Below are 57,671 nucleotides of genomic sequence, written 5' to 3'. Positions count from 1 at the left end.
GACCGCATCCGCCGGCAGCGTCATGCTGTTCGGCCACAGCATGGGCGGCCTGCTGGCCTGGGGCATCGCCCGGCACCTGCGCGAGCGCGGCTTGCCTGCGCCCGCGGCGCTGTTCGTCAGCGGCTGCCCGGCGCCCGGCCAGCGTGACCCGCAGCGCTTCGCGAACAAGGACACCGATCACCAGCTGATCGCCGACCTGCGCCGCCAGGGCGGCACGCCGGACGAGGTGTTCGCGAGCCCCGAGATGCTGCGCATCACGCTCGACGCGCTGCGCGCCGACTACCGCGTCTGCACCAGCGTGCCCGAGCTGCCGCCCGCGAGGCCGCTCGACCTGCCGATCCACGCCTTCGGCGGCCGGCACGACGACATCGACGCCGCGCGCCTGGCGGCCTGGCGCCGCGAGGCGCGCACGCTGTTCTCGCTGACCTGGCTGGACGGCGGGCACTTCTTCATCCGCCAGAGCGAGCCGCAGCTGCTGGCCGCGCTCGTCCACGAGATGCAGCCGCTGCGGCTGGAACCGTTGCCGTCCTGACGAGGATCCCCATGAGCGACCTGCTGAACCCGGCCCGGCCTGCGTTGCCGGCCCTGCTGTCGCCGTCGCGCGCCGGCGAAACGCTGCTCGAGGCCGTCGAGCCGCTGCGTGCCGACATCGACGCGCTGCTGACGCGCATCGGCGGCGTGCTGCTGCGCGGCTTCGAGGTGCCCGATGTTGCCGCGTTCCGCAGCTTTGCCGCGGCGTTCGGCCACCCGCTGCTCGCCTACGAATTCGGCTCGACGCCGCGCAGCGCGGTCGGCGGCGGCATCTACACCTCCACCGAGTACCCGGCGCACCAGCACATCCCGCTGCACAACGAGCAGGCCTACACCCGCGAGTGGCCGATGAAGATCTGGTTCCACTGCGTGACCGCGGCGCCCGAGGGCGGCGAGACGCCGATCGCCGACAGCCGCGCGATCTGGCGCCACATGCCCGAGGCCATCCGCCGCCGCTTCGCGCCCGGCGTGCTGTACGTGCGCAACTACGGCGAGTTCGACGTGCCGTGGCAGCAGGTCTTCAACACCAGCGAACGCGCCGAGGTCGAGGCCTGGTGCACGCGCTCGGGCATCCGCTTCGAATGGAAGCCCGATGGCGGCTTGCGCACCACGCAGCTGTGCCAGGCCACCGCGGTGCACCCGCGCACCGGCGAGACGGTGTGGTTCAACCAGGCGCACTTGTTCCACGTGTCGAACCTGCAGCCGGAGGTGCGCGAATCGCTGGAAGAACTGCTGGGCGCCGACGAGATGCCGCGCACCGCCTGCTTCGCCGACGGCTCGCCGATCCCGGACGCGATGCTCGACGAGGTGCGCGCGGTGCTGCAGGCGCAGACGGTGTCGTTCCGCTGGCAGGCCGGCGACGTGCTGATGCTCGACAACATGCTGGCCGCGCATGCGCGCGCGCCGTTCAAGGGCCCGCGCAAGGTGGTGGTCGCGATGGCCGAGCCGCACGGCAACCTCGACCAGGACTTGTCTTGATGAATGATCCCCGCAATTTCGTCGACCACCTGCAGCGGCTCGCGGCCGAGCGTCCGCAGGACACCGCGTTGGTGATCGTTGGCGCCGTCGACGGCGCGACTGTCGACACGACGATCCGCTACGCCGGACTGTCTCAGCAGGTTCGCGCGCTGGCTGCGCGGCTGCAGCGCCGCTTCGCCCCGGGCGAGCGCGTGCTGCTGCTGCTCGACAACGACGACCGCTACGTCGTGGCCTTCCTCGCCTGCCTGCACGCCGGGCTGATCGCGGTGCCGGCGTTCCCGCCCGAATCGGCGCGGCCGCAGCACCTGGCGCGGCTGGCCGGCATCGCGCAGGACGCGCAACCGGCGGCGCTGCTCGCGACGCGCGCAACGCTGGCGATGGTCGGCGAGGGCTTCGGTGATGCCGCACCGATCGCGCTTGACGAACTCGATGCCGGCGACGACACCGCGCTCGCCGCCGCCTGGCAGCCGCACGCCCCGCACGACGGCGACATCGCGTTCCTGCAATACACCTCCGGCTCCACGTCGGCGCCGAAAGGCGTGATGGTCAGCCACGGCAACCTGATGGCCAACGAGCGGGCGATCGGCGAGGGCTTCGAGGTCGGCGCCGACGACGTGTTCGTCAGCTGGCTGCCGCTGTACCACGACATGGGCCTGATCGGCGGGCTGCTGCAGCCGCTGCACCGCGGCATCAAGGCTGTCCTGATGACGCCGCAGTTCTTCCTCGAACGGCCGGTGCGCTGGCTGGAGGCGATCGCGCGGCATCGCGGCAGCATCAGCGGCGCGCCGGATTTTGCGTACCGGCTGTGCGTCGAGCGGGTGAAAGAGGCGTCGATCGCGCAGCTCGACCTGTCGAGCTGGCGCGTCGCGTTCAGCGGTGCCGAGCCGGTGCGGCACGACACGCTGCAGGCGTTTGTCGAGCGTTTCGCGCCGGCGCGCTTCGATGCGCGCGCGGTGTTCCCGTGCTATGGCCTCGCGGAAGCGACGCTGTTCGTCAGCGGTGCAACACGCGGGCAGGGCATGGTCGCGCAGCCGTTCTCGGCGTCGGCGCTTGCCGCAGGGCTGGCCGCTGATGCCCGCGGCGACGATGCGATCACGCTGGTCAGCAGCGGCCAAGTGCCCGGGGGCCACCGCGTCGAGATCGTCGACCCGCGGACGCTCGCGGTGCACGCCGACGGGGAGGTCGGAGAAATCTGGGCGGCCGGCCCGAGCATCGCGCAGGGCTACTGGCAGCGGCTCGAAGAGACGCAGGCCAGCTTCGTCGAACGCGCCGGCCAGCGCTGGCTGCGCACCGGCGACCTCGGTTTCGTGCGCGACGGCGAACTGCACGTCACCGGCCGTCTGAAGGACCTGATCATCCTGCGCGGCCAGAACGTCTACCCGCAGGACATCGAGCGCGCGATCGAGGCCGAGGTCGACGCGGTGCGCGCCGGCCGCGTCGCCGCGTTCGCGGTCGAGCTGCCGGGTGGCGGAGAGGGCGTCGGCATCGCGGTCGAGGTATCGCGCGCGACGCAGAAGCGCGTGTCGCCCGAAGCGCTGGTGCGTGCGCTGGGCGAAGCCTGCGCCGGCGCTTGCCGCGAGGCGGTGGCGGTCGCGCTGCTGCTGAACCCGGGCGCGTTGCCGAGGACCTCCAGCGGTAAGCTGCAGCGGCGCGCCTGCCGGCAGGGCTTCGAGCAAGGCACGCTCGATGTCTTCGCGGTGTTCGCGCACGGCCGCTTCGTGCTCGGCGGTGGCGAACACGAAGCGCCGCCCACAGCCCCGCTCGACGCCACCGAGGCGGCCGTCGCAGCACTGTGGCAAGACGTGCTGGGTCACGCCGCGTTGCCGCCGCGCGATGCGCAGTTCTTCGCGAGCGGCGGCAACTCGCTCGGCGCGGTGCAACTGGCGGTGCGCATCGCGGAGCGCTGGACCATCGGCTTCGCGCCGCGCGATGTCTTCGAGCAGCCGCGCCTGGTCGACCTGGCGGCGCGCGTGCGGCAGGTCCGCGAGGCCGGGGCGCCACTCGCGGCCATTCCGGTGCTCGATGCCGCACGCCGTGCCGCAGCGCTGCCGCTGTCGCACGCGCAGCAGCGCCAGTGGTTCCTGTGGCAGCTCGATCCGGGCAGCTCCGCGTACCACGTGCGCTTCGGACTGCGGCTGCGCGGTGTGCTCGACATCGCCGCGCTGCAGGCGTCGCTCGATGCGCTGGCCGCGCGCCACGAGCCGCTGCGCACCCGGTTCGAACTCGCCGACGACGGCACGCCGCGCCAGCTGATCCTGACACCGCAGCCGATCGCGCTGGCCGCGCTTAACCTGCAGGGGTTGCTCGACACCCCGTTCGACCTGCGCAGCGGCCCGCCGTGGCGCGTCGGCCTGCTGCGCGTGCGCGACGACGAGCACCAGCTCGTCGTCGTGATGCATCACATCGTCTCGGACGGCTTATCGATGCAGCTGTTCGTCGACGAACTGGCAGAGGGATATGCGGCAGGCGCGGCCGGCCAGTCGCCATCGCTTGCGCTGCCGCGTGTGCAATACGCCGACCACGCGTTGTGGCAGCGCGACGAGCTCGCTGCCGGCGAGGCCGCGCGGCAGCTTGCGTGGTGGCGCACCGCGCTCGCGCACGACGGCGCGGAGGAACCCGTCCTCGCGCTGGCCACCGACTACCCGCGCCGCCCGCAGGCCGGCTACACCGCCGCGCGGCATGCGTTCGTGCTGCCAGAGCGCCTGCGCGCCGCATTGCAGGCGGTCGCACAGGGGCAGGGGGCCACCCTGTCGATGCTGCTGCTCGGCGTGTTCCAGGGCCTGCTGTACCGCTGCACCGGCCAGCGCGACGTGCGCGTCGGTGTGCCGGTCGCGAACCGCGCGCGGCCCGAGGCGCAGGCGCTGATCGGGCTGTTCGTCAACACGCTGGTGCTGCGCAACCGCGTCGGCGGCCGCACGACGCTGGCGCAGTTGGTCGCGCAGGCGCGCGATGCCTCGCTCGGCGCGCAGGCGCATGCCGAGCTGCCGTTCGATCTGTTGGTCGAGGCCTTGCAGCCGGAGCGCAGCCTCGGCGTGAGCCCGCTGTTCCAGGTGATGTTCAACCACGTCGGCGAAGACCCGCGCTTGCTGCGGAGCCTGCCGGGGCTGACAGTCGAATCGCTGCCGCTGCCCGAGCTGGCGGCGCAGTTCGAGCTGACGCTGGAAGTGCGCGAGCAGACCGGCGCAGCGCTCGAGTTGTCGTTCGTCTACGCGGCCGAGCTGTTCGACGCGTCGACCATCGAGCGCTTCGGCGCGCGCCTGCTGGCGTTGCTGGATGCGCTGGCACAGCGGCCGGCGCAGGCGCTCGGCGATGTCGACCTGCTCGGCGCCGACGAGCGCGCGCGGCTGGACGACTGGGGCGTCGACGCGCAGCGCTTCGACGACTGGCTGCCGGTGCACCGCTCATTCGAGCAGCGCGTGCGGGAGCACCCTTCAACCATCGCGCTGCACTTCGCCGACGAGACGCTCGACCGTGCCGAGTTGAACCGCCGCGCCAACCGCCTCGCGCACCACCTGATCGTGCAAGGCGTCGGGCCCGAGACGCGCATCGGCATCGCGCTCGAACGCTCGGTCGCGATGATGGTCGGCATCCTCGCGGTGCTGAAGGCCGGCGCTACCTACGTGCCGCTGGACACCGAGCTGCCAGCCGAGCGCCTCGCGTGGATGGTGGGCGACAGCGGCGTCGCGCTGGTGCTGACACACGGCGCGGTGCGCGAGCGGCTGCCTGCGGTCGCCACACCCGTGCTCGACCTCGACGTGCTAGCCACCGCTGCCGAGCCCGACAACGACCCGCAGGTCCCGATCCACGCCGAGCAGCTCGCCTACGTGATCTACACCTCCGGCTCCACCGGCACGCCGAAGGGCGCCGCGGTGCGCCACCAGGCACTCGCGAGTTGCATGGCCTGGATGCAGCAGGTGTACAGCCTCGACGCTACCGACACCGTGCTGCACAAGGCCGCGTTCGGTTTCGACGTGTCGGCCTGGGAGATGTTCTGGCCGCTGAGCACCGGCACGCCGCTGGTGCTGGCCGAACCCGGCGAGCACCGCGACCCGGCGCGGCTCGCGGCGCTGATCCTGCGCCGGCGCGTTACGACGCTGAACTTCGTGCCGGCGATGCTGCAGGCCTTCCTGCAGCAGCCGCAGGTGCGGGCGATGGGGACCGAAGCACCCTTGCGCCGCGCGATCGTCGGCGGCGAGGCGCTGCCGGCCGAGGCGCAGAAGGAGGTCGCGCTGCGCCTGCCGCGCGCGACGCTCTACAACCTCTACGGCCCGACCGAGACGACGATCCACGTGACGCACTGGACCTGCCGGGCCGACGGCGCCGCGCAGGTGCCGATCGGCCGGCCGATCACCGAGACCAGCGCGCGCGTGCTCGACGCCGACCTGAACCCGGTGCCGCCCGGCATGCCCGGCGAGCTGTACCTGGGTGGCGTGAGCCTGGCACGCGGCTACCTGAACCGGGCGGCGCTGACGGCAGAGCGCTTCGTCGCCGACCCGTTCGACTCGCGCGGCGGCCGGCTCTACCGCACCGGCGACCTGGTGCGCTGGAATGCGGAGGGCCAGCTCGACTACCTCGGCCGCATCGACCAGCAGGTGAAGGTGCGTGGCTTCCGGATCGAGCTTGGCGAGGTCGAGGCGCGCCTGCTGGCGCAGCCGGCCGTGCGCGATGCGGTGGTGATCGCGAAACCCGGCCCGGCCGGGCTGCGGCTGGTGGCCTATGCGGCGCCGCATGCCGGCCGGCGCATCGATGCCGCGGCGCTGCGCCAAGCCTTGGCCGAGCTGCTGCCCGACCACATGGTGCCGAGCGCGATCGTCGCGATGGACGCGCTGCCGCTGACGCCGAACGGCAAGGTCGATCGCCGCGTGCTGCCGGAGCCGGTGTTCGAGAGCGACCGCGCGCACGTCGCGCCGCAGGGCCGCGTCGCCGAGACGCTGGAGGCGATCTGGCGCGAGGTGCTGGGCGTGGCCCGCGTCGGCCTGCACGACAACTTCTTCGACCTCGGCGGGCAGTCGCTGCTGCTGATCCGCGTGCACCAGCAGTTGCAGCAGCGGCTGGGCGTCGAGCTGCCGCTGGTCGAGCTGTTCAAGCACCCGACGCTCGCGGCGCTGGTGCAGCGGCTGGAGCGCGGTTCGGCCGCGCCTGCCACCACCACCGCCATCGACGACCGCGCACGACAACAACGGGCCGCGCTGCTGCAGCGGCGACGCGCCACCGAGAGGAACACCTGATGAGCATCCCTGAACCGAACGGCATCGAGATCGCGATCGTCGGCCTGGCCGGCCGCTTCCCCGGCGCGGCCGATGTCGATGCGTTCTGGCGCAACATCCGCGACGGCGTCGAATCGGTCACCCGCTTCAGCGACGACGAGCTGCGCGCGTGCGGCGTGCCGCAAAGTCTGCTCGACGATCCGAGCTTCGTGAAGGCCGGCGTGCGCCTCGACGGCATCGGCGAGTTCGACGCCGGCTTCTTCGGCTACGCGCCGCGCGAGGCCGAGCAGCTCGACCCGCAGCAGCGCTTGTTCCTCGAATGCGCGTGGCAGGCGTTGGAGCAGGCCGGCTACGCGACCGGGCGGCTCGACGCCCCCGTGGGCGTGTACGCCGGTGACGGGCCCAACCTCTACCTGATCCGGCACCTGCTGCCCGCGTCGGGCGGCGCCGACACCGGCCAGATCGCCGAGCTGCTGAGCCTGATGAGCGGCAATTCGCCCGGTTCCCTCTGCACCCGCGTCGCCTACAAGCTGAACCTGCGCGGCCCGGCCGTCACGGTGCAGACCGCGTGCTCGACCTCGCTGACCGCAGTGCACACCGCTTGCCAGGCGCTGCTGGCCCGCGACTGCGACATGGCGCTTGCCGGCGGCGTGTGGCTGAACCTGCTGCAGGACGGCGGCTACCGCCACCAGGCCGGCGCGATCCTGTCGCCCGACGGCCGTTGCCGCGCCTTCGACGAGGAGGCCGCCGGCACGCTGATCGGCAGCGGCGCCGGCGTGGTCGCGCTGAAGCGCCTCGACGACGCGCTGCGCGACGGCGACACCGTGCATGCGGTGATCAAGGGCACGGCCGCGAACAACGACGGCGCCGACAAGGTCGGCTTCACCGCGCCCAGCGTGCGCGGCCAGGCCGACGTGATCCGCGCCGCGCATCTGGTCGCAGACGTGTCGCCCGACAGCATCGGCTGCATCGAGGCGCATGGCACCGGCACCGTGCTCGGCGACCCGATCGAGGTCGCGGCGCTGACGCAGGCCTTCCGCGCCGGCACCGCGCGGCGCGGCTTCTGCGCGCTCGGCTCGGTCAAGACCAACATCGGCCACCTGGATGCAGCGGCCGGCGTCGCCGGGCTGATCAAGGCGGTGATGGCGCTGAAGCACCGCACGCTGCCGCCGAGCCTGCATTTCGAGCGGGCGAACCCGCAACTGGCGCTGGCGGACAGCCCGTTCTACGTCAGCACGGTCGCTGCGCCGTGGCCGCAGGGCGACACGCCGCGGCGCGCGGGGGTCAGCGGCTTCGGCATCGGTGGCACCAACGTGCACGTGGTGCTGGAAGAGGCGCCGGCTGCGACCGAGTTGCCGGACGACAGTGACTGGCAGGTGCTGCCGCTGTCGGCGCGCGATGGCACGGCGCTGCGCGAGGCGCGTGCGCTGCTCGCGGCGCACCTGCAGGGGCATCCGCAACAAGCTTTGGCCGACGTGGCGCACACGCTGCAATCCGGCAGGCAGGCCTTCGCGCAGCGCAGCGCGGTGGTCGCCAACGGCCACGCATTGGCCGCGCAGATGCTGCTCGCGCCCGAAGCGGCGAACACCGCGGTCGACGCAGCGCCGGAGCTGGTGTTCCTGTTCCCCGGCGGCGGTGCGCAGCATGTGCACATGGGCGAGGCGCTGTACCGGCGCAGCGCGGTGTTCCGCGCCGAGGTCGATCGTTGCTGCGAGCTGCTGCGGCCAGAACTCGGCTTCGATTTGCGCGAGGTGCTGTTCCCGGCACCGGCCGATGAAGCCGCGGCCGAGCAGCGGCTTGCGCGCATCGAGCTGACGCAGCCGGCGCTGTTCGTCATCGAGTATGCGATGGCGCGCTGGTGGATGAGCCTCGGCGTGACGCCGGCGCTGATGATCGGCCACAGCCTCGGCGAGTACGTCGCGGCCTGCCTCGCCGGTGTGTTCCGGCTGGAGGACGCGCTGCACATCGTCGCGACGCGCGGCCGCCTGATGCAAGGGCTGCCGGCCGGCGCGATGACGGCGGTGGCGCTGGCGGAAGACGCGCTGCGCCCGTACCTCGGCGACGGCTGCGATCTCGCTGCGGTCAACGCCGAGCAGCTGTGCGTGCTCGCCGGCCCGGTCGACGCGATCGAGCGGGCCGAGGCGCGCCTGCGCGAGGCGGGGCACCAGCCGCGCCGGCTGCACGTCGGCATCGCGTCGCATTCGGCGATGGTCGAACCGATCGTGGCCGAGCTGCAGCGCGTGATTGCCGCGGTGCCGCGCGAGGTGCCGCGCTTGCCGTTCATCTCGAACGCGTCCGGCCGGCCGATCACCGCCGAAGAAGCGGTCGACCCTGCGTACTGGGGCCGCCACCTGCGTGGTGCGGTGCGCTTTGCCGACGGCCTGCGCGCGGTGTTCGAGGTGCCGGGGCGGGCGTTGCTGGAAGTCGGCCCGGGCGCAACGCTCAGCGGGCTGGCGCGCCAGCATCCGGGCGCTGCGACGACCGTGGGCATCTGGGCCAGCCAGGCCCATCCGCAGCAGCACGCGCGCAATGCGCAGCAACTGGCCGGCACGGTGGCCGCGGCCTGGGTCGCGGGCGTGTCGATTGACTGGACGGCGTGGCGCGAGGGCGCCCAGCGGCGCCGCGTGCCGCTGCCGACCTATGCGTTCCAGCGTCGCCGGTATTGGGTGGAGGCCGGTGCTGCGGTGACCGCCCCGAAGGCGGACGGGAACATCTTCTACGCGCCGAGCTGGCAGCGCAGTGCGATGCCGTTGCCGGCGTCCGCCACGGCCGACCACGTGCTGGTGCTCGGCGATGTCGACAGCATCAGCGCGAGCGTGCTGCGCGAGCTTCGCCAGCGCGGTGCGCGCGTCAGCTTCGCGCAGCCGGGCAGCCGCTTCGCGCGCCATGCGGCGCAGCAGTACACCGTGCGGCCGGCCGAACGCGCCGACTTCGACGAACTGCTGAACGCACTGCAAGCCGACTCCCCGCTGACGCAGGTGCTGCACCTGTGGAGCCTTGACGGGCACCGCGGTGCCGCCGCAAAGCCGCGCTTGGAACTCGGCTACCTGAGCCTGCTGGCGTTCGCACAGGCCGTTGAATCACGGGCGGTCGACGTGCTCTCGCTCACCGTCGTCACCGACCGCCTCGAAGATGTCGCCGGCACCGAGCCGCTGGCGCCCGAGAAGGCGACGATGCTCGGCCTCGCACGCGTGATGGGCCAGGAGATCCCATCGCTGCGCTGTCGCGTCATCGACGTGCTGCTGCCGGCACCCGAGAGCGAGGCCGAGGACCGGCTGGCTCGCGTGCTGGTCGACGAGGCGCGAAGTGACAGCGCCGACACGCCAGTCGCGTGGCGTGGCCCGCACCGCTGGGTGCAGCGCTACGAGCCGCTGCCGGCCGGGCTGTCGACAATTCAGCGACTGCGCCGCGGCGGCGTCTGCCTGATCACCGGCGGGCTCGGCGGCGTCGGTCTCGCGCTGGCGCGGCATCTCGCGAGCACTTGGCAGGCGCGGCTTGTGCTGCTCGGCCGCACACCACTGCCGGCACGCAGCGACTGGGCGCGCCTGGCCGACGACCCGCAGCAACCGCTCGCGCTGCGCCGCAAGCTGCAGCAACTCGTCGCGCTCGAAGCGGTTGGTGCCGAGCTGATGACGGTTGCTGCCAATGTCAACGACGCGGCGCAACTGCGCGCCGCGCTCGCCCAGGTCCACCAGCGCTTCGGCCCGGTGCAAGGCGTCGTGCATGCGGTCGTGCACCCGGACCGCGGGATGATCGCGCAGCGCAGCCGCGCGCAGGTCGAAGCCGCGTTCGAGCCGAAGCTGCACGGCACGCAGACCTTGCTGGAGGTGCTGCGCGACGAGCCGCTCGACTACGTGGTGTTCTGCTCGTCGGTCGCGAGCCTGATCGGCGGGCTCGGCCGCAGTGACTACGCCGGCGCCAATGCCTACCTCGATGCGCTGGCGGTCGCGTCGCGTCGCGCGGATGGCCCACCGCTGTTCTCGGTCAACTGGGATGCGTGGCGCGATGTCGGCATCGCGGTCGACATGGACCTGCCGGAAGGCATCGGCCTGGACGAGCGCAGCGGCGTCGCCGCGTTCGATCGCATCGTCAACGGGCCGGACCTGCCGCAGACGGTGGTGTCGATCACGCCGCTGGCGCAGCGCTTCGGGCCGCTGGATGGCGGCATGCTGGACGTGATTGCCGAGTCGGCCAAGTCTGCGGCGCCTGTGCGCACCGGTCACCCGCGGCCGGTGCTGCCGACACCGTTCACCGCGCCCGAAGGTGCACTGGAAACCGGCCTCGCCGCACTGTGGACCGAGCTGCTCGGCATTGCACCGATAGGAGTGCACGACAACCTGTTCGAACTCGGCGGCGATTCGCTGCTCGCGATCCGTCTGCTGTCACGCGTGCGGCAGGCGCAGGGCGTCGAGCTGCACCCGGCGCTGTTCTTCAAGACGCCGACGGTCGCCGCGCTGGCGCAGGCGGTGCGCGAACGGGCGCCGCGGGCGGACGTGGTGGCGCAAGCCGCGATCACGCGCAGCGAAGGCGCGGTGGCGCCGATGTCACCCGCGCAGCAGGGCCAGTGGTTCCTGTGGCTGCTCGATCCGGACAGCACCGCGTACCACGTGGGCGGTGGCCTGCGGCTGTCGGGCGCGCTCGACGTTCCTGCACTGCAGCGCGCGATCGGCGAGCTGGTGCAGCAGCACGACGGCCTGCGCACGGTGTTCCGCGAAGGCGAGGGCGGTGTGCTGGAGCAGGTGGTGCAGGAAGCCGCCGCCATCGACATCCCGCTGATCGACCTCGCAGCGCTGCCGGCTGACCGGCGCGACCCCCGCCGCCGCGACGAGGCGCTGCGCATCTCGCGCACGCCGTTCGACTTGCGCCGCGGCCCGCTGCTGCGCGGCGTGCTGCTGCGGCGCGCGCCGGGCGAGCACGAGCTGCTGTTGATGATGCATCACGTCATTTCCGACGCCTGGTCGGTCGAGCTGATGCTGGACGAACTGGCGCAGCGCTATGCCGCCGCGTGCGAGGGCCGCAGCGCGGCGCTGCCGGCGCCTGCCATCCGGTATGGGGATTTCGCGGCCTGGCAGCGGCGCTGGCTGGCCGATGGCGAGGGAGCGCGTCAGCTCGCGTACTGGCGTCGCCAGATCGACGACCCGGCGGCGGTGCTGGCCTTGCCGACCGACCGGCCGCGCGAGGCGGTTGGCCGCAGCGGTGCGGCGCAGCACCTCGTCGACCTGCCAGCAGACCTGGTCGACGGGCTGAAGCGTCTCGTAGCGAAGGAGGGCGCGACGCTCTTCATGGGGCTGATCGCGGCCTTCCACGCGCTGCTGTTCCGGCACACCGGCCAGCCGCTGGTGCGCATCGGCGTGCCGGTCGCGAATCGGCACCGGCCCGAGACGGCGCGCATCGTCGGCTTCTTCATCAACACGCTGATGGTGCAGGCGCGCGTCGACGGCCGGCAGTCATTGCAGGCGCTGCTGCAGCAGGTGCGCGATGCCGCGATCGACGCGCAGGCGCACCCCGATCTGCCGTTCGACCACCTCGTCGAGGCGCTGCGGCCGCAGCGTGTGCCCGGCGTCACGCCGCTGTTCCAGGTGATGTTCAACCACCTCGGGCGGGGCGGGCGCTCGCCGGTCGGCTGGCCGGGATTGCAGGTCGACCGCATCGACCTCGCGGAACGCGCCGCGCCGTTCGAGCTGACATTGGAGACGCAGGAGCTCGATGACGGCGGGCTGCGCGCTGCCTTCCGCTATGCCGATGCGCTGTTCGAGCCGGCGCGCATCGCGCGGCTCGGCGATCACTACGTGGCACTGCTGCGCGCGCTGGTCGCGCAGCCGCAGGCCCGCGTCGGCGAGGTTGCGCTGCTCGGTGCCGAGGATCAGGCGCTGCTGCGGCAGTGGAGCGTCAACGGCGAGCAGCATCTGTACGACGCACCGGTGCACCGCCTGTTCGAGCAGCAGGCCGAGGCGCAGCCGCAAGCCGCGGCACTGGCCTTCGGCGAACAGACGCTCGGCTACGGCGAGCTGAACCGCCGCGCCAATCGCCTCGCGCACACGCTGATCGCGCGCGGCGTCGGCCCGGACACGCGGGTCGGCATCGCGATGGAGCGTTCGTTCGAGATGGTGATCGGCTTGCTCGCGATCCTGAAGGCCGGCGGCGCCTACGTGCCGCTGGATCCGGAGCATCCGGACGAGCGCCTGGCGTACCTGCTCGACGACAGCGGCATCGCGCTGCTGCTGACGCAGCCGCACTTGGCGGCGCGCTTCGGCGACCGGCCGTCGCTGGCGGTGCTGCAAGTCCATGGCGATGCGTTCCCCGACCAACCGGACACCAACCCCGTGGTCGCGCTGCACGGCCGGCACCTGGCCTACGTGATCTACACCTCCGGCTCGACCGGCCGGCCGAAGGGCGCCGCCAACCACCACCACGCGCTTCACAACCGGCTCGCGTGGATGCAACAGGCGCATGGCCTGACGCCGGACGACATCGTGCTGCAGAAGACGCCGTTCGGCTTCGACGTCTCGGTGTGGGAGTTCTTCTGGCCGCTGATGACCGGGGCGCGCCTCGTGCTGGCCGCCCCTGGCGAGCACAAGGATCCGGCGCGGCTCGCGGCGCTGATCCGGCGCGACCGCGTCACGACGCTGCATTTCGTGCCGTCGATGCTGCAGGCCTTCCTCGCGCATGCCGAGGTCGAGCGCTGCGACAGCTTGCGCCGCGTGATCTGCAGCGGCGAGGCGCTGCCCGCCGAGGCGCAGAACGAGCTCTTGCGGCGCCTGCCGCAGGCGAGCCTGTTCAACCTGTACGGCCCGACCGAAGCGGCGATCGACGTGACGCAATGGCGCTGTCGGGACGACGGACGCACGCGCGTCGCGATCGGCCGGCCGATCTCGGCCACGCGCACGCTGGTGCTCGATGCCGGCCTGCAGCCGGTTCCACCGGGCGTGGCCGGCGAGCTGTACCTGGGCGGCATCGGCCTGGCGCGCGGCTACCTCGGCCGGTCCGGGCTGACGAGCGAACGCTTCGTCGCCGACCCGTTCGAGCCCGGCGAGCGGCTGTACCGCACCGGCGACCTCGCGTGCTGGCGTGGCGATGGCGAACTCGAGTACCTCGGCCGCATCGACCACCAGGTCAAGATCCGCGGCGTGCGCATCGAGCTCGGCGAGATCGAGGCGAGCCTGCTGTCGCAGCCCGGCGTGCGCGAGGCCGTGGTCGTCGCGCGCGGTGGTGAGCTGCTGGTGGCGTATGTGTCGGCACAGCCGGGGCAGTCGCTCGATCCGCAAGCGCTGCGCATGCAACTGGCCACACGCCTGCCCGACGCGATGCTGCCGGCCGTGATCACCGTGCTCGACACGTTGCCGCTGAATGCCAACGGCAAGATCGACCGCAATGCGTTGCCGGCCATCGGCCCACAGGCGGCACGTGCTTTCGAGCCGCCGCAGGGCGAGGCTGAGACGGTGCTCGCGTCGATCTGGGCCGAGGTGCTGGGGGTCGAGCGCGTCGGCAGAGAAGACCGTTTCTTCGAACTCGGCGGGCATTCGCTGGCCGCCCTGCGCGTGCAGTCGCGGCTGCGCGAGCGGCTCGGCGTGGCGCTGCCGCTGCGCACGCTGTTCGAGCACGCTTCGCTCGCCGCGCTGGGGGCTGCCGTGCAGGCCGCGCGCCCGGCCTCGGCCGCCGATGACGATTCGGCGCTGGCCCGCATGGCCGATCTGCTGGCCACCCTGGAGACCTGAAGCATGAGTTCACGCGCCCGCGACATCGCCGAGCGATTCACCCGTTTGCCGGCCGAGCGCCGCAGTGCCTTCCTCGCGCTGCTGCGCGAGCAGGGCGTCGACTTCGGCCGGCTGCCGATCGTGCCGTGGCCATCGTCCGATTCATCCGATGAACCCGATCCGATGTCGCACGCCCAGGCCCGCCAGTGGTTCCTGTGGCGGCTCGACCCTGCTGGCACCGCGTACCACATCGCCGGTGCACTGCGCCTGAGCGGGCGGCTCGACGTGGCCGCGCTGCGCGCGAGCTTCGACGTGCTGGTCGAGCGGCACGAATCGCTGCGCACCGTGTTCGACGCCTTGCCCGATGGGCTGGCGCAGCCGCGCGTGTTGCCGGCCAGCACGATCGAGCTGGCCGAGCGCGACACCGACGAAGCCTCGCTGGCCGCCGAGCTGCAGCGCATCAACGCCGAGCCCTTCGACCTGGCGCGCGGCCCGCTGCTGCGGCTGGCGCTGTTGCGGCTCGCACCGCAGCAGCACGTGCTGGCGGTCGTGATGCACCACATCGTGTCCGACGGCGCGTCGCTGCAGGTGATCGTCGGCGAGTTCGTCGCGCTGTACCAGGCGCAGGTCGAGGGCCGTTCGATCACGCTGCCGCCGCTGCCGATCCGCTATGCCGACTACGCCCGCTGGCAGCGCCATGGCCTGGCGGCCGGCGAGCAGGCGCGGCAGCTCGCGCATTGGACCGCCCAGCTCGGTGCCGATCATCCGGTGCTGCAGCTGCCGACCGACCGCCCGCGCGTGGCCGAGGCGCGGCTGCGCGCGGCGCAGCACGCGGTCGACCTGCCGCCGGCGCTGGTGCAATCGCTGCGCCAGCGGGCCGAGGCGCATCACGCGACGCTGTTCGCCGCGCTGCTGGCCGGCTGGCAGGCGCTGCTCGCGCGCTGGACCGGCCAGCACGACCTGCGCGTCGGCGTGCCGATCGCCAACCGGCAGCGCGTCGAGACCGAGGGGCTGGTCGGCTTCTTCGTCAACACGCAGGTGCTGCGCAACGTCGTCAACGCGCGCATGCCGCTCGCGCAGGTGCTGGCGCAGGCGCGCGACGCCGCGCTCGGTGCGCAGGAGCATCAGGACCTGCCGTTCGAGCAGCTCGTCGACGCGTTGCAGCCCGAGCGCAGCCTCGGCACGCACCCGCTGTTCCAGGTGCTCTACAACCACCAGCGCCACCACCAGGCGCTGCTCGCGCAACTGCCCGGCCTGCGCGTGCAGGAGCAGCCGCTGGGCGAACTGGCCTCGCAGTTCGAGCTGACGCTGGACACGCTGGAGCATCCGGACGGTCGCGTGCAGGCGGTCTTCAGCTACGCCGATGCCTTGTTCGAGCCGGCGACGATCGCGCGGCTGGCGCGGCAGTACCTCGCGATGCTGGCTGCGTTGGCCTGGCAGCCGCAGACGGCGCTGGGCGATGTCGACCTGCTCGACGCGCAGGAGCGTGCGCAACTGCAGGCCTGGGGCGTCAACGCCCCGCAGCCGGCGGGTGGCGAGTGGGTGCACCAGGCGTTCGAGCGGCATGCGCTGAGTCACCCCGATGCGCCGGCTCTGCTGCAGGGCAACGGCGTGCTGAGCTATGGCGAGCTGAACCGCCGCGCGAATCGGCTCGCGCACCGGCTGATCGCGCAAGGCGTGGGGGCGGAGACGCGGGTCGCGGTCTCGCTGCCGCGTTCGTTCGAACTGATCGTCGCGCTGCTGGCGGTGCTGAAGGCCGGCGGCGCGTACGTGCCGATGGACCCGTCGCACCCGGCCGAGCGGCTCGCGTTCACGCGCGAGGACTGCGGGGCAGCGCTGCTGCTGACGCTGGAGTCGGTGCGTGATCTGGAGGCGCAAGGCGACATCGACATCGACAGCGACCCCGCCGTGCCGTTGCACGCCGGCAGCCTGGCCTACGTGATCTACACCTCCGGCTCGACCGGCCGGCCGAAGGGCGTGGCCGTCGCCCACGGGCCGCTCGCGATGCACTGCCGCGTGACTGGCGTGCTGTACGAGATGAGAACGGCGACGCGCGAGCTGCATTTCCTGTCGTTCTCGTTCGACGGCGCGCACGAGCGGCTGTTGACGGTGCTGGGCTGCGGCGCGTCGCTGCTGCTGCGCGACGAGGCGCTGTGGACGCCGGCGCAGACGCTCGCGGCGATGCGCGAGCGCGGCGTGACGAACGCCGGTTTCCCGCCGGCCTACCTGCAGGCGCTGGCTCGCGATCATTCCCAGGAGAGGGAGGATGATCCGTTCGCCCTGAGCCTGTCGAAGGGTGGCCCTGAGCACAGTTCCGTTCGGACTGAGCCTGTCGAAGGCCCCGCGCGCTTCGGCCACAACCCTTCGACGGACGGGCCCTCGACAAGCTCGGTCCCTGCTCAGGTCCTTCGACAGGCTCAGGATGATCGGGCCCTTCGACAGGCTCAGGGCGAACGGGGGGCCGGGGCCGCGCCGCTCGCGCTGCTGTCGTTCGGCGGCGAGGCGATGCCGCGCGCCGGGCTGCAGGCGGTGCGCGAGCACCTGCGACCGCGGCTGCTGATCAACGGCTACGGGCCAACGGAGGCGGTCGTCACGCCGGTGCTGTGGAAGGCGCGCGGTGACGCGGCCGCCATCGACACCCCCTACGTGCCGATCGGCCGGCCCTGCGGCGACCGCACGGCGCGCGTGCTCGATGCCGACATGAACCTGCTGCCGCCGGGCGCGGCCGGCGAGCTGTACTTGGGCGGTGCCGGGCTCGCGCGCGGCTACCTGGGCCGCGCGGGGCTGACGGCCGAGCGCTTCGTCGCCGATCCGTTCGATGCGAACGGCGGGCGGCTCTACCGCACCGGCGACCTGGTGCGCTGGATCGTCGATGCCGATGCCGATGGCGAGGGGCAGCTGGAGTACCTCGGCCGCATCGACCAGCAGGTGAAAGTGCGTGGTTTCCGGATCGAGCTCGGCGAGGTCGAGGCCCGGTTGATGCCGCTGCCTGGCGTCGCCGAGGCGGTCGCGAGCGTGCAGCAGGGGCCGGGCGGCGCACGGCTGGTGGCGCACGTCACCGCGCGGACCGGCGCGGTGCTGGTGCCTGCCGAGCTGCGCGCGCAACTCGCAGCGCAGTTGCCGGACTACATGGTGCCGGCTGCGATCGCGGTGGTCGACGCGCTGCCGCTGAACCCGAACGGCAAGGTCGACCGTCGGGCGCTGCCGTTCATCGAGGCGCAGGTCGATGGCGACCGCTACGAGGCGCCGCAGGGCGAGGTCGAGCAGGCGCTGGCGACGCTGTGGGCCGAGCTGCTCGGCGTGCCGCGCGTCGGCCGCCACGACAACTTCTTCGACCTGGGCGGCGATTCGATCCTGAGCCTGCAGATCGTCGCGCGTATGCGCGGCCTGGGCTGGGCGTTGACGCCGCGCCAGGTCTTCGAGCGGCAGACGCCGGCGCTGCTGGCGCCACTCGCGCAGGCCGAGGTGGTGCGTGAGGCTCGCACCGAGCGTGATCCCGTCGGCGAGGTGCCGCTGCTGCCGATCCAGCAGGAGTTCTTCGCGCTGGAGATGCAGCACCGCGATCACTGGAACCAGTCGCTGCTGCTGCACAGCCGGGAGCCGCTGCAGACCGCCGCGCTCGCGCAGGCGCTGGCGGCGCTGCTGCGGCACCACGACAGCCTGCGGCTGCGCTTCACGCAGGACGCCGAGGGCGGCTGGCACCAGGCCTATGCCGCGTACGACGAGACCGCGCAGCGCGAGCTGCTGTGGGTGCGGCGCGCCTCGGGTGCACAGGAGATCGAGGCGCTGTGCGACGAGGTGCAGCGCAGCCTCGACCTGTCGCGCGGCCCGCTGCTACGCGGCCTGGCGATCGAGGTGGCCGACGGGGGCTGGCGGCTGATGCTCGCGGTCCATCACCTGGTGGTGGATGGCGTGTCGTGGCGCATCCTGCTCGAAGATCTGCAGACGGCCTATGCGCAGTGCGTGGCGAGGCAGCCCGTTGAACTGCCGCCGAAGACGAGCAGCTACCAGGAATGGAGCAGAACCCTCGTAGCCCGGATGCCAATCCGGGACGCGGCGGTCGATGGGGACCCCGGATTGGCATCCGGGCTACGGGTTGCACGCCCCCACGGCAGCAACCTCGCCGGCGAGCAGACCACCACCGAGCTGCGCCTCGACGCCGCCCATACCGAGGCCTTGCTGAAGCGCGCCCCATCCGCCTACCGCACCCAGGTCAACGACCTGCTGCTGACCGCGCTCGGCCGCGCGTTGTGCGGCTGGAGCGGGCACGAGCGCATCCGCATCGACCTCGAAGGCCATGGCCGCGAGGACATTGCCGACGACATCGACCTGTCGCGCACCGTGGGCTGGTTCACCAGCCTGTTCCCGGTGGTGCTGGACCCGCTGGGCGAGCCCGGCGCGGCGCTGAAGCGGGTCAAGGAAGCCTTGCGCGCCGTGCCGCTGCGCGGCCTCGCGCACGGCCTGTTGAAGCACAGCGGGCCGCCCGAGGTGCAGCAGGCCTTGCGCGCGCTGCCGCCGTCGCAGGTCGTCTTCAACTACCTCGGCCAGTTCGACGGCAGCTTCGACGCGGCCGCGGCCTGGCGGCCGGCGCAGGAGCGCTCCGGCGCCTCCGTGCACGAATCGGCCCCACAGGCGCACGAGTTCTCGATCGACGGGCAGGTGTACGACGGCCAGCTCGCGTTGAGCGTGCGCTACAGCCCGGCCCGGCATGACACGGCCGAGGTGCAGCGCTTCGTCGATGCGTTCCGCGGCGAACTGCTCGCGCTGATCGAACACTGCAGCGGTGGTGCGCTCGGCGTCACGCCGTCGGACTTCCCGCTGGCGCGCATCGATCAAGCCACGCTGGACGGCCTGAAGCTGCCGCTGCCGAACCTCGACGACCTGTACCCGCTGTCGCCGATGCAGGCCGGCATGCTGTTCCAGTCGCTGGTCGACGAGCGCGGCGAGGCCTACCGCACGCAGTTGCGCGTCGACCTCGACGGGCTCGACGTGGCCCGCTTCCGCGCCGCCTGGACCACCGTGCTGGCGCGGCACGAGGTGCTGCGCAGCGGCTTCATCGCGCAGCCGCCGCTGCAGTGGGTGGCGCGCCGCGTGGAGTTGCCGTGGTCGGTGCAGGACTGGCGCGATCGCACGGGTGCCGAGGTCGACGCGTTTGCGCAGGCCGAGCTGGTGGCGCCGCTGGACCTCGCTAAGCCGCCGCTGATGCGCGTGGCGCTGCTGCGCACGCAGGACGATCGCCATCACGTCGTGTGGACCGCCCACCACCTGCTGCTCGACGGCTGGAGCAGCTCGCTGCTGCTCGGCGAGGTGCTGCGCGCCTACGACAGGGCGGCGCTGCCGGCGCCGCTTGGGCGCTTCCGCGACCACATCGCGTGGCTGCAGTCGCGCGATCCGGCGGCCGGCGAGGCGCATTGGCGGGCGCAGCTCGCGCCACTGGCGTCGCCGACCTTGCTGGCCTCGGCGCTGCGCCGTCCCCAACCGGCTCGGCCGGGACAAGGCGGCCTGCGCCGCACGCTGCCGGTGCAGCCGCTGATCGACGCCGCGCGCCGCGAGCGCGTGACGATCAACACGCTGGTGCAGGCGGCCTGGGCGCTGGTGCTGGCGCGCTGCACCGGGCAGCGCACCGTCTGCTTCGGCAGCACCGTCGCCGGCCGACCGGCCGAGTTGCCGGGTGCGCAGCAGATGCTGGGGCTGTTCATCAACACGCTGCCGGTGCTCGCGACGCTGCGGCCGGCCCAGCGGCTGGGCGACTGGTTGCGCGCGCTGCAGGCGCAGGGGCTGGCGGCGCGCGAGCATGAGCACACGCCGCTGGTCGAGATCCAGCGCTGGGCCGGGCAGGGCGGGCAGGCGCTGTTCGACAGCCTGCTGGTGTTCGAGAACTATCCCATCGATGCCGCGCTGCGCCAGGCGCCGCCGGGTGGCTTGCGCGTCGGCGCGTCGAGCACGCGCGACGACACGCACTATGCGCTGACGCTGGCGTTGCACCAGGGCGAGGCGCTGGCCTTCGACTGGCGCTATGCGCATGACGCGTTCGACGAGGCGACCGTTGCGCAGTTGGCCGGGCAGGTCGAGCGGGTGCTGGCGGCCTTCGTGCGCGAGCCTGACGCCTGCGTCGGCGCGCTGTCGGTGCTGGCCGATGGCGAGCGCGACGGGCTGCTGCGGCAGGGCGAGAACGGGCTGGGCGATGTGCCGGGAGAGGTCGAGCCGGTGCACCGCACAATCGAGCGGTTGGCCCGGGCGCAACCGGAGGCGACGGCGCTGGTCTTCGGCGATGTGGAACTAAGCCGCGGCGAGCTGAATGCGCAGGCCAACCGGTTGGCGCACCGGCTGATCGCGCAGGGCGTGCGGCCGCAGGCCTGCGTGGGGATCGCGCTCGAGCGCTCGGTGGAGATGATCGTCGCGGTGCTCGCGGTGCTGAAGGCCGGCGCAGCCTACGTGCCGCTGGACCCGGCCTATCCCGCCGAGCGGCGACTGGCGATGGTGGAAGACAGCGGCATCGCGCCGGTGCTGACCGAGGTCGACGCCGATGCGCTGAAGGACCAGCCGGCGAGCGATCCGCAACTGCCGCTGCACCTGGATCAACTCGCGTACGTGATCCACACCTCCGGCTCGACCGGTCGGCCGAAGGGCGTGGCGGTGTCGCACCGGGCGCTGGCCCGGCACGCGCAGGCGGCCGCCAACTTCTTCGGTCTCGTGCCCGGCGACCGCGTGCTGCAGTTCGCGACGCTGAACTTCGATGCCTTCGTCGAGCAGTTGTTCGCGCCGCTGGCTGTCGGCGCGGCGGTAGTGCTGCGTGGTCCGGAGGTGTGGGACAGCGCGACATTCCGCCGCGAGGTGATCGCGCGGCGTGTCAGCGTCGCGGACTTGACGACGGCGTACTGGCAACTGCTGGCGCAGGATTTCGCGCGGGAGCCCGGCCATGACCTGGGCGCGCTGCGCCAGGTGCATGTGGGTGGCGAGGCGATGTCGCCCGAGGGCCTGAAAGCCTGGCGCGACGCGGGCTTGTCGCACATCCGGCTGCTGAATGCCTACGGCCCGACCGAGGCCACCGTGACCGCCTCGGCATTGGACTGCACGCCCTTCGTCACCGGCGATGTCGCGTGGCCGGCCTCGGTGCCGATCGGCACTGCCTTGCCCGGCCGCGCGCTGCGCATCGTCGACGCCGACTTGCACCCGGTGGTCGTCGGCGTGGCCGGCGAGCTGTGCATCGGTGGCCCGTTGCTGGCCCGCGGCTACCTCGGCCGCCCGGGCCTGACGGCTGAGCGATTCATTGCTGATCCTTTCGATGGCGACGGCGGCCGCCTGTACCGCACCGGCGACTTGGTCCGCTGGACCGATGGCGGGCAGATCGAGTACCTCGGCCGCGTCGACCACCAGGTGAAGCTGCGCGGCTTCCGCATCGAACTCGGCGAGATCGAGGCCGCGCTGCTGGCGCAGCCGGAGCTGCGCGAGGCGGTCGTGCTGGCACGGCCCTCCGCGGCCGGCCCGCGGCTGGTCGCCTACGTGTCGTTGCAAGCCGGCGCGTCGATCGAGCCACACCAGCTGCGCGAGCGCCTGGCGGCGGTGCTGCCCGAGCCCATGCGGCCGTCGGCGCTGATGATCTTGCCGACGCTGCCGCTGACCCCCGCCGGCAAGCTCGACCGCCAGGCCTTGCCCGAACCCGAAGCGGCCGCCGAGGCAGAGCACGTGCCGCCGCTCGGCGACACCGAGCAGGCGCTGGCGGCGATCTGGTGCGAGCTGCTCGGCGTGCCGCGCGTCGGCCGACACGATCACTTCTTCGAGCTCGGCGGGCATTCGCTGATCGCGGTGCGGCTGGTTGCCGAGCTGCGGCACCGGCTGGGGCTGGAGGTTGCGCTGCGCACCGTGTTCGATCACCCGACGCTGGCCGACCTGGCCGCCGCGTTGCCGGCCCGGCCGGCCGCGCGCACCGCGGACCGGCTCGGCGCGCTGCTCGACGAACTGGAAGATTCACTGGAAGACACGCTGGAATGACGATCGAACTGGCTTCCCTGTCGCACCGCTTCGTGCAGTTGCCACCGGGCAAACGCGCTGCCTTCATCGAGCGGCTGCGCGCCGAAGGCATCGGCTTCGACGCGCTGCCGCTGATCGCCCGCGAGCCCGGCACGCCCGCGCCGCTGGCCCCGGCGCAGCGCGCGCTCTGGCTGGCCTGGCAGCGCGCGCCGCAATCGCCGGCCTACAACCTGGCCGGGCGCTTGCGCATCCGCGGCACGTGCAGCGCCGACGACGTGCAGGTCGCGCTGCGCCGGCTGGTGCAGCGGCATGCGGTGCTTCGCACGCGGATCGCGCTGGATGCCGACGGGCAGGCGGTGCAGGTCGTCGACGAGGCGGCGGACGCGTTCGGCTGGTCGGTGCACGGCGCGTGCACCGATGCGGATGCGCGCGCCTTCGCGGCCCGGCCGTTCGACCTGGAGCGCGGCCCGGTCTTCCGTGCGGCGCTGCACCGCGAGCCCGACGGCGGGCTGGTGCTGCTGCTCGGTGTGCACCACATCGCGGCGGATGGCGGCTCGGTGGCGCTGCTGCTGCAGGAACTCTCTTCGTTGCTGCGTGACCCCGGTCGGACGCTCGAACGGCCGGCGCTGCAATACGCCGATCACGCGCAATGGCAGCAGCGCTGGCTCGAGGCCGGTGAACTGGCGCGCCAGCAAGCCTGGTGGGTCGACGAGCTGCGCGACGCACCGCTCGCCACTACGCTGCCTCTCGACCGCCCGCGCCGTGCGCCACGCAGTGCCCGCGGCGAGCTGCTCGGCTTCGGCCTGCCGCCCGAGACCGGCGACGCGCTGCTCGCGCTGGCGCGCCGCGATGCCGCTTCGCCCGCGATGGTGACGCTGGCCTTGCTCGCGCTGCTGCTGCACCGCTACGGCGGCGACCGCGATGTGTGCATCGGCGTGCCGTCGGCGAACCGCGACCGCGCGGAGCTCGCCGGCATGGTCGGGCACTTCACCAACGTGATGGTGCTGCGGTTGCGCATCGATCCGCAGGCCGGTTTCGCGGCCCTGCTGCGCCAGGTGCGCGAGCGGCTGCTGGCCGCGCGGCAGCAGGCGCACCTGCCGCTGGACCAGCTGGTCGAGGCGCTCGGCGTCGAGCGCAGTGCCGGGCTGCATCCGCTGTTCCAGGTCAAGTGCGCGTCGCAGGCCACCGGCGGTGCATCGGGCCTGCCGGCGGAGGGCGGGCTGCAGATCGACATCGACGGCGTCGCGGTCGACGAGGTGCACTTCGACCTGAGCCTCGATGTGATGGAGAACGCTCGCGGGCTGGACTTCCAGCTCGCGTGGGCGATCGACCTGTTCGATCGCGCGACGGTCGACCGATTGGCTGCTGCCTTCGTTGATCTCGCTGCGCAGGTCGCCACCGATCCACAGCGCGCGCTGGCGTCGACCACGCTGCCGGGCGAGCCGTCGGTGCTGCATGGCGAGCCGGTGAAGTGGCCATGGCAAAGCGTGCCGGCGCTGTGGGCCGTGCAGGCCGTGCGGCATGCGCAGCGTCCGGCCGTCGTCGGTGCGGACGGCGCGCACACGCACGCGCAGCTGGAGCGCGCCGCCCGCGGCTTGGCCGCGCAGCTCGGCCAGCGTGGCATCGGCGCCGAGGCGCGCGTGGCGCTGCTGCTGGAGCGCAGCAGCGCGTTCGTGCTGGCGATGCTGGCGGTGATGAAGGCCGGCGCAGTGGTCGTGCCGCTGGATCCATCGCTGCCGGTGCCGCGCCTGCAGGCGCTGGTGCGCGACTGCGGCGCCCGCGCGCTGATGGCCGCTGCGCCGGTGCCGTGGAGCACGCTGCCGGTGATCGAGCCGCGCTTCGACGCGCCGCTGCCGTTGCTGCTGCCGCCCGAGCCGGTGCTGCTACCCGACCAGGCCGCGTACCTGATCTACACCTCCGGCTCGACCGGCGCACCGAAGGGCGTGGTCGTCTCGCACGGCGCGCTCGCGAACTATGCGCAATCGATGCTGGCGCGGCTGGCGCTGCCTGGTGAGGCCCTGAACTTCGCGATGGTCTCGACCGTCGCTGCCGACCTCGGCCACACGACGCTGTTCGGCGCGCTGTGCTCCGGCGGCAGCCTGCTGATGCTCGACCCCGCCGCGGCCTTCGACCCCGATGCGTTTGCCGACGCGATGCAGCGCCACCGCATCGACGTGCTGAAGATCGTGCCCAGCCACCTGAAGGGCTTGTTGAACGCCGCCCGACCGCAGGACGTGCTGCCGGCCCACACGCTGGTGCTCGGCGGCGAGGTGGCCGATGCGGCGCTGATCGCCGCGGTGCGCACGCTGCGACCGGGGCTGCGCATCGTCAACCACTACGGGCCGACGGAAACCTGCGTCGGCATGCTGATGCACGTCGCGGCCGAGACCGATGCGGCGCTGCCGCTGGGCCGGCCGATCGGCGGCATGTCGGCCTTCGCGCTCGATGACGCGCTCGAGCCGGTGCAGCCCGGCATCGCCGGCGAGTTGTATGTCGGCGGGCCGGGCGTCGCGCGCGGCTACCAGGGGCAGCCGGGGCTGACGGCGAGCCGCTTCGTCGCGTCGCCGTTCAAGCCAGGTGAGCGCCTGTACCGCACCGGCGACCGTGTGCGCCAGCGCAGCGATGGCGCGCTGGTGTTCCTCGGCCGCAGCGACGACCAGCTGAAGATCCGCGGCTTCCGAGTCGAGCCGGGGGAGTTGCAGGCGCGGATGCGCGAGATGGACGGCGTGGCAGATGCCGCGGTGCTGCCCGGCGAGAGCGAGGCCGGTGCCACGGTGCTGTGGGCCTACGTGGTGCCGCGCGTGGGTGCAGTGCTCGATGCCGCCACGCTGCGCCTCGCACTGCAGGCCAGCCTGCCGGGGTGGCTGGTGCCGGAGGCGATCGTCGTGCTCGACGCGATGCCGTTGACGGCCAACGGCAAGATCGACCGCAAGGCGCTGCCGCGGCCGGTGCAGGCGGCGGTGGCTCGCCCCATCGAGCCGCCGCGCGGCCCCACCGAGCAGGCGCTGGCGCGCCTCTTCGGCGAGGTGCTGGGGCTCGATGCGGTCGGCCGCGACGATGATTTCTTCGAGCTTGGCGGCGATTCGATCCTGAGCCTGAAGCTGATCGCGCGCATCCGCAAGCAGGTGCCGGGCGGCACGGGACTGGCGCTGTCGGAGGTGATGCAGGCCACGCGGCTGCGCGACCTGGCCGGACGACTCCAGCAGCGGCTCGAGCAGCAGCACGATGCGATCTGCCTGCATGCGGGCGGGGCGGGCGTGCCGCTGTATTGCCTGCCGGGGATGATCGTCAACTCGCGCGAGTTCCTGCCGCTGACCGAGGCGCTGCAAGGCATGCGGCCGGTGCACGGCTTCGTCAGCCACGTCTACACGCGCCGGCGCTGGCGCGGCTTCGCGGTGCAGGCGCTGGCGGCGGAGTACGCGGCGTTCATCGAGGCGACCGCGGTGCAGGGGCGCTGCGCGCTGCTCGGCTGGTCGTCGGGCGGCGACCTGGCGATCGAGGTCGCGCGGCAACTGCAGGGGCGCGTCGCGGTCGACTTCGTCGGCATGGTCGACGTGTTCGAGACCGAGCCGCTGCGCGCGTCGCGGCCACTCGGTGCGGCTGAACGTGCGCTGGCCTGGCGCGAGATCGACGCGTGGGTCGGCAGATCGACGATGGCCGAGGCGTGGCGCGAGCTGTTCACGCGGCTCGACGACATCGAGCGCGACGGGCTGGCCGAGCAGGTGCTGGTCGGCGACCGCGCGCTGCCGCTCGATGGCGACGGCGACGACGCGGCGGAGGTCCTGCTGTGGGCGACGCTCGACAAGCGCTCCCAGGGGGCGCGCTACCAGCACGGCCGCATCGACACGCCGATGCACGTGTTCCACGCCGGCCAGTCGGTGAACGACACGGCGGGCCGCCTGCGCGACTGGGCGGTGCATGCACCGGTGGTAGCCACCACAGTGATCGACGGGGCCAGCCACCTCGACATCATCCGTCGCCCGCAGCTGCACGAGGCCCTCCGCCTGGCGCTCCCCTAGAATCGTTCGCCCCGTGCATGTCGCATGGGCATCGATCAAGGAATGTCGGCATGGGCGCGCAATGGAAGGCATATCACAAGGACCTGGCGTCCAGTGCCAAGAGCAGGCTGTTCGGCAAGCTGGCCAAGGACATCATGGTGGCCGCGCGGCACGGCGCCGACCCGGCCGCGAACTCGCGGCTGCGGCTGGTGGTCGAGCAGGCGCGCAAGGTCTCGATGCCCAAGGACACGCTGGACCGCGCGATCAAGAAGGGCGCGGGGCTGACCGGCGAGGTGGTGCACTTCGAGCACGCGCTCTATGAAGGCTTCGCGCCGCACCGGGTGCCGGTGATGGTGGAGTGCCTGACCGACAACGTGAACCGCGCGGCGTCCGACATGCGGGTGCTGTTCCGCAAGGGCCAGTTGGGCGCCTCGGGCTCGGTGGCCTGGGATTTCGACCACCTGGGGATGATCGAGGCCGAGCCGACGACGCCGGGCGCCGACCCCGAGGTGGCGGCGATCGAGGCCGGCGCGCAAGACTTCGAGCCCGCGGACGAGAACGGCGTCACCATGTTCCTGACCGACCCGGCCGACCTCGACCTCGTCAGCCGCGCGCTGCAGGGCCAGAACTTCACGGTGCTGTCGGCCAAGCTCGGCTACAAGCCGAAGAACCCGATCGACCCGAAGAGCCTGACGGCCGAGCAGCTGGAGGAAGTGGAGAGCTTCCTCACGGCGCTCGATGCCGGCGATGACGTGCAGCACGTCTACGCCGGCCTGGCAGGCTGATCAGAACCTGTACTTCGCCGTCAGCAGCACGTTGCGCTCGGTGCCGCGGAAGTAGCTTCCGTAGGCGTGGCCGCTCAGGTACGCCTTGTCGAACAGGTTGGTGACGTTCAACGCGAAGCGCCACGGGCCGTTGTCGTAGCGCACTGCGGCATCGGCCAGCGTGTAGGCCGGTTGCGATTCGGTGTTCGCCACGTTGTCCCAGCGCTTGCCGATGTAGCGCAAGCCACCGCCGACGCTCACGCCGCGCAGCACCTCTGCACCGAGCGCATAGTCGAGCCAGAGCGCCGCGGTCTGCTTCGGCGTCAGGATCGGCATGTTGCCGACCTCGGTGCTGTCCAGGCTGGACAGCACCTTCATGTCCAGCGCGCTGAACGATCCGGTCAGCCGCAGCCGCGGGCTCAGGGCCGCCCTGGCTTCGAGCTCGATGCCGCGCGAGCGCACCTTGCCGATCGCATGGGCCGCGAACTCCGCGTCGTAGGTCACGACGTTGGTCTTCTCCAGGTTGAACACCGCCGCGGTGAACGACACCGCCTCGCCCTCGGGCATGTACTTGACGCCGAGCTCGACCTGCTTGCCGCGGCTCGGGTCGAGCAGCTTGCCCTCGTCGACCGCCATCACCGGCACGAACGATTCGCCATAGCTCGCATACGGCGCCCAGCCGTTGCCCACCTGGTAGGTGACGCCCAGCCGGCCGCTGGTGGCGTTGTCGGTGCGCTCGGCGACGCCGACCTCGTTCGAATCGGGATTGGGCATCCGGTTCTCGTACCGCGACTTCACGCGGTCCTGGCGCACGCCGGCCGTCAGGCCCCAGTGCGAATCGATGCGCACCTGGTCCTGCGCATACAGCCCGACCTGCTCGAGGATCACCTGCTTGTCGCGCGCCTTGGAGGTCGGCTCGGCGATCGGGATGCCGTAGACCGGATTCGTCAGGTCGAGCGGGGTCGTCATGTCCTGCCAGCGCTGCCACTCGGCACGGCTGCGGTCGATGTCGAGGCCGAACAGCAGCGTGTGCGAGACGCCGCCGCCATCGACCTTGCCCTGCACCGAGGTGTCGATGCTGTTCTCGTCGACCGCTTCCACGTCGTGCCGTGCCTGGCGATCCAGCAGGTTGGGGGCGGTGGGGTCGAGGAAGAACGACTGGATGTGGTGCTTGTCGGAAGTGCGGTGCGCGTAGCGCGCGTTCTGCTGCAGTTTCCAGCCGCTGTCGAAGCGGTGCGCGAACTGCCAGCCGATCGCGTCGGAGCCGGTCTCGATGCGGCTGTAGCTCGGGTCGCCCTCCTTGAGGGGGGTCGGGTGCCCGTCGAAGTCGCTGACGAACTGCACATCGTCGGAGCCGTCATCGCGCAGCACCTCGGCCTGCAGCGTCAGCGAGGTCTGCGGCGTCGGCTGCCACTTCAGCGAGGGCGCGAGGTACTGGCGCTTCTGCGTCATGCGCTCGCCGTTCGGGTACTGGTCCTGCGTGCCGGTGTCCAGCCCCAGGCCGACCACGCGCCAGCGCCACTGGCCTTCGGCGTCGATCGCGCCGCCCAGGTCGGCCATCACCTGCTTGCGGTCGTAGCGGCCGGTCTGCACGCCGATCTCGCGCACCGCATCCGGCCCCGGCACCTTGCTGACGCGGTTGACGACTCCGCCGACGTCGCCCTTGCCGAACAGCACCGATGACGGGCCGCGCAGCACCTCCAGCCGATCGAGCCCGTAGACCTCGGTCTGCACGCCGAGGAAGGTGATGCCGACGTTCTGCGCGAGGCCGTCGCGGAAGCTGCTGGTGTACCAGCCGTCGAAGCCGCGCAGCAGCACCCAGTCGAGCCCGCGCGAATCGAAGCCGTAGGGGTTCACGGTGACGCCGGGGGTCTGCGCGAGTGCATCGGTCAGCGTCGTCAGGCCCTTGTCGTCGATCTCCTGGCTGCCGATGACCGAGATCGACTGCGGCACCTCGACCAGCGGCGTGTCGGTTTTGGTGCCAACGCTCGCGCGATGCGCAACGTAGCCGCCGGCATCGGCATCGGCGCGGGCGCGCACGGTGAGGGCGGGCAGCGTGGTCTCGGCGGCTGCCGCGCCGGCCGAGGCCTGGCGGATCGCGAAGCCGCCGTGCGGCGCGCGGGCGGCTTCGAGCCCGCTGCCGGCCAGCATCTGCTGCAGCGCCTGCGCGGCACTCAGCCGGCCGGACACCACGCGCGAGGTCTTGCCGGCCGCGGCTTCACCGGCCGCGAGGATCGGCACGCCGGTCTGGCGCGACAGCTCGTTCAGCGCGGCATCCAGCGGCTGGGCCGGGACCTGCAGGTCGAACTCGGCTTCGTCGCGGTTCGGGGCCTGCACGGCGGCCTGGGCGAGCGCGTGGGGCAGTGCGAAGGGGCCGCTGAAGGCGGCAGCCAACGCGACGACAAGCAGGCGTTGGCGGGGGAGGGAACGCATGGGGTACTCCAGAGGTGTGTTGTGTTGAACGACGAGCCGCTGGCATGGGGCCGCTGAACGGGCCTGGGTGCTGGCTTGCAAGCTCTCCGACTACTTAGACGGATGAGTGCGGGGAAGTGGGACACCAGCGCCCGCGTGACGGAGAGGGACACGGGTGTACTTGGCGCGGAACCAGTGATGACGGCGAGCCCACTCAGTGAGTTCGCCGCAGTCGCGGGTGTTCAAACAGAATTTGAATGACGTGACTCAATTTCAATCAATTCGATGCGCATGAGGTTTAGTATGATCAGCAACGCAAAAAACAAAATCAACAAACTAAAAAAAATGGTCTCGCCCAGACGGAGCGACAAGCGCTCCAAATCGAAGTACAAGAATAATGCGGAGTCTACGGTCGAGAACGCATTGAGCCAGCCTTCTTCCAGATCCCCCGATCAATCGGCTGAAAGTCCTAAGCGGCGTGATTCATTGGCTGTAGGAAATATAGAATCTCCCAGGCGAATTGATGATTGCAACCTTGATACTCTCTTCGCGGAATTTAAGAATGAACATGAAACCCTGGACTATTCAGACTTGCTGAAGTCGTTTCCGTGGATTGTCCGTCTGGACTATCCAGATGTTTCTCCGGACGTATTGTCAGCATTCATGAACGATAAAAATAAAATTTGGGGAGGTATGATGGGAGTGGTTCCTAAGAAAGACAAGGGGCACTACTCCCTAAAGGGCTGTGAGATGCTAAACAGGGTCGGTCGACATCGGTTCTACGAGAAGTTCAACGAAATAGCCAGAAGTCGGCCGAATTTCGATGCTTCTGGAAGGCTGGAGGTAAACTCCAAAACCAATAAAATCATCCAATCATTCATCACGTCTGTCGCGAATGAAATCCGCACTCTGGGCTTTAGAACACGATGGAAGGGTGCCGACGATGCTTGCACTGCGATCCAGAATTTTGATATGGCAGCCAACCGGCACCAGCAATTTGGTGCTAAAGACTGGTCCGATCTTTGCCATGCCATCGAGAAACTCGGTGAATTCCAGCAATGGAATAACAGGGCTGGATCTCCAGAAAATCGAGATCTCAAGAGCCCGCGGAAGATTCCCCAGGGTATCAAGACAATGACCGTTTCGCCCAGAAAGGTCACCGAGAAGAAGCCGTCAGCGGCGTTTTGCCGAGATTTCGTCTCGTTGATCAATGCGCACGACGCCGAAAGTGCGAAAACAGGGGAGACTTATGTCCCTGGTGACGGCGCGCGACCTTACCTGATCAAGTTCGTTCTTGACGAGCTTGCAAGAAATAAAGGCCGGGCAGGCTTTTCCCCGAAAGAAGAGGCCGCGTTCCGGGAATTGACTGGTGCCGTTCAAGATGATTCCAAGAATTTCGATCAGTGTTGGATGAAATTCAGAGGAATCATGGAGTCTAATTCTGCGATTCAGCGTTACAGAACAAAGAATGAAGTTGTCACCACCTCCAAGCCGACAAAGCTTGCCGGGGCGTCATTCGCTCCTACTCTGAATGATCAGGAGAAGAAGGTGCTGAATGCAATCACTGAAACTAAATCATCGAAATCCTCATTCGATGAACAGAGTGAGGTTGCATTGATGCCCCCGTGGAATAAGCCTTGGTCGCCGCAATTTGAGTACGTGGATGACCTTTCGAATTCTGTTCAGTCCACAGAGCTTTCGGATGATTTCCGTGGCGAGCTTGTCAAGATGTTCCAGGCGCATGATAGCCTTCGTGGAGCAAATGGAGATCCATATATTCCAGGGCCGAACGGGTTGCGGTTTGTCAGGGAGATGGTAGACAAAGAGCGAAGCGGAAATTCCAGTCTGAAAGGTTGGCATGGAAAGGAGAGGAATGCCTTTGAAGACGTGGAAGCATCTTTGAAAAAGAGTCCCTTCAACTCCGACTTGTGGGATCAAACCTGGCTTCGTTTCAGAGCAGTCATGGAGAAGCATCTCACCATAGAGCAACTGAGGGAGGGTTCTTCGGAAAGTTCGAAGTCTTCCACTAAATCATCGAAATCCTCATCCGATGAACAGAATGAGGGCGCATTGCCCACGTGGACTAAGCCTTGGTCGCCGCAATTTGAGTACGTGGATGACCTTTTGCAGTCTGTTCAGTCCACAAGGCTTTCGGATGATTTCCGTGGCGAGCTTGTCAAGATGTTCCGGATGCATGATGGCCTTCCTGGAGCAAATGGAGGTCAATATATTCCAGGGCCGAACGGGTTGCGGTTTGTCAGGGAGATGATAGAAAAAGAGCGAAGCAGAAATTCCAGTTTGAAAGGTTGGCATGGAAAGGAGAAGAATGCCTTTGAAGATGTGGAAGCATCTTTGAAAAGGAGTCCCCAGGAATTCAACTTCAAGTTGTGGGATCAAGCCTGGCTTCGTTTCAGGGCAGTCATGGAGAAGCACGTCGACATCAAGTGATGGGTTCTACCCGGCATTCGATCAGCTCGTCGGCCGTCAAGTCGCCACTCGTCAGGCTATCCCGGCCTGACTCGCGTCAACCGGCCTCCGCGAAAGTCGTGACGATTCTGAGAGAGGTCGTCAGCGGGTCGCGATTTCAGCGGAGCCATCGGCGCGCATGCGCACTGTGACCGGCAGCACCTGCGGCAACACCGCCAGCAACCCGGCCGCATCCCGCACCGGGAAGCGGCCGGTCAGCCGCATCGCGTCCACGCGTGAATCGGTGCTGATGATCGGCGCGCTGCGGTAGGCGTTGACGCTGGCCAGCGCCTCGCGCAGCGGGGTGTCCTGGAACGTCACCCAGCCGTCGCGCCAGTCGGCGAGTGAGGCGGCGTCGCCGGCGCGCGGGGGCTGTGCGATACCGTTGCGGATGTCGAGCAATTCCCCAGCGGCCAGGATGATCGGCGGCCCGTAGCGATGCGGGCCGCCGTTCGTCGTGGCATCCATCGCGTCATTGGCGGCCCCCTCGCGCAGCGCCACCTGCACCCGCCCGTGTTCAACGCCCACCGTCAGCGCACCACCGCGGTCGCGCAGGCTGAACACCGTCCCCAGCACCTCGATGCGCGCGTCGCGCGTCAGCACCTGGAACGGCCGCGCGGCGTCGTGCGCCACGTCGCAGCGCAGTTCGCCACCTTCGAGCCGCACGATGCGCCGCTGCCGGTGCAGCCGCACGCCGATCGCACTGTCGGCGCCGAGCGCCAGCTGCGTGCCCGGCCGGGCATCGGGCAGGCTGACGTTGAGCAGCTGCAGCGGCTGCGTGCGGTACGCCGCCGTGAACACCGGCGCCTGCCAGTACTGCCAACCCAGCCGGCCCGCGAGCGCCGCGCCGCCGAGCATCGCCGCCGCCGACAGCAGCAGGTTGCGCCGTCCCGTGGACTCGCTCGTGGCAACCGGTTCGTCGAAATGCTCGCGCAGCTCCTCGGACATGCCGCCCAGCATCTGCCAGCGCCGTCGCGCTTCGTCGGCCGCGGCCGCGTGATCGGGCGATTCGCCGATCCACTGCCGAAGCCGAGCCAGCGCCCGGCCGGCCGCCGGCTCGGGCTCGACCTCGCTCTTCACGACCAAGTCGAGCGCATGTTCGATCAGCTTCTCGGCGGGCGCGGCGCGGCTCACGCCCAATCCTCGGCCAAGGTCGCCCGAAAGCTGCTGCGCGGCGACACCGCCGGCGCCTCGATCAACGCCGCCTGCATCTCGGCGAATACTCGCGAGCAATCGAGCGCCGCGCGCACCAGGTGCTTGGCCACCGCCGCCTCGCTGAGCGCGAGCCGCGCGGAGATCTCGGTGCGCGTGAAACCATAGGCGCGGAACAGCAGGAACACCTCGCGGCGCAACGGCGGCAGCGATTCGAGCACGCCGATCACGCGCCGCAGCACCTGGCGCTGCGCATGCACGTATTCGCACGACGGGGCCGCCGATTGCAGGCTGAACCCGGACTGCTGCGCGGCCCAGTTCTGCACGACCTGCCGGTGCCGCGCCTCATCGATGCACAGGTTGCGCGCGACGCGGAACAGCAGCGCGCGCGGCGACGCGATGGCCGCCTGCGCCCCATCGCCCGGACCCGCCAGCGCCTGCGCATAGACCCGCTCGAAGCTCGACTGCGCGATGTCGGCCGCGTGCTGCGGATCCCGAAGCTCGCGCGTCAGCTGCCGCCGCAGGTCTGCACAGTGGGCCACCAGTTCCTGGATCAGCTCGCGCATGCGTTGGAAGAGCGCTCCGTTCAATGAGAATTGTTCGCATTGAGTGTAGCAAGGTTCATCGCGATCTCGTTCGATCGCACGGCCGTGATCGACAGCAGCGTGTCGCTCAGCCCGTGGGTGGTCTCGCAGGCGCCCTGCAGGAACACCGCCGGGCGGAACTCGCGCGGCGCGATCACGCGGTAGTCGCGGTCGACCTTCAGCTGCCCGAGCCACGGCGCCAGGCCGCCGAGCAGCGCATGGTGCTGCTCGCGCGCATAGCCGGTGGCCAGCACCACCGCGTCGTAGCGCTGGCTGCTCTCGCGCGAGGCGTTGACGTCCAGCAGGTTCAGGTGGATGCCGTCGGGCGCGGCCCGCACGCTCTGGATCTCGTGCCGCCGCAGGAAGCGGTGCCGCTCGTCGCCGCTGACGCGCTGCTCGTAGAACACCGCGAACATCTGGCGGATCAGGTCGAGGTCGGCGCAGGCGTAGTTGGTGTGGCGGAACTCCGCCAGCATCTCGGCCCGCTGCGCCTCGGGCTGCGCATACACCTGGTCGACGAAGCCGGCATTGAAGATCTCGTTGACGAACGGGCTGTCGTCGGCCGGGCGGATCGCGCGGGCCCGCATCACCAGGTCGACCTGTGGCGCGTTCGGCCGGCCGTGCAGGTCCATGAACAGCTCGGCCGCGCTCTGGCCGGCGCCGACGATCGCGATGCGCTTCGCATCGGCATGCCGCGCGACGCCCGCCAGGTAGCCGCTGGAGTGCATCACCCGCGCATCGCCCTTCAGCGCGCGGAAGGCCTCGGGAATGCTGGCCGTGCCGCCGATGCTCACCACCAGGTGGCGCGTCAGCCGCTCGTGCCACTGCCCGGCGGTGTCGCGCGAGCGCACCCGCAGCAGCTGCACCTCGCGGCCCTGCGCCTGCGGCAGCACCTCGACCACCTCCTCGCCGTAGACGCAGCTGTCGTCGAACTGCGCCGCGGCCCAGCCGAGGTAGTCGTTGAACTCGCGGCGGCTCGGGTAGAAGGTCTTCAGGTTGATGAAATCCTGCAGCCGGCCCTGCTGGTGCAGGTAGTTCACGAAGGTGAAGCGGCTGGTCGGGTTGCGCAGCGTCGCCAGGTCCTTCAGGAAGGAGATCTGCATGTGGGCATGCGACAGCAGCATGTCCGGATGCCACGCGAAGCCGGGCTGGCGTTCGATGAACAGCGCATCCACCAGGGGCCGGCCGGCGCGCCGCTGCTCGTCGAGCGCGACGGCCAGCGCCAGGTTCGACGGCCCGAAGCCGATGCCGATGAGGTCGTGCACGCGCATGCTCATGTCCTTGCCTGCAGGGTGGAAGTGGGGGCGTCGTCCTCGCGCGGCCACCACAGCGTGTCGGCGAAGAAGCGCTCGCGCAGCAGCGTCACCAGCATCGCGCGCTTGTGCGGAAAGTCGAACTCCTTCACCTTCGCGTAGCCGGAGCGGTCGAGGTTGCGCAGCTGCTGGCGGTGGTCGGCACGCGGCTCGCCGACGATGCGCCGCGTGCGCGGATCGGCAAGGAACAGGTAGTGCGAGATGGAGGTGAGCCAGGCGGTCGCGAAGGCCTTGCCGCGAAAGCCCGGCTCTCCGATCAGCACGTGCCAACCGCGGTCGTGGTCGTCGGCCTCGCAGAACGGCGCGATGCGGTTCTCCTTCGCCCAGTAGGCCTCGAAGTAGCCGAAGGGCTCGCCGTCCAGGCACGCGATCATCGACTGCATGTGCGGGTCGGCGGCGATCGCATCCAGGTAGCCGCGGTGCTTGGCGAGGTCGCCGTCTTCCTGCCAGACCTGCGCCACGTCGGGGTCGTTCATCCAGCGGTGGAAGCGCGGCAGGTCGCTGTCGATGTCGAGGCTGCGAAACGAGAAGGTCTGGTCCAGCCACGGGATGTGGCGCTGGTACAGCGTGCCGCTGCGCTTGGCGGCGCGCAGCGGGTGGCGGAATTTCTCGGTCAGCGTGTAGCGCAGCGGGATCGGCGAGGGCACCTGCGGCAACCACATCGGCGCGTGCTGGAAGAACATCTCGCGGTGCACGCGCTGCAGTCCTCCGGGTGCCGGCAGCGCGAGGCCGTGCTCGGCGAGGTTCAGTGCCGATGCGAACGGCGGCACCAGCGTCAGCGTCGGCGTGCCGGGCTCGAAGGTGAAGGCCGCCTCGATGATCGCCAACTGGTGCGCCGGCGATGGCTCGCCCGAGCAAGGGCCGAGCCACTGCAGCGCGGATTCGCCGCCATCGTGCTTCCACTGCCAGCGGCCGATGCGGTCGCGGGGCGCTTCGCCCGCGCGCGGCGGATGCAAGTCGCTGACCACCAGCCGGTCGCCATCGCGCTGCACCTGCAGCGCCTGGCCGGACGGATGGCTGACGCAGCGCGGGGCTGCCGGGTCGGGAGAGGGTCGTGTGCTGGGTGTGCCGCGGTTCATGCCTCCATGACGAGCGGTCGGCGGCTTTGTTCAGCGGCCTTCGTTGCTGAACAGCAAGCCGCGTGCTTCGTCATGTCGCACATGGAACCGTCAAAACGACAGGCAAGAATTGTCTACATTGCGTCGCTGCGCAACGCGGCGGCCGACCGCGCCGGGCAGCCGGTCGCGTACAAGGGTGCGACGCGCTACATGAAGTCGCCGCTCGAATTCCTCGTCGAGACGCTGAACGGCAGCGCGCTCGGCGACGCGTACTCGCTGCAGGCGGTGATCTTCGACGACGACGAGGGCAACCCGCGCGACCGCGAGCAGCTGAAGGACTACGGCTTCTCGCCGCACCCAAGCCGCTGCTGGCCGTTTCCGCCGGCGCTGCAGGTGCAGGGCAGGCCGGTGGTCGAGCTGATGGAATCGGTGCCGTCGACCTACCGCCGGCTGCCGCTCGACGCGGCCGAGCGGCCGGCCGGCAAGCGCGACTTCGAGACCCGGCTGCTGGCGCGCCTGCTCGCGCTGCAGGCCGACGTGGTCGTGCTCGACGGGCTGCTGATCATCCTCGACGAGCTGGTGCGGCCAGGGTCGCCGTTCCACCGGCGCATCGTCAACATCCACCCCGGCATCACGCGCGACGGCTCGCCGCACCAGCGGCGGGGCGCGTGGGCCACGCTCGATGCGCTGCACGGCGCACGCGGCGAGCGCGTCGACTGGCGCACGATGGCGCGCACGCCGGTCGCGCCGGTGCGGCAGACCGGCGCGTCGTTCCACTACGTCGACAACGGCATCGATTCGGGCGAGGTGATCGTCGACGTGCTCGCCACCGACATCGACCCGGCCGACACCATCCTCGAGCTGCGCTGGAACAACTTCCAGAACAGCCTGTTCCCGGCGCTGCAGCAGGGGCTGGCGGCGCTGGCGGCGCGATGAACCCTTTTTCTGATCGGACCTTCCCATGCATGCTTCGCTACGTGTCGCGCTGATTGGCGCGCTGGTCCTGCTGTTCACCGGTGCGCACGCGCGCCCACCGGTGCTCGCGGGCGTCGAGATCCGCCGCACCGCCGACGACATCCCGCACCTGCGCGCCGCGAATTGGCGCGGCCTGGGCACCGGCATCGGCTACGTGCAGGCGCAGGACGCGCTGTGCACGCTGGCCGAAGGCTTCGTCACCTGGCGCGGCGAGCGGTCGCTGTTCTTCGGGGGCGATGCGCGGCCGGCGCACCGTTCCACGTTCGGCCAGCCTCTGAACCTGGAGCTCGATGTCTTCTTCCGCGGTTTCGCCGACGACGCGATGCTGGCGCGCGCCCGCGCCGCGCAACCGCGCGACCTGCTGGACGCCGCTGACGGCTTCGCGCTTGGCTACAACCGCTACCTGGCTGAGGCGCGCCGCGGCGGCGGCGCAGCGGTGCGCCAGGCGTGCCTGCACGAGCCGTGGGTGCGCGAGATCAACGGCGACGACATCCTGCGGCGCTTCTATGCGGCGCAGGTCGCGGCCGGCTGGTCGCGCTTCATCCCGGAGATCGTCAACGCGCGGCCCGCTGCCCCCACCGCAGCCGTCGGCGACACGACTCCGTGGCCGCGTCAGCAGGTCGGCGACCACCCGGCGCTCGGCAGCAACATGCTGGCGTTCGGCCGCGCGGCGACCGGCGAGGCGGGCGGCGTGCTGTTCGGCAATCCGCACTGGTACTGGGGCGGGCCCGACCGCTTCTACCAGATGCACCTGACGATCCCCGGCCGCGTCGACGTGGCCGGCGTCGCCTTCCTCGGCGTGCCGCTGGTGATGATCGGCTTCAACGACCGCATCGCGTGGAGTCACACGGTGTCGGCGGCGCGGCGCTTCGGGCTGTTCGACCTGTCGCTCGATCCGGCCGATCCCACGCGCTACCTCGTCGACGGCCGCAGCGAGCCGATGCAGCGGCGCGAGGTGACGGTGGACACCCGCGCTGCCGACGGCAGCGTGCAGCGCGTGACGCGCACGCTGTACGGCAGCCGGTTCGGCCCGATCGTCGACCTCGGCCGGCGCGCCCCGCCGTTCGGCTGGGGCAGGGCGCATGCCATCGCGATGCGCGACGTGAACGGCGAGAACTTCCGCGTGTTCCGCACCTTCCTGGCCTGGAACCAGGCGCATTCGCTGGACGACTTCATCGCGATCCAGAAGCGCGAGGCCGGCATGCCGTGGGTCAACACCGCGGCCATCGGGCGGGGCGACGGCCGGGCCTGGCTCGGCGATGTCGGCGCGGTGCCGAACGTGCCCGATGAACTGCGCGCCGCCTGCAGCACGCCGCTTGCGCAGGGCTTTGCCGGCGTCGATCCGGTGACGCCATTTCTCGACGGCAGCCGCGCCGCCTGCGACTGGCGCAGCGATGCGGCAGCGATGCAGCCCGGCACGATGCCGGTGTCGAAGATGCCGGGGCTGCTGCGCGAGGACTACGTCGCGAACATGAACGACAGCTACTGGCTCTCGAACCCGCGGCAGCCGCTGGAGGGCTTCGCGACGGTGCTGGGCGGCGAGCGGCAGGCGTTGTCGCTGCGTGGTCGGCTGGGGCACCGCATCGCGCACGGTCTGTCGGGCCAGCCGGAGTCGGCCGAGGCGCTGAGCCGGCGCGTGCGTGATGCGGTGCTGCTGCCGCGCCCGCTGTCGGCCGAGCTGTTCAAGGACGAGCTGCTGTCGGCGGTGTGCGCGCAGCCGCGGGTGCTGCTGGCGGGGCGCGAGGTCGACGTCGGCCCGGCCTGCGAGGTGCTGGCGCGCTGGCCGAACCGTGCCGATGCCGAGGCGCGCGGCGCGCTGCTGTGGGACGCGTTCTGGACCCGGCTCGACGAGTTGCCGCCGGGCGAGTTCTTCGGCGTGCCGTTCGCGGCCGATGCGCCGCTGGCCACGCCGCGCGCGCCGAAGGCCGGCGACCCGCGTGTTGCGCAGGCGCTGGCTGACACCGTCGTGGCGTTCGGCGAGCGCGGCTGGGCGCTCGATGCGCCGCTGGGCAGCCGGCGTTTCGTGCAGAGCGGCGGGGAGCGCCTCGCGTTGTCGGGCGGCTGCCATGTCGTCGGGTACTTCAACGTGGCCTGCGACGGCGACGACACGCACCCGATCGGCCCCGATGCGGTGGCCGACACGTATCTGCAGGTGGTGCACTTCGGCCCGCAGGGTGTGGTGGCGCACACGCTGCTGGCGCACGGCGAAGGCGAGTCGGCAATCACGGCTGGCAGCGGCCCGGCCGATGCGTCGGTCGCGCGCTACGCGCGGCACGACTGGCTGCGCTTCCCGTTCCACGAGGACGAGATCGCGCGTGATCCGAAGCTCAGGACGACGAGATTGCGCTAGCGGGCTGGCAACAGCGGGCAGGCGCTGCAGTAGTCCTCGCCGGGCAGGAGATAGAACAGGCAGCACTGCCGATGCAACGGAATCGTCCGCGATGCCTCGGGGTGTGGGCGCTGCCGCGGCAGCAGCGGATTGGGTCGGCCGTCGTGCCACAGCGGCAGGCCGAGCAGCGTGTCGCGGTCGAGCGCGATGTGCGGCGCGTGCCCGGTCAGCGCCAGCCCCTGCTCGAACAGCCCGTCGAGCCGGCGCGCCAGGTTGCCCCACAGGATCTTCGAGGAGATCCGCGAGCACCGCGCAAGTTGCGCGAACAGCGGCGCCAGGTGCAGGTCGATCAACGGCGCCAGGCGTTCGCCGCAGCTGGCACCGGGCCGTGCCGTGCCGCCATGCCCGATGTGGAAGCTTCGCGGCACCGCATCGTCATCACCCATCACGACCTGCATCTCGTGCGGTGCGGTCGGGAACACATGCCGCAGCACGCTGCCGGCTGCGACCACCGGCGGCAGCAGCGCATCGAGGTACGCGAAGCACCAGCTCGACGCGGCGGCACGCAGATCGCTCCCGGTCACGCCGCGGTGATGGGCGTGGCGGCGCAGCAGCCCCTCCAGCAAGGCCGGCTCGTCGATCAGCCGCCGCACCGGCACGGCATCGGCCGGCGGTTCTGCAGCGCACACCAGCGCCTCGCCGAGCGGCGCCCAGGCGCCCTGGAAAAGAGGTTCAAGCAACGGGATCACGAGTCAGCAGACGAACCATGGCGGGCGATATTCAGCTGAACGAGGGGGCACGCGGTTCGTCATGCAAGGCATGAGCCATCCCGTCCCGACCCCACCCGTCCCGCCCGCCGTCGACCGCCCGTTCGCGGAAGTCGCCCGCCTGCTGCGGCCCTTCCTGCCGTGGCTGCTGCTCTCGGTCGTCACCGGCATCGCGGCCGGCGCGGCCACCGTCGCGCTGCTGGGCACGATCAACCAGGTGCTGAACCGCAGCGGCGGCATGGCCGGCGGGCTGCTGCTGACCTTCGTGTCGCTGTGTGCGGTGGCGCTGGTCGGCCGCGTCACCTCCGACATGTCGACCAACCGCGTCGGCCAGCGCCTGGTGGCGCAGGTGCGCAAGTCGCTCGCGCAGAAGATTCTGTCGGCGCCGATCGATGCGCTGGAGCGTTACCGCACGCACCGCCTGATGCCGGTGCTGACGCAGGACGTCGACATGATCAGCGACGCCGGCTTCGTGCTCGCGTCCACCGTGATCGCGCTGTCGATCGCGCTCGGTTGCCTGGGCTACCTCGCGTGGCTGTCGCTGCCGATGTTCGGGCTGCTGGTGATCGCGCTGGTGCTGGGCGCCGCGGTGCAGGCGGTGGTGCTGACGCGCGCCGAGGCCGGCTTCTGGCGCGCGCGCGACGGCGAGGAGCAGCTGCACAAGGCCTACCGCGGCATCAGCGAAGGCGCGAAGGAGCTGCGCATGCACCGCGGGCGGCGGGCGCGGATGATGTCCGGGCAGATCGAGCAGACGGTCGACGGCATCCGCGCGGTCAACCAGCGCGCGATCAACACCTACGTGATCGGCAGCGCGTTCGGCTCGGCGCTGTTCTTCTTGCTGATCGCGGTGATCCTCGGCTGGGCGGCGGCGAGCACGGTGGCGCCGGCGGTGCTGAGCGGCTTCGTGCTGGTGCTGCTGTTCCTGAAGGGGCCGATCGACCAGCTGGTCGGCGTGCTGCCGAACGTCGGCCGCGCGAAGGTGGCGTTCCAGCGCATCGGCGACCTGTCGTTGCGCTTCGCGACGCCCGAGCCGCACCTGCACCTGGACCGGCCGGCCGGCGAGCGCGCATTCGCCGAGGCCATCGAGCTGCGCGGCGTGCGCTATGCGTTCGACGCGCCCGAGGGCGGCGGCGAGCCCTTCGTCCTCGGCCCGATCGACCTGGTGCTGCGGCGCGGCGAGCTGGTCTTCATCGTCGGCGACAACGGCTCGGGCAAGACGACGCTGATCAAGCTGCTGCTCGGGCTGTATGCGCCGCAGCAGGGCGAGCTGCGGCTGGACGGCAGCCCGGTGACCGATGCGACGCGCGACGACTATCGGCAGCTGTTCACGACGGTGTTCTCCGACTTCTACCTGTTCCAGGACCTGCTGGCCGGCGAGGGCGGGGCGCCGCAGCCGCTGCCGGAAGCGGCGCGGCCCTACCTGGAGCGGTTGGAGATCGCGCACAAGGTGTCGGTGCGCGACGGCGCGTTCACCACCACCGACCTGTCGACCGGCCAGCGCAAGCGGCTGGCGCTGGTGCACGCCTGGCTCGAAGGCCGGCCGGTGCTGGTGTTCGACGAATGGGCGGCCGACCAGGACCCGGCCTTCCGCCACTTGTTCTACACCGAGCTGCTGCCCGAGCTGCGCGCGAAGGGCCACCTGGTGGTGGTGATCTCGCACGACGACCGGTATTTCCATGTGGCGGATCGGGTGGTGCGGATGGAGAAGGGCACCGTTCGCCCTGAGCCTGTCGAAGGGTTGGAGCCGGAGCGCGCCGAGGTTGGCCATGCACCGCGAGCAGGGCTTCGACAAGCTCAGCCCGAACGGGGTGAGTACGAACGGGGATGAGTACAGTGAGCGTTCCACTCTGTCCGAATCGAGACAAGCATGCTGACCACCATCAACATCGATGACGACCTGCTGGCCAAGGCCACCAGGCTCACCGGGTCACGGGACGCATCGGCCACGGTGCGCGAAGGATTGAAAGCGCTCATCGAACGCGAGAGCGCCAAGTGCCTCGCGCGACTCGGCGGCACCCAGCCGAACTTGAAAGTCGCGCCCCGCCGACGCGGCGGCGACGGCACTTGATCAGAGGTAAAAGTTGACTTTGCCGAGGATTCAGGCGACATCGTGCACATGCGCCGACTTCAGTTCATCACCTACCGTCACCGCTCGCACTCGACGAACCGGACCCTCGGGCTGCTGCTGGCCTTCAATGCGGGCGCCGTGAACGCCGGGGGCTTCCTGGTCCTGCACACCTACACCTCGCACATGACCGGCTTCGCGTCGCAGCTTGCCGATGGCGCCGTGCTCGGCAACGGCATGCTGTTCCTGAACGCCCTCGGCGCGATCCTCGCGTTCATCCTGGGAGCGGCCGTCTGCGCGGTGCTCGTCAACTGGGCACGTCAGAGACGGCTGCGCAGCATCTATGCACCACCGCTGCTGCTCGAGGCGGCCCTGATGTTTCCCTTCGGCCTGATGGGTGCCATCACCCTGACCTGGACGACGCCGTTTGCCGTGCCGCTGACGGTGCTGTTGCTGTCCTTCATCATGGGCTTGCAGAACGCCGTGGGCTCCAAGACCTCGGGCGGCAGCATCCGCACCACCCACATGACCGGCAACATCACGGATTTCGGGATGGAACTGGGCAAGCTGGCGTACTGGAACGCGCGCAACACGCCTGCGACCGCCATGGTTCGGCATGAACAGGCGCGAATGCAACGCTCGGCCGGCCTCATCCTGATGTTTCTGGTGGGCGGCGCGGCGGGCGCGCTGGGCTTCAAGCACGTGGGCTTCATCTGCGTGGTGCCGCTGGCGTTGCTGCTCCTTGCGCTGTCGGTTCCACCGCTCGTGCGCGAATTGTCGCCAGGCTGATTTCCTGCCAAGGTGGAGTTTTCCTACAGGGTCATCCGCGCTTCGCCGACGACTCCTCAGTGGAACGCCGTGAATACTGTCTTCACCAAAGGGCGAGGCAGGAATGGTGGGCGCTTTGCCCACCCACAGCACCACACTGAAGGAAGATGGCATGACCGACACCAGCGAGGCCGGGCCAGTTCGCACTTCGACAGGCGTCCCGGGACTGGATTCGATACTGGGCGGCGGCCTGACCCCGTCGAGGATGTACCTGCTCGAAGGCACGCCCGGCACGGGCAAGACCACCTTCGGATTGAAGTACCTGATGGCCGGCGTGGCGGCGGGCGAGACCGGCCTCTACATCACGCTGTCGGAGACGGCCAAGGAGTTGCGTGCAGTCGTCGCCTCCCACGGCTGGACGCTCGACGGCATCGAGATCCAGGAACTGGGAAACGACATCGGCCTGATGGCCGAAGAAGCCCAGACCATCCTGCATCCGTCTGAAATCGAGCTCGGCGAAACCGTCAAGGCGATGACACAGGAGGTCGAGCGGCTCGACCCGCGCCGGGTGGTCTTCGACAGCCTGTCCGAGATGCGCCTGCTGGCCCAGGATCCGCTGCGCTACCGCCGACAGATCCTCGCGCTCAAGCACTTCTTCTCGGACCGCGACTGCACGGTCCTGCTGCTGGACGACAAGACCTCCGAGCCCACCGACCTGCAACTGCACAGCATCGCCCACGGCGTGATCAGCCTCGAACAGGAAGCGCGTGAGTTCGGCGCCGAGCGCAGGGCGCTGCGCGTCGTCAAGATGCGCGGCACGAAGTTCCACGGCGGCTGGCACGACTTCATGCTCGACACCGGCGTCGTCGAGGTGTTCCCCCGGCTGATCGCTGCCGAGCACCACACCCCGTTCGACGCGCCGCTGGCCACGACCGGCTCGGACCAGCTGGACGCGATGCTCGGCGGCGGCCTGGCGGTCGGCACCAACATGCTGCTGCTGGGGCCCTCGGGCGCCGGCAAGACCACCACCGCCGTGCGATGCATGCTGTCGGCGCTCGAGCGCGGGCAGAACGCCGACTACTACCTGTTCGATGAAGGCGTCGCGACGCTGCTGACCCGCAGCAGGAACCTCGGCATGGCGCTCGACGAGCACATCGAGTCCGGCCGGCTCGTGATCCACCAGATCGATCCCGCCTCGCTGTCGCCGGGCGAATTCGCGTCGCGGGTCGTCGGCGGCGTCTCGAAGCGGGGCGCGACCTTCGTCGGCATCGACAGCCTGAACGCCTACGTGCATGCGATGCCGGGGCAGAGCTTCCTGATGCTCCACATGCACGAGCTGCTGACCTTCCTGAATCAACAAGGTGTTCTGACGCTGCTGATCGTGGGCCAGCATGGGCTGGTCGGGGACGTGCACTCGGACATCGATCTCAGCTACCTCAGCGACGCGATCCTTCTCTATCGGTTCTTCGAGGCGCAGAGCGAGGTTCGCACCGCGCTCGCGGTCCTGAAGAGCCGCACCACTCAGAATGAACGGTCGATCCGCGAGCTTCGTCTCGGGTCGCCCTCCGGCATCCAGGTCGGCGACGAGCTCAGGGACTTCGAAGGCATTCTGGCGGGCGCGGTCGCGTACACCGGATCGACGCCGCTGCTGGCCGATCCGCAAGGCTGAGCGTGCAGCGCGACGGCAGCAACCGCCGACGGGTCCTCGTGCTCGCTCCCAGGGGGCGGGATGCGGTGGTGATCGAGCACGTGCTGTCGGGGCTCGACATCGCCGTCGAGGTGTGTGCGAACCTGGCCGAGCTGACGGCCGGGCTCTGCGACGAGACGACCGCAGCCATCCTCACCGAGGAGTCGTTGAACGAAGAGGGGGCTTTGTCGCTTCAGCACTGGATCGAGAGCCAGCCGCCGTGGTCGGACTTTCCGTTCGTGGTGCTGGCGACCCGGCAGCCGGCGCGACGGTCCGTCAACGCCGCGGCCGCGCTGGCCCGACTGGGAAACGAGGTGCTTCTCGAACGGCCCCTGAACGCCGACACGCTCGTCAGCGCCGCCAATTCGGCGATCAGATCTCGCCGAAGGCAGTACGACGCTCGGCGCCAGCTGGAGCAGTTCGAGGCCGTGGCCCTCGAAAACCAGCGGCTCTTCGAGGCGGAACGTCGCGCGCGTGCCGAAGCCGAGGCGGCCAATCGTGCAACGGATGATTTCCTCGCGACCCTGTCGCACGAGTTGAGGACACCGCTGAGCGCGATCCTCGGATGGACTTATGTGCTTCAACGGCGTCGCGCCGAGCTCGGCGAGTTGGCGCGCGGCATCGACACCATCCAGCGCAACGCGAATTCGCAGGCACGGCTCATCGAGGACCTGCTCGACATGAGCCGCATCGTCGCGGGCAAGGTCAGCCTCGAATTGCAGACCGTCGTGCCATCGCAGTTGATCGAGCAGGTCGTGTCGTCGCTGCTTCCGAGCGCCCAGTCCAAGGGGATCGAACTCGTCACCGTGCTCGATCCGGCGCTGGCGCCGATCACCGGCGACCCGCAGCGACTTCTGCAGGTCTTCCGGAACCTGATCGTGAACGCGCTCAAGTTCACACCGGACGGCGGCGTGGTGCGGGTCGAAGCCGCCGAGGAGGGGGAGACGCTGGTGGTCCAGGTCGTCGACAACGGCGTCGGAATCTCTGCCGACTTTCTGCCGCACGTCTTCGAACGATTCCGACAGGCGGATGGGTCGACGACGCGATCGCAGGGAGGATTGGGCTTGGGCCTGGCCATCGTCAGCCGGCTGGTCGAACTGCACGGCGGCTCGATCGCGGCCCTGAGCGACGGTATCGGCGAGGGTGCGACGTTCACCGTGCGGCTTCCGCCCATCGACACGGCGCAGCCGACGCGTGAAGCGGCGAACGACGCCGAACACGATCCACCGGCCGTCCCCAAGCGCATCCTGAACCTCAGGATTCTCCTCGTGGAAGACGACCCCGACGGCAGGGAGATGGTCCGCCAGCTCCTCCTGGACGAGGGGGGCGAGGTCGTCGCCGTCGATTCCGCGGCGCGGGCACTGCTGGCGCTCCGGGACGCGCTGTTCGACCTGATCGTCAGCGACATCGGAATGCCCGAGATCGACGGCTACGAGTTCATGAAGCGCATTCGCGACACCGGCAACCCCATTCCCGCCATCGCACTGACGGCCTTTGCGCGTCCTGAAGACAAGGCCAGGGCGCTGGAGGTCGGGTACTCGGCGCACATCAGCAAGCCCGTCGAGCCGCCTGCATTGATCGCCGCCGTCGCCGGCGTGATGCATTCGGGCCGGTGACCCAAAGGAATCAGGAAAGAATTGACTTTGCCGAGGATTCAGGCGACATCGTCCTCATGCGCCGACTTCACTTCATCACCTACCGTCACCGCTCGCACTCGACGAACCGGACCCTCGGGTTGCTGCTGGCCTTCAATGCCGGCGCCGTGAACGCCGGGGGGTTCCTGGTCCTGCACACCTACACCTCGCACATGACCGGCTTCGCGTCGCAGTTGGCCGATGGTGCCGTGCTCGGCAACGGCATGCTGTTCCTGAACGCCCTCGGTGCGATCCTCGCGTTCATCCTGGGGGCGGCCGTCTGCGCGGTGCTCGTCAACTGGGCACGCCAGAGCCGGCTTCGCAGCATCTATGCGCCACCGCTGCTGCTGGAGGCGGCCCTCATGTTTCCGTTCGGCCTGATGGGTGCCATCACGCTCACCTGGACGACGCCGTTTGCCGTGCCGCTGACGGTGCTGCTGCTGTCCTTCATCATGGGGCTGCAGAACGCCGTGGGCTCGAAGACGTCGGGCGGCAGCATCCGCACCACCCACATGACCGGCAACATCACGGATTTCGGGATGGAGCTGGGCAAGCTGGTGTACTGGAACGCGCGCAACACGCCTGCGACCGCCATGGTTCGGCATGAACAGGCGCGAATGCAACGCTCGGCCGGCCTCATCCTGATGTTCCTGTCGGGCGGCGCGGTGGGCGCCCTGGGCTTCCAGCACGTCGGCTTCATCTGCGTCGTGCCACTGGCCTTGCTGCTCCTGGCGTTGTCGGTTCCACCGCTCGTGCGCGAACTGTCGCTGCGTGAATCATCCTTGCGCATCAGGTGACGCAAATTTGAGCGCCCATCCAGGGTAGCCCACGGCGTTCACGCATCAAGAATGCTCAGTGCCCACAAGCCAGTTCTGTTTATTGCATGGCCGGCTTTCTCCCCAGTTGAGAGGATGCGCCGCAACGCTCGACCTGGGACCATCTCCTGGTGGAAACGGAGGACGTCTATGCGCACGCCTGTAGCCTTCGCCCTTGTCCTTGCGTCGCAGCCAAGTAGGCTCGAAGCGATCGGCGTGCCGACGATTCGACAACCTGACGGCACACGCCGTTTCGACTTCGAGGCCTTGAAGAGAAACATCCAGGACGATGCTATCGCGGAGAACAGCAAGCACATCACTGCAAATGAAGCGTACTACCGGCGCGAGCGAGCGGTCCGGGACATGCAATCATTTTCAGATATTGCCCAGTTGGCGAGAGAGCTGCGACAACAATCAGTCGACGTCGCTGGTCTGATGAGCAAGTAGCGAGGTCGCCGGCGATGACGCGCCTGCAGCAGCCGAAGCTCGTGCCGTCGAAGATCTGCGCGCCGCGCGCCGAGCGTGCGCTGCCGCGACCGCGGCTGTTCGACCAGCTCGATGCAATGCACTCTGCGACGATCAGCTGGATCTGCGCGGCGCCGGGCGCCGGCAAGACCACGCTCGCGGCCAGCTACCTTGCTCGACGCGATCAGTCCGTGATCTGGTTCGAGCTTGGCGCTGACGACGCGGACTCGGCGACCTTCTTCCACTATCTCGGCCGCGCATTGGCCAACGTAGGCAACGCGGATCGCGTGGCCCTGCCGGCGCTGCTGCCGGCGCAGTTGCCAACGCTCGCGCGCTACACGCGGCGTTGTGCCGAAGCCATCGCTGACGCGCTGGCGCCCGGTAGCGTCATCGTCTTCGACAACTATGAGCAGCTGCCTGCGGCCAGTGCGGTGCACGAGATCGTCCGCGACATCGCTTGCCTGCTGGCGCCTGCCTTGCGCGTGATCGTGCTCAGCCGCAGCGAGCCGCCGGCCGCTTTTGCCAGGCTGCGCTTGAACCAGGCGCTGGTGCTGCTCGGCGGCGCGCAGCTGAACCTGCTCGCCGACGAGGCCGCGGCGCTGGTTGCCGCGCATGCCCCGGCCGCCGGCGCATCACCGCCAGGGCTGGCTGAGGCGCTGCTGCGCGAGAGCGAGGGTTGGGTCGCCGGCTTCACACTGCTGTTGGCGCAGCGCGGCGATGGGCCAGCGAGCGCCAAGGGGACGTCACGCCAGCTGCTGTTCGACTACTTCGCCAGCGAACTTTTCGAGCGCTTCGACTCGTCGTTGCAAACGGCGCTGCTCTGTACCGCGTTGCTGCCGACGATCAGTGCCGCCGCGGCAACGCGGTTGACGGCGCATCCCGATGTCGGCGCCGCGCTTGCCGACCTGCAGCGGCGCAATTGCTTCTGCAGGGAACACGACGGCGCCGGAACGGGCCAGGTGCTCTATGAGTATCACGCGCTGTTTCGCACCTTCCTGCTCGAACGCGCCGTGACGCAGATCGCGCAAGACGATTGGCGCGATCTGCAACGCCGCGCGGCCGGCCTGCTGGTCGAGTCCGAACAGCCCGAGGCCGCCGCAGCGCTGTACCGCAGCGCCGCAGACTGCGACGGTCTCGCAGCGCTGGTGCTGCGCGAAGCCGAACGCCTGCTCGCCGCCGGCCGCCACCGCACCCTTCAGGACTGGGTGGCAGCGCTGCCCATCGGCACCCGGGCACGCCTGCCCTGGCTGCATCACTGGGAAGCCATGGCCTGGCTTCCGTTCGACCCCGCCCGCGCGCGTTCGCTGTTCGAGTGCGCCTACCGCGGCTTCGAACGCGGCGATGACGTGACCGGGATGTACACCGCATGGGCCGGCGCGATGGAGACCTTCTTCTACGAATGGCGCGACTTCCATCCTGCCGATGGCTGGATCGACGAGTTCGAGCGCTTGCGCGAGCGCCATCCCGACTACCCGTCGCGCGCGGTCGAGCTGCGCACCTGCGCCGCGATGGGTACGCTGATGCATCGCCGACCGCAGCACCCGTTGCTGCCGGCTTGGGCCGAACGTGCTCTGGCGTTGCTCGATCGCGGCCAGCCCGAACTCTCGGTGCTGCTCGGCGGCTACACGATCATCTTCCTGCTGTGGCGCGGCCGCAGTGCGGATGCCCAGGCGATCATCGATCGCATCGCGCCGTGGATCGATGCGACGACACCGCCGGTCGCACGCATCCTGTGGTGCTGTGCGACAGGCTTCTATCACTCGGTGCGCGGCGCGAGCGCGGCCTGCCGTGCCGCGATAGACCACGGCCTGGCGGTGGCCGAGGACGCCGCGCTGCACGCCTTCGACCACTTGCTCGCGGCGCAGATGGCCCGCTGCAGCGTGATCACGGGCGACCTGGCCGAAGCAGAACCCTGGCTTGCGCTGATGGCTGCGACAGTGCGCGACAGCGCCCATGTCGACGGCGCATTCTTGCGCCATCTGCGGGCCAACGTCGCGGCACAGCGCGGCGACTGGGCCCAGGCGCTCGCCCACGGGCGCTCCGGCCTGGCACTTGCGCTTGCGTCGGGCGTGCCGGTGATGGTTGCGCACTGCCATCTCGACTGCGCACGCGCACTGGTCGAGTACGCCGACAGCGAGGATCGCGAGCGCCGCGCGCATCTCGCCGCCGCCAGCGCGATCGCGCGCGACATGCACAGCCCGGCACTGGAAGCGCTGTGCCTCGAAGCCGAAGCCGCGGCCGCGCTGCAGCGCGGCGAGCCGGTGACCGACGGGCTCGCAGCCGCCTTCGTGTCGGGCAGCATGAGCGACGGCGCGAGCTGGCACGTGAGCGGTCCGCAGGCGCTCGCGCGCATGTGCGACAACGCCCTGCGCGCGACAGTCGCCATCGAGCCGGTACGCCGCCTGGTGCGGGAACGGTGCCTGGCGCCACCCGACCCGGCCGGTGCCGCTGCGCTTTGGCCCTGGCCGCTGCGCATCCTCACCCTCGGCCGCTTCGAGGTCGCGTTGGACGACGTGCCGCTGCGGGCCTCCGGCAAGGCGCAGCGCAAGCCGCTCGAACTGCTGCAATGCCTGTGCGCGTTCGGCACTGCCGCCGTCGCGCAGGATCGCGTCACCGATGCGCTCTGGCCCGATGCCCAGGGCGATGCCGCCGACCAGGCCTTGCGCACGACCTTGCACCGGCTGCGCAAGCTGCTGCAGCACGAACGCGCGGTGCAGCTGGAGAACCGTCAATTGCATCTTGATGCCGGCTGCGTCTGGGTCGACGGCGTTGTGTTCGAGCGCATTGCGCGCCAGGTCGACAACGTCGACGTCGCGCAGCTTCGGCAGGCGCTGCAGACCTACCGCGGTGTGTTCCTGCCGAGCGAATCTGCTGCCTGGGCCGTGGCGCATCGCGACCATCTGCGCGCGCGCTTCGTGCGCCTTGTCGAGCGCCTCGGAGGACTGCTCGAGCACGCAGGCGACCACGATGGCGCGGTCGATTGCTACCTGCATGCCATCGAAGTCGAGCCCGGGGCCGAGGGTTTCTATCGACGCCTGATGGCGGTTTACGCGCTGTCCGGACGACGCGCCGACGCGATTGGCGTCTACCAACGCTGCCGCTTGGCGCTGCTGAGCCGCCTGGGCGTCAGCCCGGCCGCCGACACGCAGGCGCTGCATCAGGAACTGATCGCTTCCTGAGCGGCGCGATTCGCGATCCGTACCCAATACGTCACGTGGTATCGCCGAACCTGGGCGTGTCGATGGGATGTCCCTGTCGACGCACCACGAGGAATCGAAACCATGGTCACGTCTACAACCGTCACGAACCGGCCGCCGTTCTTCACCACGCCGGACTTCGACACGTACGCATCCACCCGGCCGGGGCTTGGCCAGAAGATCGGCAAGCCGAAGATGCTGCACGGCGGATTCGAGCAGCAGTACCAGAACGCGACCGCGTACGGCGCGTTCTCTTCAGTGCCGAAAGAAGTCCACGGCGCGATCCGTGACCGCTACGTCCAGTTCGGCGGCCCGGACGGTTGGCTCGGCTTCCCGCTCACGGACGAGACTCCGACGCCTGACCGCGCAGGCCGCTACAACCACTTCGAGCACGGCTCGATCTACTGGTCGCCGGCGACCGGCGCGTTCGAGGTCCATGGCGCGATCCGCGACAAGTGGGCCGCACTGGGCTACGAGCGCGGCTGGCTTGGCTACCCGAGATCGAATGAAGTCGGCTTCGACGACGGGCGCGTTTCGCTTTTCCAGCACGGCGCGATCTACTGGTGGGGCGACACCGGCGCGAGAGCGCTCAATGAGGTGATCGTCCAGTACACCGGGCTGCATTGCTTCGGCGAAACCGACGTCGACAGCGGCAGCGATTCCGACGAGCCGTACGCGACGCTGGGAGTCGCGGTGCCGGGCGGGCAGAAGCAAGTCTTCCAGACCAAGATCTACGGCGAAGAGCCCGGCGAGGATGGCGTCGACAGCAACGAAGGCTACTTCGACGTGATCGAACTCTACCGCGGCACGCCGCGTGGTCTGATCCTCAACAGCCTCCTGCAGGAACACAGCGGTGGAGACACCAAGGCATCGCGAGAAGTCATCGCCGAGTCGGTCGAGAAAGGCGGCCAGGCGCTGGCCACGGCGGCCACGCTGATCCCCGTGGTCGGACCGGTGCTCGGGCCCGCCGCCACCGTCGCACTGAAGCTCTTCAAACAGGACATCATCGACGCACTCAACGGCTTCGTTGAAAGCACGCTGGGCTATGCCGACCGGCCACTCGGCAGCGACGTGCAGGTGTTCACGGCCAAGCAGTTGATCGTGATGGCGACACGCCCCGAAGGGCACATGCAGTTCGGGCCCATCCCTTGGCGCTTCGAGACACCGCCGATGAGCCGCTTCGGCGCGACCTACAAGCTCTACTTCAACGTGTTTCCGGCCTGACAGCGCGTCGCCCGGCGCCGCACTTTGGAGGCGTCAGGTTTCGTCCACTTCGAACCATGGAAAGGATCCATCATGACCACCGCATTGTTGAACGGCCGCTGGGCCTATCGCAGCTTCCACCATGCACCGATCGTCATCGTCGACGGCCAGGTCGCCGGCACGCCCGAACTCGCGCAACCGTGGTCACCGCCCGGCGTGCTCGACGCGACGACCGATGCCGGCGGCCGTGTCACGGGAACGTTGACATTCGGTCCCGGGATTGCACTGAAGGTCGACGGCCATGTCCGTGCGGCGAGTGAAACGGCGCCGGCATCGATCGAGCTGGTCGGCGCCGGGTTGGGCTCGGTCAATCGCATCAAGGGCTACTTCGTGCCCGGCAGCGATCACGTCGTCGGCACGATCCTGTGCGTCGCCAACGATCTGCTGAAGCTGCCGAATGGCACCGTGGGCCCGTTCGTGCTGCACCCGCAGAAGGCGGCCTGAAGCGAACGGAGTGAGCAATTTGGCTTCACCCGCGTGACCGGCTTCGCGTCGCAGCTTGCCGCTGAGTCAGGAAGCCAAGCTCCAGGAGGACTTTGCCGACCACCTCAAGAACGATCTCACGAGCGGCCCCAGGGCGAGGGCCGCTCTTTCGTCGTGCGGCATTCACCGTACTCAAATGCGGCCAGAAATCGGGAAGCTGCGTGCCACATCGCTTGCAGACTCTCTGGTGGGCAATGGGTTGGGCGCTGTGGGGATCAGGCACTTTGCGAGGACCGGTTTCACGCAGCGACAGCTCGCCGCCCCCAGGATGAACGCGAGGATCGCGCCGAGGGCGTTCAGGAACAGCATGCCGTTGCCGAGCACGGCGTCATCGGCGCTGCACCGTTCCGTGGTGTCAGTGCGGATGCCGATGATGGATGTCGGGAAAGTGGGCGTGCTGGTGGGTCACCGCAGCGTGTTGATGAGGATGCACGTGCGGTGATGTCCCGTCCCACGGGAAGTCATGGTGATGCTGATGGTGTTCGTCGTGCGTGTGGCGATGCACGTGCGCCATGGGCCGGTGCGTGTGCAGATGATCATGCCGTTCCCGCAGGTGCAGCCAGACGCCTGCGACCATCAGCGCAGCGGCGCCCCAGAAGCTCCACGACGGCACTTGCGGCCACAGCGCGAAGGCGATGAGGACGCCGAACAGCGGTGCCACCGAGAAATAGGCCCCGGTGCGGGAAGTCCCCAACGAACGCAGCGCGACCACGAACAGCACCAGGCTCAGGCCGTAGCCCGCCAATCCCACGACCAGCGTGGCTGCAAGGGGGCCGGGCGGGGGCAGGTGGGCGCCGGCGAGGAGGCCCAGCGAGGTGTTCACGGTTCCCGCGAGCACGCCCTTCAGGCAGGCCATCACGAGCGCGTCATTGGCCGAGACCTTGCGCGTCAGGTTGTTGTCGATCGCCCAGCAGAGGCAGGCACCGATGATGAGCAACGCACCTGATGAAAGACGTGCTGCCCCGGGCTGCCACGACAAGAGCACGCCGCCTGCGACGATGGCAGCCATCCCGAGGACGATCTGCCGATCGGCGTTCTCCTTGAAGACCAGCCAGGCGATGACCGCCGTCAGCACGCCTTCGACGTTGAGCAGCAGCGCTGCGGGCGCCGCGTCCGTCGTGGCCAGGCCCGCCATCAGCAGCGCTGGCCCGAACACGCCACCGGCGACGATGGCGCCTGCCAGCCAGGGGATGTCCTTGCGGGGAATGGCGAGCGTGGCGCCTCTGGCCTCCTCGGCGAGGCCTGCGGCTCGCCGCATCACCAGGACCGCGGCGAGACCCAACCCACTGCCAAGGTAGAGCAGGCCGGCCAGCAGAATCGGCGGCAACTCGGCACCGAGGACCTTGGCCAGAGGGGTGCTGGCGCCGAACAACAGCGCGGCGGCGAGGGCGGGGGCAGCGTACTTCAAGGACATGGCGCAAGTGGAGCACAGCAGTCGGTCTCGTCCGGCTGCTTTCGGGTAGGCTTCCCATGCTGTAGATCAAACGGAAGTCCCAACGATGCATCAAGGCTCTTGCCATTGCGGCGCCGTCCGGCTCACGCTGCCATCCACACCGGAAGTTGCCACGGACTGCAACTGCTCGCTCTGCCGCAGGATCGGCGGCCCCTGGGTGTACTTCGAGTTCGGGAAGGTGACCATCGAAGGCCACCCCGGCTCGACCGAGGCCTATGTCCAGGGCGACAAGACCCTGCGCACGATCCGCTGTCGACATTGCGGCTGTGTCACGCACTGGGAGCCGATCGAGGTGAAGGCTGGCGCGAGGCATGGCGTGCACCTCGGAAACTTCGACCCGCAGTTGATCGCTTCCGTGCGAGTCCGCAAGTTCGACGGGGCGGACACCTGGAAATTCTTCGACGAGTGAGTCGGCATCCGGCCACCCACCGTGCACTGGCGATTCGATGATGAAGCAATCCCTTGGGCTGGTTTCTGTCGTGGTTCGAGATTACGACGAGGCCTTGTCGTTCTACGTGGACACGCTGGGGTTCTTGCTGGTCGAGGACTCGTTCGTCCCTGAACAGAACAAGCGGTGGGTGGTCGTTTCCCCGCCTGGCGCCACGGAGTCGCGGCTTCTGCTCGCTCGCGCATCAGATCCTCAGCAGGTCGAGCGGATAGGACATCAGACTGGCGGGCGGGTTTTCCTGTTTCTCTACACCGACGACTTCGAACGCGACTACGCGCGCTACAGGGCCAAAGGTGTGTCGTTCGTACGCCCTCCAAAGGTCGAACCCTACGGAACAGTTGCAGTGTTCGAGGATCTCTACGGCAACCTGTGGGACCTGCTTCAACCCACCTTGCGAATGACGCTGTGAGGTGCAACGTGCGTCCTGACAACATGCATGTCCGCCAAGCCAGCGCTGCCGACGCCAAACGCATCGGCGATATGTTGGCGGCCGCGTACGAACCGGTGATGCAACGCATGCCGAGCAGCGACGCTGCCAGCTTTGCAGGGAATCTGCCTGGAGCGGTGGCACGGTACGCGAGTCGCGGCGTTTGGCTGCTCGCCGAACAGCGAACTGAGCTTGCTTCCGATCGGCAACAATCGGCCAAGAGCTGCCCTTCAGCGACGTCCGCTCTTCAGCTGCGCGATGAGCGGCTACGATGTCGACGCAAGTGCGCCGTGGCGGCGCGCCGCCGGCCAGCCAGCCCGCAATAGGGTCAGAGGAAGTAGATGAGTCACCTGAGGTTGCTTGCCACTGGAGCGTTGCTGATACTGCCCCTCTGCACATCCGCAGAGGAGAAGGGGCCGAAGTGCGAATCTTCGGAAAGCGGAGCAGAGCTAGTCGCCTGCGCCGCGGCGCGACACGCAGCAGCCGATGTCAAGTTGAATATCTTGTACAGGCAACTACGGAATGCTCTCCGTAAGCGCGGTGAAGTGGCGATAGAAGAGAACTTGCAGATCGCGCAACGAGACTGGCTGAAATTCCAGAAGTCACATTGCGCGTTCGAGGCGACTTATGAAGGCGCGGGTGGCTCTTTCGTTTCAGCCAAACTGGGTGACTGCATGGCTGAAACAACTGCGGAGAGAACGAAGTACCTTGAGGATCTTTTGCCCTACTTCAAGTGAGTTCCCCGTGCGGCTTCACGAAATTCCAGCCGCACCTGCGGAGTGCGACGACAGTGGCACCATGCAGCCTTCCAAGACCGCCAACACACCAGGAAGCGCATGCGCCACCTCCTCTCCCTGCTGATCGCATCGACTCTGACGCTGGGATCCATCGGCATAGCGACTTCTAAGCCGATCGACGGGTGCTACCTCGAACCGCACTCCATCACTCTGGCAGGGGAGGCGTCTGCGGCGCCGGATGAGCGCCTCTCGGTGGTGGATCACCTTGGACTTCGACAGGATTCCGAAACCACGTATGAATTCGATCTGCTCGTGATCGGTGACTACGGGCACGTGTGCCAAGCCAACGGTCACCTGGAGACCTTCAAGAAGGGAGGGCGTGAGGTTTTCTCATTGGTGCCGGACGAGGATTCCCAAGCCAGGCAGGAGCGGGGCGAAGCCCTCTGCCGACTGACCGTCGAGATCAAGCCGAAGAGCATAGTTGTCTTGGCCAACGGCGCGTGCAACGACCAATTTGCCTGCGGAGTTCGCGCAGGGATATATGACCGTTACTTTCGAAGAAGCAGCGCCGCGCATGGAAAATCGAAAAAGCCATGCTTTCAGAACGCCTTCTAGCGCACCTACGCGCACTTGGCGTTCTCGATCCTCGCCAATCTTGCAGCGGGCGGGTATGAAGGAACTGCAACCGTGCCACCGAGCCGCAGAGGGTCAACAACATGACTCGAAAGGCCGTAGCCGGCCACTTGCCGACACTCGTGAAAGTCTGCTTCGCAGCCGTGCGATAGTGGCGCAATGCCTTGATGGCCCCGGCAAGCCGGATCGAGCCTCTCGTGCCAAACGACAAGCAGCCTATGAGTCCTTGCCGAACCGTTCTCCTCTCCGCGACGTTGACTCTGCTCCCTACCTTTGCGGTCGCTGCCGGTGCAAATTTCTCAGGTATCTGGTCGATGGATCTGCGTACGACCGAACAGAAAGCAGCGAACGCCGAATGCGGCATGGCCTCTTTCGTTCTCAAGCAATCTGGTGCTCGGATCTCGGGTTCCCACACGTTTGCAACCGCAGGCTGCAGTCGCCTCAACGAGGGTGGTGAGGGCACGGGCAAAGGAAGGGTGGTCGGCACCGTGGCGCACTTGGTCGTCACCAGCGGACGGAACGGCGCTGTCGTCAAGGGTGTTGCGACGCTGAAGAACGATGCGCTCTACTGGGAGACGAAAGAAGAAATAAGTGCCGGTGAGCAAGGTGACTCTCCGCTCATCCTTGACAAGGGTCTGCTCACGAGGACGGGCAACTAGTCATGCCGGCACGCCGCCGAACCCTTCCCCCGAGAGGACGTTGATCGTCATGAAACGCCACTACCTCGCCAGTTCGGTGCTGAGTCTGCTGCTTGGACAAGCGTCTTGGGCTCAGGACATCGCCGCTTTTACTTGCTCCCCCGAAGAGGGAGTTTTCTCAGTTCGATACATTCCCGACAGTGACCAAGGCCAAAACTCCCTTTCGGAATTTCCAGTGCAATGCGAGATGCGGAAGGCACGCTACGTCGTCAAAGCCGTACGAGGCCCCTATTCAGAACGCCGTTGCGGAGCAATGCCAACCGTCGACATAGTCCTGTATCGAAATCGAACGACGCTCATTCGCGGCGCCGTATTCGGCGAGAACTGCTTCATGGGTCCCAGCCTCAGGGAGATCGTGGCCGTTGAAGAACGTGGCACCCTCAAGTCGCTGACGATCTGCATTGCCCCTTCACAAGACGGCAGCGCAAACAAGTGTCGAGTTCTTGGGCCAGCAGAACTCGCGGCCCGTCACAAAACACCGATAGATCAGATTGGATTGGGTCAGTATCTGGAGGAAAGATGACGCCCCCCATCCTTCGTCGACGTGGGCACCAGGGCTTCGTCGGGTGTGCCGCCACATGATCGAATGCCTCCACCCGGCCACTTGCTGCCGGTCGCGAGTGACTGCTATTGAGCAGGCAGGCCCCCCGCGCCCACCTCATCGCATACTCTCATCATGAGCCGACGTACCTGCACTTC

At 69.2% G+C, this 57,671-nt stretch carries 34 protein-coding genes (1 of these 34 running past the window's edge); 26 read left to right on the top strand and 8 right to left on the bottom strand.

Annotated features, from left to right (window positions below; translation table 11 throughout):
- The 7 genes in view from BUE42_RS25350 to BUE42_RS25320 are tightly spaced (at most 50 nt apart) and all read left to right on the top strand, a layout consistent with a single transcriptional unit that may run on beyond the window.
- Positions 1 to 532, top strand: the 3' portion of a protein-coding gene (locus BUE42_RS25350; RefSeq protein WP_073468075.1) for a thioesterase II family protein. Its footprint begins 206 nt before the window's first position; 532 of the gene's 738 nt are visible here — the last part of the coding sequence; the start codon falls outside the window, past its left edge; its stop codon occupies positions 530 to 532.
- 11 nt (positions 533 to 543) lie between these two features.
- The gene (locus BUE42_RS25345; protein ID WP_073468074.1) at positions 544 to 1,509 is read left to right on the top strand and encodes a TauD/TfdA family dioxygenase; all 966 of its coding nucleotides are present in this window, start codon (positions 544 to 546) and stop codon (positions 1,507 to 1,509) included.
- On the top strand, positions 1,509 to 6,737 hold the full coding sequence (locus tag BUE42_RS25340) for a non-ribosomal peptide synthetase (RefSeq protein ID WP_073468073.1): 5,229 nt from the start codon (positions 1,509 to 1,511) through the stop codon (positions 6,735 to 6,737). The genes BUE42_RS25345 and BUE42_RS25340 overlap by 1 nt, the downstream gene beginning before the upstream one ends.
- Positions 6,737 to 14,431: a hybrid non-ribosomal peptide synthetase/type I polyketide synthase gene (locus BUE42_RS34330; protein WP_073468072.1), complete on the top strand. Its 7,695-nt coding sequence runs from the start codon at positions 6,737 to 6,739 to the stop codon at positions 14,429 to 14,431. The genes BUE42_RS25340 and BUE42_RS34330 overlap by 1 nt, the downstream gene beginning before the upstream one ends.
- A gap of 3 nt (positions 14,432 to 14,434) precedes the next feature.
- Positions 14,435 to 22,402, top strand: a complete 7,968-nt coding sequence (locus BUE42_RS25330; protein ID WP_083614560.1) for a non-ribosomal peptide synthetase — start codon at positions 14,435 to 14,437, stop codon at positions 22,400 to 22,402.
- Positions 22,399 to 26,400 (top strand): non-ribosomal peptide synthetase, encoded by a 4,002-nt coding sequence (locus BUE42_RS25325; protein WP_073468070.1) that lies wholly within the window; start codon positions 22,399 to 22,401, stop codon positions 26,398 to 26,400. Before BUE42_RS25330 ends, BUE42_RS25325 begins: the two co-directional genes overlap by 4 nt.
- Before the next feature lie 50 nt (positions 26,401 to 26,450).
- Positions 26,451 to 27,164, top strand: coding sequence for a YebC/PmpR family DNA-binding transcriptional regulator (locus tag BUE42_RS25320; protein ID WP_073468069.1), 714 nt, complete (start codon positions 26,451 to 26,453; stop codon positions 27,162 to 27,164).
- Here BUE42_RS25320 and BUE42_RS25315 read toward each other — a convergent pair whose 3' ends face one another.
- A complete protein-coding gene (locus tag BUE42_RS25315; protein ID WP_073468068.1) occupies positions 27,165 to 29,576 on the bottom strand; it encodes a TonB-dependent siderophore receptor in 2,412 nt (803 codons plus the stop codon).
- 282 nt (positions 29,577 to 29,858) lie between these two features.
- Between BUE42_RS25315 and BUE42_RS32610 the strand changes: the two genes are divergently transcribed.
- Positions 29,859 to 32,003, top strand: coding sequence for a hypothetical protein (locus BUE42_RS32610; RefSeq protein ID WP_143171753.1), 2,145 nt, complete (start codon positions 29,859 to 29,861; stop codon positions 32,001 to 32,003).
- 120 nt (positions 32,004 to 32,123) lie between these two features.
- On the opposite strand, the gene BUE42_RS25310 is transcribed toward BUE42_RS32610, so the two are convergent.
- The 4 genes from BUE42_RS25310 to BUE42_RS25295 are packed head-to-tail and all read right to left on the bottom strand — an operon-like array spanning position 32,124 to position 36,149.
- Positions 32,124 to 33,155 (bottom strand): FecR family protein, encoded by a 1,032-nt coding sequence (locus BUE42_RS25310; RefSeq protein ID WP_073468116.1) that lies wholly within the window; start codon positions 33,153 to 33,155, stop codon positions 32,124 to 32,126.
- Entirely contained in the window at positions 33,152 to 33,739 is a 588-nt protein-coding gene (locus BUE42_RS25305) for an RNA polymerase sigma factor (protein ID WP_073468067.1), read from the bottom strand. The genes BUE42_RS25310 and BUE42_RS25305 overlap by 4 nt, the downstream gene beginning before the upstream one ends.
- A gap of 20 nt (positions 33,740 to 33,759) precedes the next feature.
- Positions 33,760 to 35,028, bottom strand: coding sequence for a lysine N(6)-hydroxylase/L-ornithine N(5)-oxygenase family protein (locus BUE42_RS25300; RefSeq protein WP_073468117.1), 1,269 nt, complete (start codon positions 35,026 to 35,028; stop codon positions 33,760 to 33,762).
- 2 nt (positions 35,029 to 35,030) lie between these two features.
- The gene (locus BUE42_RS25295) at positions 35,031 to 36,149 is read right to left on the bottom strand and encodes a GNAT family N-acetyltransferase (RefSeq protein ID WP_073468066.1); all 1,119 of its coding nucleotides are present in this window, start codon (positions 36,147 to 36,149) and stop codon (positions 35,031 to 35,033) included.
- A gap of 81 nt (positions 36,150 to 36,230) precedes the next feature.
- On the opposite strand from BUE42_RS25295, the gene BUE42_RS25290 reads away from it, so the two are divergent.
- Positions 36,231 to 37,064, top strand: coding sequence for a formyl transferase (locus BUE42_RS25290; RefSeq protein ID WP_073468115.1), 834 nt, complete (start codon positions 36,231 to 36,233; stop codon positions 37,062 to 37,064).
- Positions 37,065 to 37,089: 25 nt separating this feature from the next.
- Positions 37,090 to 39,453, top strand: coding sequence for a penicillin acylase family protein (locus tag BUE42_RS25285; RefSeq protein ID WP_073468065.1), 2,364 nt, complete (start codon positions 37,090 to 37,092; stop codon positions 39,451 to 39,453).
- On the opposite strand, the gene fhuF is transcribed toward BUE42_RS25285, so the two are convergent.
- Positions 39,450 to 40,181 carry a siderophore-iron reductase FhuF gene (fhuF, locus tag BUE42_RS25280; protein WP_073468064.1) on the bottom strand — a complete coding sequence of 244 codons (732 nt, stop codon included), beginning with the start codon at positions 40,179 to 40,181 and terminating at the stop codon, positions 39,450 to 39,452. The genes BUE42_RS25285 and fhuF overlap by 4 nt on opposite strands.
- 70 nt (positions 40,182 to 40,251) lie before the next feature.
- On the opposite strand from fhuF, the gene BUE42_RS25275 reads away from it, so the two are divergent.
- From BUE42_RS25275 to BUE42_RS25230, 10 genes are all read left to right on the top strand, one after another.
- Positions 40,252 to 42,027, top strand: a complete 1,776-nt coding sequence (locus tag BUE42_RS25275) for a cyclic peptide export ABC transporter (protein WP_083614563.1) — start codon at positions 40,252 to 40,254, stop codon at positions 42,025 to 42,027.
- Positions 42,028 to 42,066: 39 nt separating this feature from the next.
- On the top strand, positions 42,067 to 42,267 hold the full coding sequence (locus BUE42_RS25270; protein WP_073468063.1) for a type II toxin-antitoxin system VapB family antitoxin: 201 nt from the start codon (positions 42,067 to 42,069) through the stop codon (positions 42,265 to 42,267).
- 48 nt (positions 42,268 to 42,315) lie between these two features.
- Positions 42,316 to 43,053 (top strand): YoaK family protein, encoded by a 738-nt coding sequence (locus tag BUE42_RS25265; protein ID WP_073468062.1) that lies wholly within the window; start codon positions 42,316 to 42,318, stop codon positions 43,051 to 43,053.
- A 151-nt stretch (positions 43,054 to 43,204) separates the two neighbouring features.
- Positions 43,205 to 44,701, top strand: coding sequence for an ATPase domain-containing protein (locus BUE42_RS25260; protein WP_073468114.1), 1,497 nt, complete (start codon positions 43,205 to 43,207; stop codon positions 44,699 to 44,701).
- A gap of 2 nt (positions 44,702 to 44,703) precedes the next feature.
- On the top strand, positions 44,704 to 46,335 hold the full coding sequence (locus BUE42_RS25255; RefSeq protein ID WP_073468061.1) for a hybrid sensor histidine kinase/response regulator: 1,632 nt from the start codon (positions 44,704 to 44,706) through the stop codon (positions 46,333 to 46,335).
- 56 nt (positions 46,336 to 46,391) lie between these two features.
- Positions 46,392 to 47,150, top strand: a complete 759-nt coding sequence (locus tag BUE42_RS25250) for a YoaK family protein (RefSeq protein ID WP_073468060.1) — start codon at positions 46,392 to 46,394, stop codon at positions 47,148 to 47,150.
- A 168-nt stretch (positions 47,151 to 47,318) separates the two neighbouring features.
- Positions 47,319 to 47,615, top strand: a complete 297-nt coding sequence (locus BUE42_RS25245; protein ID WP_073468059.1) for a hypothetical protein — start codon at positions 47,319 to 47,321, stop codon at positions 47,613 to 47,615.
- Positions 47,616 to 47,629: 14 nt separating this feature from the next.
- Complete coding sequence (locus tag BUE42_RS25240; protein ID WP_073468058.1) at positions 47,630 to 50,812, top strand: BTAD domain-containing putative transcriptional regulator; 3,183 nt, start codon at positions 47,630 to 47,632, stop codon at positions 50,810 to 50,812.
- 213 nt (positions 50,813 to 51,025) lie between these two features.
- Positions 51,026 to 52,054: an LGFP repeat-containing protein gene (locus BUE42_RS25235; protein WP_200799024.1), complete on the top strand. Its 1,029-nt coding sequence runs from the start codon at positions 51,026 to 51,028 to the stop codon at positions 52,052 to 52,054.
- Positions 52,055 to 52,126: 72 nt separating this feature from the next.
- Complete coding sequence (locus BUE42_RS25230; RefSeq protein ID WP_073468056.1) at positions 52,127 to 52,537, top strand: hypothetical protein; 411 nt, start codon at positions 52,127 to 52,129, stop codon at positions 52,535 to 52,537.
- A 171-nt stretch (positions 52,538 to 52,708) separates the two neighbouring features.
- Here BUE42_RS25230 and BUE42_RS33925 read toward each other — a convergent pair whose 3' ends face one another.
- Both BUE42_RS33925 and BUE42_RS25225 read right to left on the bottom strand, forming a co-directional pair.
- Complete coding sequence (locus BUE42_RS33925; protein ID WP_235002598.1) at positions 52,709 to 52,900, bottom strand: hypothetical protein; 192 nt, start codon at positions 52,898 to 52,900, stop codon at positions 52,709 to 52,711.
- Positions 52,901 to 52,931: 31 nt separating this feature from the next.
- Entirely contained in the window at positions 52,932 to 53,990 is a 1,059-nt protein-coding gene (locus BUE42_RS25225) for a DMT family transporter (protein ID WP_073468055.1), read from the bottom strand.
- An 85-nt stretch (positions 53,991 to 54,075) separates the two neighbouring features.
- On the opposite strand from BUE42_RS25225, the gene BUE42_RS25220 reads away from it, so the two are divergent.
- From BUE42_RS25220 to BUE42_RS32595, 6 genes are all read left to right on the top strand, one after another.
- On the top strand, positions 54,076 to 54,438 hold the full coding sequence (locus BUE42_RS25220) for a GFA family protein (protein WP_073468054.1): 363 nt from the start codon (positions 54,076 to 54,078) through the stop codon (positions 54,436 to 54,438).
- A gap of 37 nt (positions 54,439 to 54,475) precedes the next feature.
- Positions 54,476 to 54,886, top strand: coding sequence for a VOC family protein (locus BUE42_RS25215; RefSeq protein ID WP_235002596.1), 411 nt, complete (start codon positions 54,476 to 54,478; stop codon positions 54,884 to 54,886).
- A 359-nt stretch (positions 54,887 to 55,245) separates the two neighbouring features.
- Positions 55,246 to 55,641: a lysozyme inhibitor LprI family protein gene (locus BUE42_RS25210; protein ID WP_083614558.1), complete on the top strand. Its 396-nt coding sequence runs from the start codon at positions 55,246 to 55,248 to the stop codon at positions 55,639 to 55,641.
- Positions 55,642 to 55,740: 99 nt separating this feature from the next.
- A complete protein-coding gene (locus BUE42_RS25205; RefSeq protein ID WP_073468051.1) occupies positions 55,741 to 56,256 on the top strand; it encodes a hypothetical protein in 516 nt (171 codons plus the stop codon).
- A 332-nt stretch (positions 56,257 to 56,588) separates the two neighbouring features.
- On the top strand, positions 56,589 to 56,933 hold the full coding sequence (locus BUE42_RS32600; protein WP_143171752.1) for a hypothetical protein: 345 nt from the start codon (positions 56,589 to 56,591) through the stop codon (positions 56,931 to 56,933).
- A 49-nt stretch (positions 56,934 to 56,982) separates the two neighbouring features.
- Complete coding sequence (locus tag BUE42_RS32595; protein ID WP_143171751.1) at positions 56,983 to 57,495, top strand: hypothetical protein; 513 nt, start codon at positions 56,983 to 56,985, stop codon at positions 57,493 to 57,495.
- Positions 57,496 to 57,671: the final 176 nt, after the last annotated feature.

The organism is Rhizobacter sp. OV335 (assembly GCF_900142965.1).
In the GTDB taxonomy this organism is placed as follows: Bacteria; Pseudomonadota; Gammaproteobacteria; order Burkholderiales; family Burkholderiaceae_C; genus Rhizobacter.
The sequence above is the reverse complement of the archived record's forward strand: the minus strand, read 5'-3'. Positions and strand labels throughout refer to the sequence as shown.

Coding starts and splice junctions, on each gene's coding strand:
- BUE42_RS25345 (WP_073468074.1), top strand. CDS start 544: ATGAGCGACCTGCTGAACCCGGCCCGGCCTGCGTTGCCGGCCCTGCTG.
- BUE42_RS25340 (WP_073468073.1), top strand. CDS start 1,509: ATGAATGATCCCCGCAATTTCGTCGACCACCTGCAGCGGCTCGCGGCC.
- BUE42_RS34330 (WP_073468072.1), top strand. CDS start 6,737: ATGAGCATCCCTGAACCGAACGGCATCGAGATCGCGATCGTCGGCCTG.
- BUE42_RS25330 (WP_083614560.1), top strand. CDS start 14,435: ATGAGTTCACGCGCCCGCGACATCGCCGAGCGATTCACCCGTTTGCCG.
- BUE42_RS25325 (WP_073468070.1), top strand. CDS start 22,399: ATGACGATCGAACTGGCTTCCCTGTCGCACCGCTTCGTGCAGTTGCCA.
- BUE42_RS25320 (WP_073468069.1), top strand. CDS start 26,451: ATGGGCGCGCAATGGAAGGCATATCACAAGGACCTGGCGTCCAGTGCC.
- BUE42_RS25315 (WP_073468068.1), bottom strand. CDS start 29,576: ATGCGTTCCCTCCCCCGCCAACGCCTGCTTGTCGTCGCGTTGGCTGCC.
- BUE42_RS32610 (WP_143171753.1), top strand. CDS start 29,859: ATGATCAGCAACGCAAAAAACAAAATCAACAAACTAAAAAAAATGGTC.
- BUE42_RS25305 (WP_073468067.1), bottom strand. CDS start 33,739: ATGCGCGAGCTGATCCAGGAACTGGTGGCCCACTGTGCAGACCTGCGG.
- BUE42_RS25300 (WP_073468117.1), bottom strand. CDS start 35,028: ATGCGCGTGCACGACCTCATCGGCATCGGCTTCGGGCCGTCGAACCTG.
- BUE42_RS25295 (WP_073468066.1), bottom strand. CDS start 36,149: ATGAACCGCGGCACACCCAGCACACGACCCTCTCCCGACCCGGCAGCC.
- BUE42_RS25290 (WP_073468115.1), top strand. CDS start 36,231: ATGGAACCGTCAAAACGACAGGCAAGAATTGTCTACATTGCGTCGCTG.
- BUE42_RS25285 (WP_073468065.1), top strand. CDS start 37,090: ATGCATGCTTCGCTACGTGTCGCGCTGATTGGCGCGCTGGTCCTGCTG.
- BUE42_RS25275 (WP_083614563.1), top strand. CDS start 40,252: ATGAGCCATCCCGTCCCGACCCCACCCGTCCCGCCCGCCGTCGACCGC.
- BUE42_RS25270 (WP_073468063.1), top strand. CDS start 42,067: ATGCTGACCACCATCAACATCGATGACGACCTGCTGGCCAAGGCCACC.
- BUE42_RS25265 (WP_073468062.1), top strand. CDS start 42,316: ATGCGCCGACTTCAGTTCATCACCTACCGTCACCGCTCGCACTCGACG.
- BUE42_RS25260 (WP_073468114.1), top strand. CDS start 43,205: ATGACCGACACCAGCGAGGCCGGGCCAGTTCGCACTTCGACAGGCGTC.
- BUE42_RS25250 (WP_073468060.1), top strand. CDS start 46,392: ATGCGCCGACTTCACTTCATCACCTACCGTCACCGCTCGCACTCGACG.
- BUE42_RS25245 (WP_073468059.1), top strand. CDS start 47,319: ATGCGCACGCCTGTAGCCTTCGCCCTTGTCCTTGCGTCGCAGCCAAGT.
- BUE42_RS25240 (WP_073468058.1), top strand. CDS start 47,630: ATGACGCGCCTGCAGCAGCCGAAGCTCGTGCCGTCGAAGATCTGCGCG.
- BUE42_RS25235 (WP_200799024.1), top strand. CDS start 51,026: ATGCTGCACGGCGGATTCGAGCAGCAGTACCAGAACGCGACCGCGTAC.
- BUE42_RS25230 (WP_073468056.1), top strand. CDS start 52,127: ATGACCACCGCATTGTTGAACGGCCGCTGGGCCTATCGCAGCTTCCAC.
- BUE42_RS25225 (WP_073468055.1), bottom strand. CDS start 53,990: ATGTCCTTGAAGTACGCTGCCCCCGCCCTCGCCGCCGCGCTGTTGTTC.
- BUE42_RS25220 (WP_073468054.1), top strand. CDS start 54,076: ATGCATCAAGGCTCTTGCCATTGCGGCGCCGTCCGGCTCACGCTGCCA.
- BUE42_RS25215 (WP_235002596.1), top strand. CDS start 54,476: ATGATGAAGCAATCCCTTGGGCTGGTTTCTGTCGTGGTTCGAGATTAC.
- BUE42_RS25210 (WP_083614558.1), top strand. CDS start 55,246: ATGAGTCACCTGAGGTTGCTTGCCACTGGAGCGTTGCTGATACTGCCC.
- BUE42_RS25205 (WP_073468051.1), top strand. CDS start 55,741: ATGCGCCACCTCCTCTCCCTGCTGATCGCATCGACTCTGACGCTGGGA.
- BUE42_RS32600 (WP_143171752.1), top strand. CDS start 56,589: ATGGATCTGCGTACGACCGAACAGAAAGCAGCGAACGCCGAATGCGGC.
- BUE42_RS32595 (WP_143171751.1), top strand. CDS start 56,983: ATGAAACGCCACTACCTCGCCAGTTCGGTGCTGAGTCTGCTGCTTGGA.